Genomic DNA, 53,712 nt, shown 5'->3' with positions numbered 1-53,712 from the left:
CGCATCATCGCCGCCACGCTGCGCGATCTCTCCTACATCGCCGCAAATCTGCGTCCCGAGGACCGTGCCGAGATCGACTGCCAGCTCGACCATTGGTCGCCGGCGCTGCTGGCGCTTAGTGCGCTGCAGGGCTTTGCCTATGTCGCCGAGCTCGACGGCAATCCGGAAGCCGGCTTTGGCGCCGCCGAACAGCGCGGCGGGCTGTGGATCGCCTGGAGCTGGGGCACGCGCCGCATGAAGCGCTGCGTGCCTGGCATCACCGGCCACTTCCATGCGGTGCTTGGGCCGAAGGTTGCGGCGCGGGGCGCCTGGCGGGTCGAGGCGCGGGCGCTCGCCGCCAACGAACTGGCTCTGCGCTGGCTCGGTCGGCTCGGCGCCACCCAACGCTGCCGGTTGCCTGGATATGGCCGCAACGGCGAAGACTTTTTCCTCTACGACTGGACAAGAGAAGGCTGGAACCATGTGTCTCTTTCAAAAGCCGCCGGCGCTGAAGCCGCTGCCACCGACCCCGACCATTGAAGACAAGGACGTGCAGGCGCGCGAGGCAGCCTTGCGGGCTGAACTCGAACAGCGCCAGGGCACGGCGGCGACGGTGAAAACCGACCTCGCGCCCGGCGACCTCACCGGCCAGCGCCGCGTTTTGCTGGGGGTATGACCATGACCGCGATGAAACGCAGTTTCAGCAAGCGCGTGCTGGCGTGGTGGTACTGGCGACGGCATGCCAGGCTGGTGAAGCGGAGGTGACGCATCTTACCCTCCCTGTTGTGGGGAGGGTCGTAGGCTGAGCCGCACGGTACGTGCGGTTCAGCCTGCGGGGTGGGGTCTGCGCTGCACCCCCACCCCGTCTCCCTCGCTTTGTTTTGCAAAGCGAACTCGCCGACCCTCCCCGCAAGGGGGAGGGCGTAGCAATTCGTCATCTCTCAGCGGCTTGACAATCGCTCCTCAGGCGCCATGCTGCAGTGCAACATGGCTAGCTACGAAACCAGCATCATCAAGTCGTCGCGCATCGAATGCCTGGACGGGCTTCGCGCGCTTGCGGCGATCTGGGTGCTGGTCGGGCACTGCATGCTTTTGACCGGCTGGCAAATTCCGATCGTCGGCGAGCCGGATCTCGGCGTCGACCTGTTCATCATGCTGTCCGGCTTCCTGATGGTGTTCCACTATCAGCTGCCCCAGGAAAAGGAGCCTTGGCAAAGACCGGAAACCTGGCTGAAATTCTGGACGCGCCGCTATTTCAGGATCGCGCCGCTGTTCTATGTCATGCTTTTCCTGGCGCTTGCGCTTGGCCCCTATCTCTACGATTGCAGGATCATCATCGACGATTTCCTCTCCAGATCGCACCAGGCGCCGGAACGCTACCTCGACGGCAGCCTGAAAAACATCGTCGCTCATCTCACGTTCCTGTTTGGGCTGGTGCCGAACCTCGCCTATCGCACGCCGCTGCCTGACTGGAGCCTGGGGCTGGAGATGCAGTTCTATGCCGTGTTCCCGGCCGTCATGCTGCTGGTGCGCAGGCTGGACGGGATGAGGAGCGCCCTTGTGGTCGCGGCGGCCGGCTGCGTCATCGTGTTTGCGATGCGGCTGTTGTCGATCCATTTTCCGATGCCGTCCTTTCTGCCGCTCAAGATACAGATATTCCTGTGCGGGATGCTGCTGGCCGGAGTCGTGCATCAGAGCCAGCCGCGATCTATCCTGTACTTGGCACTGGCGCTGCTGCTGGCGGCGCTGCCCTCTGGCGGCGACCAGGGGCTGGGCAAGCTTCTGGTGCGTGAAGCGCTGGTGGCGGGCTTCTTTGCGCTGGTTCTCTACCGCATGCTGCCTGGAAGGGCGGGAACGCTGGCGCGAGCGATCGCCGTGACGCTCAGCAACCGGTTCTTCCACCTGATGGGGGAGCTTTCCTTCAGCATCTACCTGATCCATCTGCTGGTGCTGCAGCCCGTCGCGGCGTTCGTCATCAGTGAGTTCGGCCACGAATTGTCGGCGCCGCTGCGCTTCGCCATCGTCGTTGCCGTTGTGCTGCCGACGGTGACGTTGCTGTCCTGGATCACCTACACTCTGATCGAGGTCCCCGGCCAGAAGGCGGGCCGCTTCGTCGTCCAGCGCTTTGGCCGGAAAACTGCGCCGGTGCTCGAGGGCATCAAGCGCAGCGCGTAGTCGGCTGACGCTGCCGATCTCCCCCCTCGAGGGGGAGCTGTCGCAGAAGGCGACAGAGGGGGTCGGTGCGACCGGACGCGACCTCCCAACACCGACAGATGACGCTAGCGCTCTACGCGAGACGACCTTCTGGCCTGCCAGCCATCTCCCCCTCAAGGCGGGAGATTAGCTGCTTCGCCGTCCATTCACATCCTACCCAGCGAGCCCCCTCATGACCGATTCCCGCGCCCGCGATATCCTGTCCCGCCAGTCCGAGCTCGAGACCGAGCGCTGCCAGTATGAGGCGGTGTGGGAGCAGGTGGCGGAATTTTGCGATCCCGATGCGCCCGATGTCTGGAGCGGCCGCAGGAGCGGCGGACCGGATTCGCAGGCCGAGCGGCAGGAGCGGCGCGGCGCCCGCGTCTATGCCAACACCATCAACTCGGCCGCCAATCGCCTCGCCGCCGGGCTCGAAAGCCTGATCATCCCGCAGTCGGAAAAATGGCACGGGCTGACCACCGCAGAAATGAACGACGAGGAGACCGATGAGGAGAAGGAATGGGCGGAGGGCTTGCGCGACTTCCTGTTTGCGCTGCGCTATTCCGCCAACTCCAATTTCGTGCCGGCGACGCAGGCCTGCCTGCGCAATGTCGTGCGCTATGGCCCGGCCTATCTCTATGCCGAGGAAGGCTTTGGCGGCACGCTGATCCGCTATGCCTCGATCCCCGTGGTCGAGGGCTATCTCGCCCGCAACCGCTGGGGCCAGGTCGACATTTTCCATCGCCGCTATGAGCGCACGGCAAGGCAGGCGGCGCAGCTGCTCGGCTACGAAAAGCTGCCGGCGCGGATCAAGATGCTGGTCGACGATCCCGCCAAATGCGAGACGAAGATCTCGCTGATCCAGTGCATCCAGCCGCGCGACGAGCGCAAGATGTACCGGCTGTCGGGCGGCTACCAGTATCTCGACACGGCTTTCGCCTCCTATCACGTCATCGAGGACGAGGAGGAGATCGTCAGGGAAAGCGGTTTCCGTTCCTTCCCGGTGTCGACCTTCAACTGGCGCCGCTACGAGGGCGACCCCTATGTGACGCCTGCGCAGCGCAAGCGGCTGCGCTACCTGCGCAAGCACCCTGAGGACGGGTGATGCGCCGCGTCTAACTCTTCGGTCTTCATCACAGCGCTGATCGTCGCGCACCAAATTGGAACTTCTTTCAAGCCTCGCTTTCGCGGGGCTTTTTTCATGGAGCAAGCCTTATGGCCCGACCTGCAACTGCCGCCGTTCGTCTGTTGACCGGCGAACGCGAACCCGTGCGCCTGGCGACGACGGGCAACATCACCCTTTATGGCCTGCAGACCATCGACGGCGTGCCGGCCGAGGTCGGCGACCGTGTGCTGGTCAAGAATCAGACCGATGCCCGCGACAACGGCATTTATACCGCCAGCGAAGGCGCCTGGTTCCGCACCGCGGATGCCCGCACCGACCGCACCTTGCAGAAGGGCACGACGCTGCATGTGCAGCAGGGCACGGTCTCGGCAGACTTCGTCTATGTTTTCGAAACGTTCGACCCGGTGATCGGCACCGACGCGGTCACGATCGCCTTTTACCTGTCGGAGGACACGCTGGGCGATGCGGTGGGCGCGGCCAGCGCTGCTGCCGCCAGTGCCGCTGCGGCGCTCACCTCGAAGAACGCTGCCGCCACCAGCGCCACCAATGCCGGCACCTCGGCCGGCGCCGCCGCGGGTTCGGCCACGGCCGCCGCCGGCTCCGCCACAACAGCCGCGACCAGCGCCACCAATGCCGGCAATTCGGCAACTGCGGCTTCCGGCTCGGCATCGGGCGCGGCGACCAGCGCCACCAACGCAGGCAACTCGGCTACAGCTGCAGCCGGTTCGGCGAGCGCTGCCTCGGGCTCGGCAACCGCGGCTTCCACCTCAGCCACCAATGCCGCGACCTCCGCTTCCAATGCGGCGGCCAGCGCTGCGGCGGCATCAACCTCGGTGGCGGCGCTCGGCTACACCTTTTCCACGACCACAGCCGACGCCGATCCGGGCAATGGCACCTTGCGGCTGAACAATGCGAGCGCTGCCTTGGTGACCGCGGCCTATATCGACAATCTCGATGCCGGCGGCTCCACGGGAGCACTGACATGGAAGGGTTTCAACAACTGCTCATCGCCTGTCTCGAAGCCGCGAAACCCTATGCTATCGGCTTTGCCGCCGGGCTTGTCGCCGGGTGGCTGCTGTGAGCGCGCTCCTCGCCGTCCTGCTTGGCAACAAAGCGCTGCTGGGCTTCCTGGCATCGGTCATCGCCGCCCTTTGCTGGGGCGTTCACCAGCGGCTGGCCGGCGCCAGGGCCGAGCGCGGCAAACTGGCGGCCGCTGAGGCCGCGGCGCGCGCGGTCGCTGAGCAGGTGCAGAACGACGTCGGCGCACTGCCGGCGGACGCTGTTCGAAAGGAGCTGAAATCATGGGCAAGGGACTGATGCTTGCGCTGCTTGTGGCGCTTGCCGGGTGCACGACTGCTTCGGGCGGCTTCTGCGCGATTTCGAGCCCGCTGCGCCTTTCGGCCGAAGCCGTCGACGTCCTGTCGGACGCCGAGGCGAGAGCGCTCCTGGCGCACAACCGCAAGGGACAAAAGCTCTGCGGATGGAGGCCTTAGCCGATGCACGACCTCTTCGACATGCTCGGCATCAAGGGGCCGGTCGTCGCCGCCGGGCTAGCCGGCGGCGTGCTGCGAGCACTGTCGCGCCATCGCTACAAGCTGCGCGAGATGATTGCCTCGCCGATCTGCGGGGCGCTGGCGGCTGCGTATCTGACGCTGCCTGCCGTCGCCTGGTTCAGGGCAACCGGCATGCCTCCCCGATCCGGCCGACGATACCACGACGCTCGCCGCCGCCTTTTTGATCGGCGTCTCGGCCATGTGGATTTCCGACATCGTCTTCGAGGTCATCGTGCGGCGGTTCGGCTCGGCCGGCAACGAGTGATGCACTTGAGATGCTGGAAGAAGCCAGCGACAATGCCTACCTAAGGAGCAATCCAATGGAGGTATGATATGGCGACGTCCACCGAACGTGCAGTCCTTGCCGGCGGCTGTTTCTGGGGCATGCAGGATTTGATCCGGCGCTATCCCGGCGTGATCTCTACCCGCGTCGGCTATAGCGGTGGCGATGTGCCCAACGCCACGTATCGCAACCACGGCAGCCATGCCGAAGCCATCGAGATCGTTTTCGATCCGGCCAGGATCAGCTTTCGCACATTGCTCGAATCCTTTTTCCAGATCCACGATCCGACCACCAGGAACCGCCAGGGCAACGATGTCGGAATGAGCTATCGCTCTGCGATCTTCTACACCAGCGACGAGCAGAAGCGCGTCGCCGAAGACACCATCGCCGATGTCGATGCCTCTGGACTGTGGCCGGGCAAGGTCGTCACCGAGCTTGCGCCGGCGGGCGATTTCTGGGAGGCGGAGCCAGAGCATCAGGACTATCTCGAGAAATACCCCAACGGCTATACCTGCCACTTTGTCAGGCCGGGCTGGAAGCTTCCGGTCCGCGAAAAGGCTGTTTCGTAACGCAGCCGCTATCGTCTGCTTGTCTGGCGGCCGAACTATTCTTCCGCGCGATCGCTATGCCGGCCGCCTCGTAGAGGTGGCCGTGCTCGGGCTGCCCATAGACGAACGCGCCGTGGACGGGTTTGCCGTCGACCTCAGAGCCTGAGAACGCGACGGCCTCGATCTTCTTTGTTCCGGTCAGGCTCTGGTTTCGAAGATAGGCGAAGGTTCGCACCGCTTCTCCAACAATTCGATCGAGAAACGGTTTTGGCCGCCTCCCGGGCCGTCGCACGAGGCTTAGAAAGCGCTCTCGTCCCGAAACAAAATGGTGTTGTGCGCAAAGCGCCGGCATGATCTGATAGATTCGGTTGAGCGAGCAGGTCATGAATCCTGGGTGAAAAAGAACGAAGTCGACCTCTCCTCTCAGATGCATGGTCCTGCGCAGCAATCTTTGCGCTGCCGATTTGGAGAGGACATAGCCTGCGGCGCCCGCGTGCAGGCCATAAAGTCTGGCAAGCGAAAACCCATCATCGAGAGCGACTTCCTTGCGTCCGACCCTCACGTTGGCAAAATGCGTTTCCAGCTTGATCACATCGGCATCGCGTGGCACCCATCGATCGGAAGCAAGCAGCGAGCCGGCGCCAGCGCCGAAAACGACGTCGTCTTCGAAAACCGCGCCATATTGATCCGCGCCGTTCGCAACGATCTCCCAACACGAGCGGTGGCTCAGAAAACAGCAAACCTCAGCAGCGCTCAGCGGGCTTTTGGCGACAGAGCAGCAATCGGGGCAATCAATGGCGGAGACACGCTCAAATGGTACTCCGATCCGGCCGAACTCGGACGCGACATGCGCCAGCCGATCGCGAGAACGATCAAGATTGATCACCAGACACCTCATCAGCGCCCCCTTTGTCCGGTGATCAGTGAATATCACGTTCCCGTGATTGCACAAAATTTGCTTACGTGCGGGGCAGTAGGTAGCGGCGTACGTGCCGCCGGTGATTTTGGAGGTTGGGTGGACATTGACTGCATCCCCGGCGAGGCGCGAGGCTTAACCGTGCGCGGGTAGACGAGTCGAGTCGCCCTAGAAGCCGAAGAATTGCCGGCCGATCATGTATCCAAGCGCGACGACCAAAAGGGGAAACAGGGCGGGCGCCAGCCGACCAAGAGCGGAGGTCTTTCGCTGTTGCCTGGAGATGGTCGTGGGCGCATTGCCGAGATTCTTGGTCATCCGGCATAGTAGCAAGCGCTGATTAACGATTCCGTAACCCAGTCGAGGCCGCCGCGGCTTTTTGCGTTTCTGGCGCGACCTTGACAATGCCCAGCCCGTGACGCAACTGGGCCGTCTTGAGAGCATTGTGAGGCAAGGTCAATGCGGGTGACGCTCGTTTTGAAGGGCGTAATACCCTGCCGAGGTTACGGTGGGATTCAGCGTCAGGTCGAATGGCTGGCCACGGAGATGGTTCGTCTCGGACACGAAGTCGTGGTGATCGCTGGCCCTGGCTCCAGCCACCCGCTCTTCGAAGTCCGGCACGCTTCGACCGATGCCGAATGCCGGGCAGCCATTCCGCGCGACACGCAAATCGTCCACACCCATAGTTGGCCCGTCGAGGTGCCATTTCCAACGCTGAATACGCAGCGCGGCTTTATGCCGGACCAGCCCATGCCAGTTGCGAACTGGAGCTTTATCAGCGCCAATCATGCCCGCCAGCATGGGCGCGAGACATTCGTCTACAATGGCTTTCCGGTGGACGCCTATCGTTTGTCGGCTGCAAAGGGCGACCGCCTGCTATTTCTCGCCGGCATTGCACGATCAAGCAAAGGCCTCAACCGCGCCGTCGATCTCGCCAAAAAATTCGATTTCGGTCTAGATATCGCCGGTGGCTCGCGTTGGAAACTGCTGGGCCGAAGTCAGACCCGCCGCGAAGGGTTGTTTTTCAAGAGCCTTGGCAGGCGATACCGTTTCCACGGAATCGTTGACGGCGAGCCGAAGCTTCGCCTTCTCGGCGAAGCGCGAGCCTTCCTCAACCCCATCGCCTGGGAGGAGCCGTTCGGCAACGCACCGGTCGAAGCCATGTTGTGCGGCACTCCGGTCCTGACGACGACGCGAGGCGCATTGCCCGAGACGGTCGATGCCGACAGCGGGCGCTTCTTTGAGACCGATGAAGAATTTGCGGCCGCTTTCGAGGCCGTCGCCGACCTTACGCCTCAGCAATGCCGCGAATCGGCCGCGACGAGATTTCCCATCCAAAAAGCGGCGCGCGGCTATCTGGATCTCTATGCCCGCATCCTTGACGGCGAAGCGCTTCCTTGACGACCGGCGATCCAATCCTCTTCGTCGGCTTCCCCGCGGTCGGCGACTTCGTCCGTTGCCATTCCGCCATCCAGATCATTGCCGCGCGATTTCCTGATCGCCCCATAGATGTCGTCACCTCGCCCGTTGCAGCGCCGCTGGCGCGCCTGATGCCGCATGTCAGGAAGGGCTGGGCGCTTGCCAAGCGTCATCAGCGCCCCGGTTTTGGCGAGCGCAGCCGCCTGGTTGGCGAGTTGCGCAAGGAAAATTACCGTACGGCCTATCTGATGACCAGCAGCACCAAGGCGGCGCTGATGGCGTTCATGGCCGGAATAGAGGAGCGCATCGGCTATCCGCAGGAGTTGCAATTCGGCCTCCTCAATCGCTTCCCCGCCGGCTGGTTGGCGCATCTATGGGCCTTCGGACCCCGCAAGACGCGGCTCTTCGAGGAGGTCTGCTCGATTGCCTCGCTTGGCGAAAAGCCGGCTGCGGGCGCAGAGTGGCCGGCGCCCCGGCTTGTGGTCGATCCGGCCGAGTTGGACGATTGGCGCCAGTACAAGAAGATCGATGCCGGCCGACCGGCCCTGGCGCTCTATACTGCCGACATTGAGAACTTCCGCTCATGGCCCGTCGAGCGCTTCATTTCGATCGCCAGAGACCATCATGATCGCGGCTGGGCAATCTGGATTGTAGGCGGACCGCGCGAGCACGCCGGTGCCGCAAAAATCCGGGCCGCCATTCCTGAGGCAATCGACTTCACCTCGACCCCGTCGATTGCTGACGCGATGTGCCAGATCGCTGCGTCGACCATGTTCCTCGGGGTTGATGGCGGGATTTCCCACGCCGCCGCTGCCCTGAACGTCCCATGCGCGCTCATCTACGGGCTGAATCGCCCCTATGTGCATGGGCCCGTAAACAACCATGTTCGCTTTATCGAACCACCGCTTTCGACGCCCAGCTGGGTCAAGGACACGCGGGGCATCAGCGAAACTCGGGTGAGGGAGGCTCTGGCTGACATCTCAGCCGGTATCGCCAACTGACCAATGGTCTCGCCGGCCCCAGGCGTCTGGTTAAAAACGCCCCGTGGGGGCAACCGTCGCCGCGTTTCGGTTACCCCATGGCCCTGCGGCTTTCGGGCTCGTGATTGCCGACCCAATGTGCACGGATGCGGTCGCTGGCTTCAAGGTAGGCCATGTCGATGAGATAAGTCAGAAGCTTCTCGCCGTCGGCTTCGGCTTTCTGCCTAAGCTCCCGCAGTATCCCTTGCGCGAACTGCAGGTTCTCCATTTTGCTCGGCTGGTCCATCGGTGCTCCCCCAACGTCTGCGTATGAACTTTGCGCTGGCTATGCTTGCATGAAGATTGCCGTGAAGTGGATATTGCAAGTGCGGACCGCGATCCTGCGAAGGCGCTGGCTGCATGAAAGCCGCCCCATCCGGCTTCAAGATTCGCTACACTATTTGACGGAAAGAAAATAAACAAAGCGTTCTTTTGTACAAGACAGGAAGATTCCTTCAGTTCACACCACGAGATACTTGGACAGCATAGTTGACGTAACGATATTGCGTGGCCTTAGGCTCTCGTTTCGAAACAAAACGTAGCATCGTTGCAACCACAAGACGAATTCCAGCTGACCGGGGCCGCTCCGTAGTCAATCGCCGGTTACAAACGGCACCGGGTCTCAGCCCAGGGCTTTGGCCAACCCATCGTTCCACGGCAGCGCAGGCCGGATGATCTACCGCCCGCCTTGGCTTGACGCCAAGGCGGGCTTTTTGCGTTTGGCTTCTACCGGGTGAAATGTTGTCGGACCCGGTCCTGTCGGCATCGGGCGGTTTCGAGAATGAATTTCCTGCCTGCCTGCTTTCTGCGCCGCTCGCGCTAGGCCGACTTGCGTTGCGGCAAGCTAGACGGCGTCTCGACACCGTCAGAAATCGGTTCGGCTGTCCGGTTTGTCGGCTCGTCATCGACCCGGTCGTGCTCGAATTGCCGGGCGGCAGGCAAGGGTTGCAACCAGTGCTCACGGCGATTGACCCAGAGTTCATAGCTGGGCTCCAGCCCTTCGGTGGGCACCTCATCGAGGCTGCCAATCGTCACTTCCACCTCATTCTCACGAACCAAAGGGACCCGGCCGCCGCAGGTGGGACAAAAACTTCTGTCGCCGTAGCTATTGACGATACCCGTCGTTTCGAACGCCTCGAGCGGCCACACTGCAAACGCCGAAAAAGCCGACCCGCTAGCCTTGCGGCAGTCCTTGCAATGGCAAAGGCCAATCCGAAAGGGATCTCCCGTCACCGAAAACTGGATGCCGCCGCACAGGCAGCTGCCGCTCCGCCTTGTATCATTGGGCATGACCGCTCCTCCATCTGGTTGGGCATCACACCGCTACATCTTGCAGCGCCATGCGCACAATCAATTCACGCGCGGCGCAACGGTTCCATGTCGCCTCGCGCAATGCATTGTCTGGACCCGGCAGCGCCATGGCGACGACCGCCGCAAGGCTGCTGGATATGTCAGTTCGGGAAATCGAATACCGGTTCCCGGCACCAATAGACACGGCACTGGCCATCACGTGTCGGAACGGAGGCAGCGACCGGCACCTCCGGCCAGTCGCACTCGTTGCCGTATTGGCGGACATAGCGATCATAAGTATTCCGGCCGGTCGTCAACACCGCCGAGTGATGGCTCTGGATGAGGCGCTGCGTCGCCTCGCAGGTCATCGAACGCGTGTCGGGTCGGGCGTAGGCCGTGCTTGTTGCGGCAAACAACGCCGTTCCGATGATCCATGCGATTGTTTGGGATGTCATGGCGACCCTTATCCTAAAATACGGCCAGGTATTTCAACAGCGAAATAATGCCGATAATGATGACAACGATCTGCGCGATCTGCCTCGTGCGGCCATCGAGCGGCAGACGCTGGACGAGATAGAGCACCAGGATGATCACCAGGAAAGTGATCAGAATGCCGATAAGTACCGATGAAGCCATGTCCCTCACTCCGTCTGGCTACGTCTGAGAATAGTACGCAGCGGCAAACGCTCTGGCCCTCGATTGGTTCCTGTCGATGCGAAGCCATCGGCGCAGCGTAAAGGCCGCGAAACCACGTTCCGCGGCCTTTGAAGCTGGATGCCGATCAGGTCTGTTTGCCGTAATGGTTGTCGTTTGCCATCGGCGACACGGTTTCCAGGCGACTTGTTGCTGGGTCAGGCTGGGCGAACCGCCCCGGGCTGACGAGGTTCCGACAAAAACGGCCGCATCACGTTCTACAACGAGGCCGCTGCCGACATTTGGGGGCATCGTCCGGTCTTGGCCGAGACCTGTGGTGCGGCTCGTGGAAACTCCGTCACCTCGATGGTCGGCCGATGGCGCATGCTGAGTGCCCGATGGCCGTTTCCATGGTTGAAGGACACGATATCACGTGGGACCAGGCCATTGCAGGCAGAGCGGCCGGACGGCGAACTTATTCCGTTTAAAGCCCACCCACGCCTGCTCCGCGACGGATCGGGCGAAATTGTCGGCGCCATCAACAGCTGCTTGATCTGCGCACGCAAACGCAAGCCGACGAAGCCCGCATCCGGCCATCATTCCAATGATCCGCGAGACGAGCAAATCGGCGGGCAATCCGACGACATTCCTCGAGCAGGGTGCGAGAGCGCATCTCGGCGCTTTCGCAATCGCACGATCTCTTGGTCGACGCCGAATGGCGCGGCGCCAGCATCGGCGACCTGATCAAGGCGCAACTCAAAGCTTTCGCGGCGCAGGACCGTTTGTCGCTGGCTGGGCCTGTGATCACACTTCGCCCGAATGCCGTGCAGTATCTCGGCATCGCTTTCCACGAACTGGCCACCAATTCGCCAAAGCATGGAGCACTGTCAGGTCACGGCGGACGAGTCGAAATCGAATGGGGTACGGCGCCGGCAACCGACGGCACCGATACCCTTAGCTTGATCTGGCGTGAATTGGGTGGGCCGAACCTGAGTGGGACGACGCGCCGCGGTTTTGGCTCCGTCGTCCTCCAGCGGGTTGCGCCACAAGCGCTTAGCGGCACCGGACAACTGGAATTTGGGGAACAAGGCGTCGTCTGGACGCTCAAAGCGCCGCTGCGCTCGGTCCAAATCTCTCTCGCGGATTTTGTCGATTGAAAGAGCGGGTCGCGCCTTAGGACAATCCCAGCAGGGGAGCGGTTTGGCCGCCTGTGGTGTCGGAATTGCCGATGCCAGGCAGTTCGTGCTTATCGTCGGCAAGCGAAGTCAATCTCCCCGCCTCGACGGAGGTCAGTCCGTCCAACTCCATCACCGCGCCGTAGAGTTGGGCCGTCTGCATCACAAGCCGCTCGACATCTTCAAGGGCGACGTTCTCGTCCAGGTTACGCAATCGTATGTCCTCGGCAACCACCGCAATATTGACCATTCCGCGCGAGCGCAGCGCGCCCAGGACCCGTGAATTGAGATCCTCCCGTAGCCGAGCCGAATATCCGTAGCGCATGGAAACCTTCCTTTCAGGAGCCGGTTGTCGCGTCGTGATCAAGATGCGCCAACGACCTTCAGATGGCAAGAAGAATATAAAATATTCCCAAGTAAATCAACTAGTTAGCAGACTGCGCGGGTTGTGCTATCGGCGTGTCTTCCTCATCGTTGGTCTTGTATGTGAGTCACCCATCAGCCTCTCTTGACGCGTTGCACGCGGACCCCTAGCTATACTGCAATGAGACACATACTAACTCACCATATTTTTGGTCTTGACGGTTGGAGGCGCGAATGGCCGAGCTGGAACGACCCGAGCGACTGCAGATCATGCTGACAGCCGAGGAATTGGCTGCCTTGGAAAACTGGCGCTTCGAAAAGCGCATGCCAAGCCGGTCCGCGGCAGTGCGGGAACTGCTGCGGCGCGGCCTGGATGCGGATGGATTCCTGACTGCGGGACAAGGAACAAAGTCTCAGGACTTTGGAATTCTGGGCAGCAGTGTGACTGGCGACGGCCAGTCGGGCGAGTAATCCGACGGCGGTTAGCCAACAATCGCTTTTTCTGGAAGTGCCGCTACCAATTTATTGCGGTGGCGGAAACGCAAAGCGGGTCGGCTCTCGGCAGGGTACTGGTCTCAGCAGGGTACTCTTGGCGTATGGTTGCAAAGCCCGCTCCGGTTCGCCGGAGCGGGCTTTTTGCGTTTTCCCAACAGGAAATAGTCGCGATCGCTTCAGACACGCTCAAGGTTCTCTTCGCACTCCATGCACGCGACGCTGTGACCGGGGCAACTGAGCCGGTGTGTTCCTCCGGGGCAGCAATGGCCGTTCGAGCTCGCCCACCGGGCACAGACAAACACCTTGCGGGTTCCGTGGCATTGTGGACATTCCATCGGGCGGGCCAGCAAAGCCTCGTTTTCCGAGACACGGCATTCCCTCTCAAGAGCCTGGACCATCTGAAACCCCAAGGCCGAAACATGGCTAAGCTATCCATACCCGGAAAGCCTAAATTAGAATTTAATTACATACGCCACGAGAGCCTTCCGAGGGGAAGTTCGCGGATGGCAATCTCAGGCCACCGGCAGTCCGCCGCGCGTGTCTCATTCCCAATCTCGGCCGTCTCAAGATCAAGCTCCGGTTGCTCCCGGCATCGGTCAACCCGCGATTTTGCCCACCGATTTTCGCATTCGGATCGTTATAGGCTTTCGCTTTGCTGGAGCGGCGTTAAAGCTGCCCGGCAAATGCCTGAGCGGGAACAGTCCGTTCCTGCGTCGGTTCGTTTGGACAAGGATGTCTGCCAATGACATTGATGGGCGCAGCGGCACTTTTGATCCTTGTCCTGACTTATGCCGGCGTCGCAATCGGGCGTATTCCAGGCCTCCGTCTCGACCGGGCAGGGATCGCCTTGCTGGGGGGTGCGGCGATGATCGCCATCGGCGCACTCAGTATGGAAGATGCCTATCGCGCCATCAATTTCGACACCATTACGCTGCTGCTCGGCATGATGATCGTGGTGGCGCATCTGAAGGTGTCCGGCGCCTTCCGGGCGCTTGGCGCCTACGCTATCGAGCATGCGCACGCGCCTTTCGTGCTGCTGGTGATGGTGACGCTGTTGACCGGCGTGCTGTCGGCGTTCCTGGTCAACGACGCCATCTGCCTGGTCATGGCGCCGATCGTCGTCCACGTCACCCGTGTCATCAACCGCAATCCCATTCCCTATCTGATCGCCACCGCCACCGCGTCCAACTGCGGCAGCGTCGCCACCATCACCGGCAACCCGCAGAACATGGTCATCGGCGCGCTGTCGGGAATTTCCTACCCAGCTTTTTCGGCCGCCCTGGCGCCGGTTGCCCTCTTCGGCCTCGTCGCGGTCGTCGTCATCGTGCGCATCGTCTACCGCGCCGAATTCGCCCGCACCGCCGATCTCAACCCGGAAGTCTATCGCGGCCGCATGCTGCCGGGACAGGTGCTGAAGGCGGTGGTTGTCTGCATCGGCCTGGCCATCGCCTTCTTCGCCGGCGTTCCGGTTGCCAAGGCAGCGCTCATCGGCGGCGCCATCCTGCTGCTCACCCGCGCCATCAAGCCGGCACGCATCTACCGCGAGATCGACGGCCCGCTGCTGTTCATGTTCGCCGGCCTGTTCATCGTTGTCGCCGGCGCCGAAAAGACGCTGCTGACGCCCGACATCATCGCCTCGGGCAAGAACCTCGGGCTCGACGACGTCTGGCGTCTATCGGGCTTCACCGCGGTGCTCTCCAACATCATGAGCAATGTTCCGGCCGTGCTGGCGCTGCGGCCATTCATACCCGGCCTTGAGAACCCCGGGCGTGCCTGGCTGGTGGTGGCGATGAGCTCGACGCTGGCCGGCAACTTCACCTTGCTTGGCTCGGTCGCCAACCTGATCGTCGCCGAACAGGCGCGGGCGGCCGGCACGCAGCTGTCCTTCTCAGCCTTCTTCAAGGTCGGCCTGCCACTGACGCTGCTCACCCTTGCCGTCGGCACGGCATGGCTGGCGGCTGGATTCTAGAGCAACTCCACGAAAAGTGTGAAGTGGTTCTCCGTCCGGAATTGCGTCAAAGAGATAGCGTGTTTCGCCGTCTCCATTAAACGGTGAACGCTCTAGCGGATAGTCGCCGATCCTGACCTTGCTCGAACCAGCGTTGCAGCGGCATGTCCGGCCGCCTCGACATAGTCGGGGTTGCGGTGGATCAGCATGATCGAGAACGCTCCGTCCATCAAAAGCACGATTTCGCGCGCCAGGGTCTGCGGCTCGTCGACGCCGTGGCCTGTGAGTTCGCCGGCCAGCCAGGTCTCGAAATTCTGCTTATGCCGCGCCCCCGCTTTAACGGCCGGGTGTCCGGGCATGGAAGCGAGTTCGGCTGCCGTGCGCAGAAAGCCGCAGCCTCTCCATTTCGGGTGCTTCGCCACGCGCGCCAGATTGGTGAAAATCGCCTCGACCTTGCGCTCGACATCGCCTTCGGCCATCTCGAACCAGCCGGCCATCTGCTTGAGGTTCGGCTGGTCGCGACCGTCGAGATAGGCCGCGATCAAATCGTCCTTGCTCTTGAAATGATAGTAGAGCGTGCGCTTGGTCAGCCCGGCTTTTTCCGCCACTGCATCGACGCTGACGCGGCCGATCCCCTCGGCATAGAACAGCTTCGTTGCGGCATCGACAATGCGTTTGCGGGTAGGGCTTGGTGCTTCGCTCATACGCAAGTATACCGACTAGTGAATATACATACAACCGAAAGCCTGATCCTCTCCGTCGACAAACACAGGGAAGGAAAAGACATGACCGAGCTTGTGCTCACCGGGGCCCGCAACGGGATCGCCATCCTCACACTTAATCGGCCGGAGAAGCTCAACGCCTTGAACTATGCGCTGATTGATCGCCTGCTTGCGCTCCTCGATGCCGCCGAGACCGACGATGCCATCCGCGCCGTCATCCTCACTGGAGCAGGAGAGCGCGCCTTCTCCGCCGGCGGCGACATCCATGAATTCTCAGGCAGCGTGGCCATCGGCGTCGACGTTGCCCTGCGCGACTTCGTCATGCGCGGACAGCGGCTGACGGCAAGGCTGGAGGCATTCCGCAAGCCCGTCATCGCCGCCGTCAACGGCATCGCCTTCGGCGGCGGCTGCGAGATCACCGAAGCCGTGCCGCTCGCTATCGCCAGCGACCGCGCCTTGTTCGCCAAGCCTGAGATCAACCTTGCAATGCCGCCTGCTTTCGGCGGCACGCAGCGGCTTCCGAGACTGGCAGGGCGCAAGAGGGCGCTCGAGCTGCTGTTGACCGGCGATTGGTTCCCGCCGCCGCGCGCCCTCGAACTCGGCCTCGTCAATCAGGTGGTGCCGCATGAGGAGCTGATGCCCGCCGCAATTGATCTCGCCCGGCGCATGACCAGGCATTCTCCTGCAGCAATTGCCTCGATCCTCACAGCAGTGGCGCGGGGCCTGAACCAGAGCATCGCGGAAGGCTTGGCTGTCGAGGCCGAGCAGTTCGCCCGCATGGCTCCGACCGCTGATCTGCGCGAAGGGCTGGATGCCTGGATCGCACGGCGCCAGCCGGGCTGTGACGGCTCGTGGACGCACATCACCCGGCCGGATGAAGCCAGGTGAGCCTCAACGCAGCAGGACGGGCTTGCGGACCTGGATCAAGGCGCCGTCACGGCCACATGACCTTTCATGTTGGGGTGGAAGCGGCAGAAATATTCGACCGCTTCCGCCTTCCGCAGGGTCAGGCTCGCTGTTGTCTTCGGCGGGATCATCACTTCCCAGCCACCCTTGACGGTAGCCGTATGTGCGAACACGTCCTTGTTCACCCACTTGATCGTGTCGCCGACCTTCGCGTCGACGGTGGCCGGCGAAAAGACAAGTTTGTCGATGGTGACCTGGATGGTTTCGGCCTGCACGGGTGAGGTCCCGAAGACCAGCGCCAGTGCAATCCACAGCTGCCGTTTCGACATGGCCTGGTCCTTACTTCAGCATACCTGCAACATGCTCGGCGTGCTGTTCATGGCCCTGGAAAATCTTCAGGCCGGTCTCCAGCAGGCTCTTCAACTCGGCATTGCTGGCCGATGGGATCAAAAGGGTTTCAAGCGCGCCGTCGACCTGTTTGTGGTAGGCGATCTCGTTGTCGACATAGGCTTTGTCAAAGGCTGCGCCGTCGAGTTTGGCGAGCTTCGCCCGCTCCTCGGCCGCAGCCTTGGTCAGCGCCTGGCTGGTTGCGTTGTCTTCCGGCGTCACCTTCAGCTTCTTTACCAGTTCCAGTGCCTGCGCGTTGACCGCTTCGTGGTCGCGCACCATGTCGTTGGCGAAATCCACGACCTCCTTGGTCTTCGATTTCTTGATCGCCTGCTTGGCGGCTTCCACATCGATGACGCCTGCCGTGTAGGCGATGTGGGCGATCTGCGGGTCCGTCGGCTTGTCGGCGGCTTGCGCGAGCGGGGCAGCGCCAAGCAGCAGCAAGGCAGCGAGGGCGGCGGTGTGTCGGGTAAGCATGGCATCTCCTTCGCCCGGACGCGGGATCGCGCCGGGCCATGTTTTTGAGTTGACGGTCATTGGATGCGCAGCGGCGGCAAACGTTCCCGGGGAAATCGGCCAAATCAGCCGATGATCAGCTCTCCAGGCCGAGCCGCTGCATGACGGCGCTGGTCAGCCTGTCGCAGCGCCGGCCGGCAAACGGGAAGGCGTCGAGCAGCACCGGCCCGATCTGGTCGTCGAGTGCCTTGCGTACCAGGGCGCGGGCGCGGTGTAGCCTTGTCTTGACGGTTTCCGGCCGCACGCCAAGCAGCTCGGCGGTCTCCTCGATACTGAGCCCCTCGATAACCCGCGCCACGAACACCGTCCGATAAACATCGGGTAGGCTGTCGGTCGCCCGTTCCACCAACTCGAGGATCTGCCGCTGCGCCATCGTCCGCTCCGGATCGTCGCTGGGATTGAGGGGGAACTGGATGATTTCGGCTTGCGGGTTTTTCGCCACCGTCCGCCGCCTTTTGCGCAGACGGCCGAGCGCCTCGTTGATGACGATGCGCGACAGCCAGGTGGCCAATGAGGACTCCCCGCGAAAGGCATCGAGATGGGCAAAGGCTCTGACATAGGCCTCCTGGACGATGTCCTCGGCTTCGGCATCGTTGCGCACCACCCCGCGAGCGATGCGATAGAGCCGCTGATTATGGGTCTTCATGATGATGCGGAAGGCGTTGCCTTCGCGTGCCAGCGCGCGGCGCACGAGAAGCATCTCGCTTGAGGCAGCAGTGGGCATTGGTAGAGACATAGCAGGCATGGCCAGTTCCTCGATCCAATCCCCGTTCGAAACCTCGATCAAGACATTGGATGACATCGCCGGCAAAAGGTTCCCGGCCATTTTCGCCCGGGTCCGACGGCGCCTAGAATACTGCTTCCGCCAGCGGCTTGTCAGCAGCCTGCGCTCGTGCCGTTGCCGCAAGCAGATCGGTCTGCGTGATCAGGCCAAGGATGCGGCTGTCCCCGTCCACGATGATGACTGCATGGGTGCGGCCGTCGGTGAGCACCGGTAGCAGGGCCATGGCGGGCGTACCGGCGGCGGCGGTCGACGCTGTCGACGTAACGCTTCCGACGGCTTCGTCGGCTCGCGCCAATTCCCTCAATCCAACGGTGCCGACCAGCCTGGCGTCCTTGTCTACAACCGGCAGCGTGCGGATATTGTGGTCGAGCAGCAGATGACGCGCCCGATCGGCGGACGCGTGTTCATCGACCGAAATCACGTCGCACGACATGATGTCCTCGCACAACATGGTTCGGTGTGCGCGCATCGTCGCTTGCAGTTCGACCTGTCGCAGCAGTTGTTCGAGATCGTTGCGGTCGATGTCGAAGGTCTCGTCGAGCGCAGCCAGCGCGGCATCGATGTCCTCGGCCCGGAAGCCGATGCGCTCCTGAGCCGGCGGATCGCTGGTTCCGTGCGTGCTTTTCGGGGCAGGGGCCGGCACATGCGGGTAGCTGCGTCGCGACAGCCTGTGGAAAGCATAGCCGAGCGCGACCAGCATCATGGAGTTCAGCGCCACCGGCACGAACGGAAACAGGAAGCCGGCACCGATCACGGCCGGCCCGCCGAGCACGGCGGTCAGTGCGGCGGCTCCGCCCGGCGGATGCAGGCAGCGCGAGAACGACATGGCGGCGATCGCCATCGCCACGGCAATGCCCGTGGCGAGAACGGGCTGATGGACGAAATGGGCCACGATCACGCCGACCAGCGCCGATATTGTATTGCCGCCGATGATCGACCATGGCTGCGCCAGCGGGCTTGCAGGCACCGCGAACAGCAGCACCGCCGACGCCCCCATCGGCGCCACCAGCAGCGGCACATGCGGGCCATTGCCAAGCACCAGCGCGCCGATCGCGCCGGTCAGCGCAATGCCGATCATCGCCCCGATGCAGGCGATGAGGCGCTCGCGCAGCGTCGCGCCGGCGAGAATGGGGACAAAGAGACGAAAGGCCATGGCAAGCTCAGTCCGGCTGGAATTGTGCGCGCAGCGCCTGCAATGGCGTTGGCCCGACGATTTTGAAAGTCAAACCGATCCGAAAAAGCGCGCGTTGGGGAAATAACATTGCGCTTGGTCGACCCATGAGCGGCTTTGCGAGGTCGATCGTCCTACGAAAGTCGCTCGCCAATCCTTTAAACGGGTTAGCCGGCTAGCGGAATCAGCTTGGCAAGTTTGCTGGTGTCATGCCGCAGCGGCCGCTTCCAGCCCGCGCAGGATATCGGCCTTGAGGTCCTCGACATCCTCGAGCCCGATCTGCAGCCGGATCAGCGGGCCGTCATAGGGGCCCTTGGCGACGGTACGGTCGCCGAGGAAGACCGGCACGGCAAGGCTCTCATAGCCGCCCCAGGAATAGCCGAGACCGAAGATTTTCAACGCATCGAGGAAGGCATGCTGCTGTCTCTGGCCGCCGCCTTTGAGCACGATGGAAAAGATGCCGCTCGAGCCGGAAAAATCACGCTTCCACACCGCGTGGTCGGGGTGGCTGGGGAGCGCCGGGTGCAGCACGCGGGCCACGCCGGGCTGGCCTTCAAGCCAGGCGGCAATCGAAAGCGCGCTCTTTTGATGGTGATCCAGCCGAACGCCCATCGTGCGCAGGCCGCGCAGGACTTGGTAGACGTCGTCGGGGCCGGCGCAGCAGCCCATCGTGTAGAACGTCTCGCAAAGCTGCTTCCAGCAGTTGGCATTGGCAGACACTGTGCCCAGCAGCACGTCCGAATGCCCGGCCGGATATTTCGTCGCCGCATGGATCGAGATATCGACGCCGTGGTCGAGCGGACGGAAATAGAGCGGCGTTGCCCAGGTGTTGTCCATCATGACGATGGCGCCCGTTTCATGCGCCGCCTTGGCGATCGCCGGAACGTCCTGCACCTCGAAGGTGTTGGAGGCCGGTGATTCCGTAAACACGACTTTGGTGTTCGGCTTGATCAAGCTGGCGATGCCGGCGCCGGCATGCGGATCGTAATACTCGACCTCGACACCCAGCCGCTTCAGCATCGTGTCGGCGAAATTGCGGGTCGGATGGTAGACGGAATCGACAATCAGGATGTGATCGCCTGCCGAGAGAAACGCCAGCAACGGGACGGTCACCGCCGCCAGGCCCGACGGCACGATTATTGTGCCGGCGGAGCCTTCCAGCGCGTCGATCGCATGCGCCAACGCATCGGTGGTCGGCGTGCCGCGTGTGCCATAGGTGTATTTCTGGCTGCGCGCCGCCATCACCGACGCATTGGGATAGAGCACGGTCGAGGCATGCACGATCGGCGGATTGACGAAGCCGAAATAGTCGTGCGGATTGTTGCCCGAATGGGCAAGCCGCGTGTTGATACCCATTTCGTTGCCGTCAGTCGCCATTGCTCTTCGCCTTGTGGTGAAAGCGCTAGCCATAGAGCGGCGGCATTGGTCGTGCAACAGCGGGCGCCCGCCACGCGGTGCCCTTTGCATAGGCCAATTCCCCTATGAATAGTCTGGAACGCGTGGCAATCCAGAGCCGCGGATTTCATGAGTGGATGTGGATTAGCGTCGACGGACTTTGCCGTTTTTGTTTGCGGGGCTTGCTGCTTTCCTGAGGGTGTTGTCCGCAATTCAGGCATTTGCGGCAATTGGTTTTCAAAGCTGTCGTGAAACGGTCATTTCCCTTGACCTCACAGAGATAATCGCCTTCGATGCAGTTCGTGAATGGGAGGGGCCGGGCGTCGGTTACGACGCGAGGTTCCGGAATGAGCCGGATGGGAGCCGGGTTCACGCGGGAAAAGATCAGGATTTGCCTGAGGATCAGGGTTTACCTGAAAACAGAAAAGGGTCTGTGGGTTATGAAACATATTGCAATTGGCATTCTCGGTGCCGCTGCGCTTGGATGGATGGCTTCGGCCGCGTTGGCGACAACGCTCGATACCGTCAAGGCGAAGGGCTTCATCCAGTGCGGTGTCTCGACGGGCCTGGCCGGCTTCTCGGCGCCTGACGACAAAGGCGATTGGAAAGGCATCGACGCGGATTTCTGCCGCGCTGTCGCTGGTGCAGTCTTCGGCGATGCCTCCAAGGTCAAGTTCACGCCGCTCAGTGCCAAGGAGCGCTTCACCGCGTTGCAGTCGGGCGAGATCGATCTCCTGTCGCGCAACACCACATGGACCATCAATCGCGATACCGCGCTTGGCCTGAACTTCATCGGCGTCACCTATTATGACGGCCAGGGTTTCATGATCAACGCCAAGAAACTGCCTGGCGTCAATTCGGCGCTGCAGCTTTCAGGTGCGGCAGTCTGCGTGCAGAGCGGCACCACCACCGAGCTCAACCTCGCCGATTACTTCAAGGCGAACAAGATGGAGTACAACCCGGTCGTCTTCGAAAAGCTGGAAGAGGTCAACGCTGCCTATGACGCCGGCCGCTGCGACGTCTACACCACCGACCAATCCGGCCTCTATGGCATCCGCCTGACGCTGAGTGCGCCGGCCGACCATGTTGTGCTGCCCGAGATCATCTCCAAAGAGCCGCTCGGCCCCGCCGTACGCCAGGGGGACGACCAGTGGTACCACATCGTCAAGTGGACCTACTTCGCCCTGTTGCAGGCAGAGGAACTGGGCATCACCCAGGCCAATGTCGAAGAGATGAAGACCTCGGATAATCCGGAGATCAAGCGCGTGCTCGGTCAGGAAGCCGAAACCAAGATCGGAACCGACCTTGGCGTGAGCAATGACTGGGTCGTCAACATCGTCAAGGCAGTCGGCAATTACGGTGAGATGTTCGAGCGCAATGTCGGCACCGGCAGCCCGCTGAAGATCGCGCGAGGCATCAATGCGCTGTGGACCAAGGGCGGCCTGCAATACGCACCGCCGATCCGCTGATCGAAATGTGATCCGGAAGGCAGATCATCTGCCTTCCGGTTTCTCTTTCCAGGGGATGAGCAATGGCGTCGCAGGAAGTTCTTCGCGAGGAGCCGAGCCGCGGTTCCTTCATCAACGATCCGAAAGTCCGCGGGTTTTTCTTCCAGGCGGTGGTTGTCATCTTGCTGGTGGCGGGCGTCTGGTGGATCGTCCACAACGTCATCGTCAACCTGCAGCGCCTGCATATTACTTCCGGTTTTGGCTTCCTGAACAACCGAGCAGGCTTTGACATTCCAGTCAGGCCCATCGCTTATGATTCCGATTCGACCTATGGCCAGGCCATTGTCGTCGGGCTTATCAACACCATTATCGTCGCCGTTGCCGGCATTATCACCGCGACCATCATTGGCTTCATTGTCGGCGTCGGCCGGTTATCGCGCAACTGGCTGGTTCGCAAGATTTGCACGGTCTATGTCGAGGTGTTCCGCAACATCCCGCCGCTGCTGGTGATCTTCTTCTGGTATTCAGGCGTGCTCGCGGTACTGCCGGCGCCTCGCGACAGTTTCAATTTGCCGTTCGGCTCTTTCCTCAACCAACGCGGTTTCTATTTTCCGCGCGCTATCTGGGGCGACGGCTCCTGGCTGATGTTTGTCGCCTTGCTTGTCGGCATCGCCATGGCTTTTTTTGTCGCGCGCACGGCACGCCAGCGGCAAATGGCAACCGGCCAGCAGTTTCCCGTATTCTGGACTTCGGCGGCGCTGATCGTCGGCCTTCCGCTCCTGGCCTATGCGCTGAGCGGCTTTCCCTTGAGCTTCGACTTTCCAAAACAATCGACCTTCAACCTGACCGGAGGCTTTCAGATCGGGCCGGAGTTCCTGTCTCTCTATTTGGCGCTGTCCTGTTACACGGCCTCCTTCATCGCCGAGATCGTGCGCGCCGGCATTCTCGGCGTCAGCAAGGGTCAGACCGAAGCGGCTGGCGCCTTGGGGCTGCGGCCGGGATCTATCCTGCGGCTTGTCGTCGTTCCCCAAGCCATGCGGATCGTCATCCCGCCGCTGACCAGCCAGTATCTCAACCTGACAAAGAACTCGTCGCTGGCCATTGCCATCGGTTACCCCGACCTGACGGCGATCGCCGGCACAGTGCTGAATCAGACCGGTCAAGCGGTCGAGGGTGTGCTGATCATGATGGTCGTCTATCTCATCATCAGCCTGGTGACGTCGGCGGTGATGAATGTGGTCAACGCCAGGATGGCGCTGGTGGAGAGGTAAGACCATGCAGGAACATGATACCTCCTGGGTGCGGACCGAAATGGCACTCGCTCAACAAGCCCCGGCCGGCGTGCGGGGGCCTTTGGCCTGGGTTCGCAAGAACCTGATCGGTTCGGTGGGCGACGTCATCCTGACTGTAGTGGCTATTGCGCTGGTGGTGATGATCGTGCCGCCCGTCGTCAACTGGGCCTTCATCAACGCCCAGTGGACGGGGCCGGACCGGACTGTATGCGCCACGGTGGCGCAAGGCGGCATCCAGCCGGACGGCTGGTCAGGCGCCTGCTGGGCCTTCGTCAACGCGAAGTTCGGCCAGTTGATGCTTGGCCGCTATCCCCTGGAAGAGCGCTGGCGGCCGATCCTGGTCGCCGTCCTGTTCGTGGCGCTGCTGGTGCCGTTGCTGATGCCACGCGTGCCGCGGAAGGGGTTGAACGCCATTCTTCTATTCCTGGCACTGCCGATCATCGCGTTCGTGCTCCTGGTCGGCGGCATCTTCGGCCTGCCGCATGTGGAGACCCAGCTATGGGGCGGGCTGCTGGTGACGCTGAGCCTGTCCTTTGTCGGCATTGCCGTGTCGCTGCCGATGGGCATCGTGCTGGCGCTCGGCCGGCGCTCCAAGATGCCGATCGTCAAGACACTGTGCGTGGTCTTCATCGAGTTCGTTCGCGGCATCCCGCTGATCACCGTTCTGTTCTTTGCCAGCGTCATGCTGCCGCTGTTTCTGCCCGCCGGGGTTTCGTTCGACAAATATCTCAGGGCGCTGATCGGCGTCTCGCTGTTTGCCGCCGCCTATATGGCCGAAGTGGTGCGCGGCGGCCTGCAGGCGATCCCCAAGGGCCAGTATGAGGGTGCGGATTCGCTTGGCCTGGGCTACTGGCAGAAGATGGTGCTGATCGTGCTGCCGCAGGCACTGAAGCTGGTCATCCCCGGCATCGTCAATACCTTCATCGGTATGTTCAAGGACACAAGCCTCGTCATCATCATCTCGATGTTTGACCTGCTTGGCGTCGTCAAGCAGAACTTCTCGGACGCCAATTGGGCGACGCCACAGACCGCGAGATCCGGTCTCATCTTTGCAGCCTTCGTCTTCTGGCTGTTCTGCTTCGGCATGTCGCGCTATTCGATGTACACGGAACGCCGGCTCGACACCGGTCACAAACGTTGATGCATGTCGCCCAAAAGTGTTTAGCGGTTTTGGGACAACGACATGCATCATAGCTAAAAGACAGAACAAAAAGGGGAACCTGCCATGGTCATAGAAAACGCCGTCAGCGCCGAAGAGATCAAGGTCGATGCCAAGAAGATGCACATTTCGACCACCGATGTCGCAATCGACATCATCGGCATGCACAAATGGTATGGCGAGTTCCATGTGCTGAAGGACATCAACCTCAAGGTGATGCGCGGCGAGCGCATCGTCATCTGCGGTCCTTCGGGCTCGGGCAAGTCGACCATGATCCGCTGCATCAACCGGCTGGAAGAGCACCAGAAGGGCAAGATCATCGTCGACGGCAAGGAACTCACCAACGATCTCAAGAAGATCGACGAGGTGCGCCGCGAGGTCGGCATGGTGTTCCAGCACTTCAACCTGTTTCCGCATCTGACCATCCTGGAGAACTGCACATTGGCACCGATCTGGGTGCGCAAGACGCCGAAGAAGCAGGCCGAGGAAATCGCCATGCACTTCCTCAAGCGCGTCAAGATCCCCGAACAGGCCAACAAATATCCGGGCCAGCTGTCGGGCGGCCAGCAGCAGCGCGTGGCGATAGCGCGTTCGCTGTGCATGAACCCGCGCATCATGCTGTTCGATGAGCCGACCTCGGCGCTCGATCCCGAAATGATCAAGGAAGTGCTGGAGACGATGGTGGGCCTGGCCGAGGAAGGCATGACCATGCTGTGCGTCACTCACGAAATGGGCTTTGCCCGCAAAGTCGCCAACCGGGTGATCTTCATGGATCAGGGCCAGATCGTCGAACAGAACACGCCGGCCGAGTTCTTCGACCATCCGCGCCACGAGCGCACGAAGCTGTTTCTGTCGCAGATCCTGCACTGAGCATTTTCATGCGAACCAAAAGAGCCCGGCCGTAATGCGGCCGGGCTCTTTTGCTATCTGGGGTCGGGGTTGATCTTCTCCATTGAAACACAAAGCCGCCGCCGCATGAGAAAAGCCCTGCGTTTCGTGGCCATGCTGATTATCGTGGTCGCGCTCGCTGCCACGCTCGGCACGCTGGTGCCGCGTCCGCTGTGGCCCGCGTCAGCGGCGGGTGAGGGCACGCGCCATATTCTGGTGCTGGAGAATCCGATCCACACCGACATCGCCATTCCCGTCGATGACGAAGTGCGCCGGCGCTTCCATTTCCTGGTCGCTGCCGGCATCCCTGTCGACGCCCCGGAAGTGCGCTACATCGTCTTTGGCTGGGGCGGCCGGGCCTTCTATCTGGAGACGCCGAGCTGGTCGCAGCTGAAAGCAGTGCCCGTCCTCAAGGCGCTGACACTGGACGCCTCGGTCATGCATGTCGATATCGCCGGGGCCATCGCCGAGCCGCACCCTGCTGTCACCGGTTTCGACATCGATGAGGAACGTTTTGCAGCGCTGCTCGACTATATCGACGCGAGTTTCCAGCAAGGGCCGCATGGTCCGGTCGTCATCGAGAACGCCGCCTATTCCAGCTTCGACCGCTTCTTCGAGGCGAACGGCCATTTCAACGCGCTTGTCGGCTGTAACACCTGGACAGCCGCCGGCCTGCGCACCGCCGGCCTGCGCACCGGCTGGTGGAACCCGCTGCCGGCCTCGCTGGGCTTGTCGATGCGGTTTTATAACTAGCAGTCCTTCATCGCACCGCGACAGTGTTGGATCTTTTGAAGTCAGCGGGACAGCACCCCCCTCTGGCCTGCCGGCCATCGCCCCCGCAAGGGGGGAGAGCAGCCGTTTGCCCGCGGCGCTCCTGCTGCAACGCCGGCGATTTTGGCGAAGGCGACGGCGACATCCAATCTCCCCCCTTGCGGGGGAGATGTCCGGCAGGACAGAGGGGGTGGGAAGGATCGCTAAGTCGACGATCTAGACTGCCGAGCGTCCGCTCGCCATCCATAGAGCCAGTCGAGGTCGGCGGCGAGCTTGTCGGGCGAGCGCATGGCCAGGAACAGATTGCGGGCGATCGCCACCGGGCCGGCAGCATGCCAGGCGAGGCGGTTTACGGCCCCACGACGCGCGGCCTTGGCGACACGCGGCCGCCGAAGATTTTCCCAGATTTGAAAACTTCTGGGCAGATCGCCAGGGAAATCGGCGATAGCGTCGGCAAGCGTGATGGCATCCTCGATCGCCATTGCCGCGCCCTGCGCGGCAAACGGCGTCATCGCGTGCGCGGCGTCGCCGATCAGCGCGATGCCCTGCGGGCTCGTCCACCGCTTCTGTTCGACGGTGTGGATCGGAAAGGCCGTCCATGGGCCGGCCAGTGCCACAAGCTTCGTCAGGCCCGGCGCGGTGCCGCGCAGGGCAGCCGTGAGGATCGCGGGATCGGCATGGCCCGACCAACCTTCGGCTATGCGCTCACCCTTGGTGAAGGCGGCGAGATTGAAGGCCCGGCCTTTGCTGACGGGGTAGGCGACCATGTGGAAGCCAGGATGCAGGAACGTGGTGACGCAGTCGGCGGCGCCGATCGCGACAAAGGCTTCTCCGGCCGCACCGTCGGCCGCGATCGTGACTCGCCAGGCGAGTTCGCCCGAAAAACGGCTTTTGACGAAGTCCTCGCCTGCGAGTTGCGCCCTGACTGCCGACCAGACGCCGTCGGCGCCGACCAGCAGTTTGCCGCGTGCCTCGATCTCGCGGCCGTCCACTTCGGCGGTCACGGCGACATATTGCGCGTCTTTGACGGTGCCGGTCACGCGGGCGCCGGTGATGAGCTCAATCTCCGGCCGTTCGGCCATTTGCGCCAGCAGCGCTGCCTGCAGATCGGCGCGGTGAGCGACGAGATAAGGCGCCTGCCAGCGCGCTTCGGCGGCTTGCCCAAGCGGTACCCGCGCCAGTTCGCGCAGCGTCCCGGCGTCCTTGAGCACGACCGCTTCCGGCCGCAACGCTGCGGGCAGCAGTCGGTCGAGCACGCCGAGTTTTCCAAGAATGCGTGTTGCGTTGGGCGAAAGCTGGATGCCGGCGCCGGCCGCTTCTAGGTGCTGTGCCTGTTCGATCAGCTTTACCGGATAACCCCGTCCGGCGAAGGCAAGGGCAGCGGTCAGCCCGGCGATGCCGGCCCCGGCGATTATGACCTGCCGGGACCTGATGTCTTCCATCGGGCTTGTCGCGGAAGGATCAGGCGGCCTGGTCGATATAAAGGCAACCGGCCGGCAGCGTTTCCGTCGCCCTCAGCTTCGCCGAATAGCGGTAGAGCGTCGAGCAATAGGGGCAGACCTTTTCATTGTCGTCGCCCATGTCGAGGAACACGTGTGGATGGTCGAAGGGCGGGTTGGCGCCGGTGCACATGAATTCCTTGACGCCGATGTCGATTGCCGGATGGCCCGCATCGTTCTGGAAGTGGGGAATGGAACCGCCTGCCATCGTCGTCTCCTTGATCTCGTCGAAAAGCATCTGGAACATAACAGGCCTGTTTGCAAGATCGATGAAATGAAACTGTCGCAAAAGCCTGTCAGAGGATACGTTGAGCCGGTTAAGTGCATGTCCCTGAAATCGGAACGGTTTTCGCCGAAGGGTCATGCGCCACAAAAGCGTGTTAGAGGCATGGCACGTCCAGCGGCGCTCCAAGGGACGGTTGGCGGGGGAAGAGCAGGAACCATGAACGAACTGAAGCCGGTGCAGAGCGAATTCATCAATGTCGAGGTGGCGAGCCCCGAGGGCGGCAACCCCGATCGGTTCGTCAACCGTGAGTTCTCCTGGCTGCAGTTCAACCGGCGTGTGCTCGAGGAATCCCAGAACCAGCACCATCCGCTGCTCGAACGCGTCCGTTTCCTGTCGATTTCAGCCGCCAATCTCGACGAATTCTTCATGGTCCGCGTCGCCGGCCTTGCCGGCCAGGTGCGCGAAGGCATTGCGCTCAAGAGCCCCGACGGCCGCACGCCGGAGCAGCAGCTGGAACAATTGCTGCGCGAGGTCGAGCGGCTGCAGGAGGACCAGCAGAACAGCCTTTCGGCGCTGATGTTGCTGCTCAACAAGGAAGGCATTGAGAGCATCACCCGCGATGCACTGACCAAGGATGAGAAAGTCTGGCTGGAAGATCATTTCCAGGACCAGGTCTTCCCGGTCCTGACTCCACTGTCGATCGACCCGGCGCATCCGTTTCCGTTCATTCCCAATCTCGGCTTCTCGATGGCGCTGCAATTGCGCCACCGCAAGAATGGCGAGGAGATGAGCGCGCTTCTGCGCCTGCCGGTGGCGCTGAAGCGCTTCATCCGCCTGCCCGACCGCAAGCAGCACGTTCGCTTCATTCCACTGGAGGAGGCTGTCGGCCTCTATATCGGCAAGCTGTTCCCCGGCTATGAGGTCAAGGGTTCCGGCACCTTCCGCATCATCCGGGACAGCGATATCGAGGTCGAGGAAGAGTCGGAAGATCTCGTGCGCCTGTTCGAGACGGCGCTGAAGCGGCGCCGCCGCGGTTCGGTCATCCGCATCGAATTCGACAAGTCGATGCCCGGTGAATTGCGCGAGTTCGTCGCCGGCGAGCTTGGCGTCTCTTCGAGCCGCATCAGCGTTCTGACCGGCCCGCTGGCGCTCAGCCAGATTTCCGAGATCGTCGCCGTGCCGCGCGACGACCTGAAGTTCACCCCCTACAATCCGCGCTTTCCCGAGCGCATCCGCGAGCATGGCGGCGATTGTTTCGCGGCCATCCGCGAGAAGGACATCGTCGTCCACCACCCCTATGAATCCTTCGACGTGGTGGTCCAGTTCCTGCGCCAGGCAATGGCCGACCCGGAGGTGGTGGCAATCAAGCAGACGCTCTACCGCACCTCCAACGACAGCCCGATCGTGCGCGCCTTGGTCGACGCGGCCGAGGCCGGCAAGTCGGTGACCGCCCTGGTCGAGCTCAAGGCGCGCTTCGACGAGGAAGCCAACATCCGCTGGGCGCGCGACCTCGAACGCGCCGGCGTCCAGGTCGTGTTCGGCTTCCTCGAACTGAAAACCCATGCGAAAATGTCGCTCGTGGTGCGGCGTGAGGACGGCAAGCTGCGCAACTATGTACATCTCGGCACCGGCAACTACCATCCGGTGACCGCGCGCATCTACACCGACCTGTCCTTCTTCACCACCGATCCGACGATCGCGCGCGATGTCGCCCAGCTGTTCAACTTCATCACCGGCTACGCCGAGCCGACCGATGAGATGCGGATCGCCATCTCGCCGTTTACGCTGCGCAGCCGTATCCTCAAGCACATTGCCGACGAGGTCGCCTACGCGCTGGCTGGCCGTCCGGCGCGCATCTGGATGAAGATGAACGCGCTCGTCGATCCCAACATCATCGACGCGCTCTATGACGCCAGCCGTGCCGGCGTCGAGATCGATCTCGTCGTGCGGGGCATCTGCTGCCTGCGGCCGCAGGTGCCCGGCCTGTCGGAAAACATCAGGGTCAAGTCGATCGTCGGCCGCTTCCTCGAACACAGCCGCATCTACTGCTTCGGCAACGGCCATGGCCTGCCGTCGGACGAGGCGATCGTCTACATCGCCTCGGCCGACTTGATGCCACGCAATCTCGACCGCCGCGTCGAGACTATGGTGCCGATCACTAATCCGACGGTGCATGAACAGATCCTTGGCCAGATCATGCTGGGCAACATCATGGACAACCAGCAAAGTTTCGACGTATTGGCTGACGGAACCTCCCGGCGCGTCGTGCTGGAGGAGGGTGAGGAACCGTTCAACGCGCAGGAATATTTCATGACCAATCCGAGCCTGTCGGGACGGGGTGACGCGCTGAAGTCGCATGCGCCCAAGCGCATCGCGCAGTTCAAGCGTCGCAAGAAGAACACCGGCTGATGATTTCAACGTCCCAAGGCCGGCTGCAGGATCGCCGGCCGCTGTCCATCATCGACATCGGCTCGAACTCGATCCGCCTTGTCGTCTATGAAGGGCTGGCGCGCTCGCCGACCTTGCTGTTTAACGAAAAGATGCTGGCCGGTCTCGGCCGCGGCATCGTTTCGACCGGCAAGCTCGATCCCGAGGCGGTGACGCGCTCGATGGAGGAGTTCCGCCGTTTCCGCGCGCTCTCCGACCAGGCGGGTGCGGAGCACATGTTTGTGCTGGCAACGGCCGCGGCCCGCGAAGCGATCAACGGCCCCGATTTCATCCACCGGGCCCAGGATGTGCTCAAGACCGAGATCCGCGTGCTCACTGGCCGGCAGGAGGCGCATTATTCAGCGCTTGGCGTCATTTCGGGCTTCCACCCCGCCAATGGCATTGCCGGCGATCTTGGCGGCGGCAGCCTGGAGCTTATCGACATCAATGGCGAGGCGATCGGCGACGGCATCACGCTGCCGCTGGGTGGCCTGCGGCTGCAGGACATGGCCAGGAATTCGCTCGCCCAGGCGGCAAAGATCACCCGCGACGAACTGGCGCGCGCCAAATTGTTGAAGGGCGGGCTGGGACGGCCCTTTTACGCCGTTGGCGGCACCTGGCGAAACCTTGCCCGGCTGCACATGGAAATGACCAACTACCCGCTTGGCGTCATGCACCACTATGAGATCGGTGTCGAAAGCGCCGCCAATTTCCTGAAGCAGGTGGCGAAAGGCGAGATCGAGAAGGTCAAGGGCATCGAAGGTGTGTCGAAGAACCGCCGTTCGCTGCTGCCCTATGGCGCGGTCGTGCTGCAGGAGATCATGGCGGCGATGCAACCGTCGAAGATCATCGTCTCGGCATTGGGCGTGCGCGAAGGGTTTCTCTATTCGCTGCTCGACCCTGCCGAGCAGAAGGCCGATCCGCTGGTCTCCGCTTCGGAGGAACTGGCGCGGCTGCGGTCGCGCTCGGTCACCCATGCGCATGAGCTTGTCGAATGGACGGACAAGACCTTTGCCGCCTTCGGCATCGACGAGACGGAGGATGAGGCACGCTATCGCCACGCTGCCTGTCTGCTGGCCGATATAGGCTGGCGCGCACACCCGGAATATCGCGGCAAGCAGTCGCTCAACATCATTGCCCACGCATCCTTCATTGGCGTCGATCACCCCGGCCGTGCCTTCCTGGCGCTGGTCGGCCTGTTCCGCCACGAAGGCGTGTTCAACGATGCGGCGCCGGAAATCCGCGGCCTGGCGACGCCGCGCTATCTCGAGCGCGCCCGCATCCTGGCGGCGGTGCTGCGCGTCGTCTATCTGCTGACTGCGGCCATGCCCGGCGTCATGCCGCGGCTGAAATGGGAAAACCGCGGCAATGGCACGTTGGCGCTGGTGCTGCCGGCCTCACTTTCCGATCTTTACGGCGAACGCCCGGCCGGACGGCTGGCGCAACTGGCGCGGATCACCAACCGCCGGCTGGTGCTGGCGGTCGAGGGTGGGCAGAGCGTGTCGGTGAAGTAGGCGCGGCCTGACAGCAAAACCATGTCGTCGTCGGCCTCGCGTTCGAGCACCGGCTTCCTCAATCCGTCGCTGCTTCGCACCGCCACCTTCCCCCTCCGGAGGGAAAGGAAGGGAGCCTCGTTGGAAAGCGTTGGCGGCAATAGGCTCGCGCCCTTCCTCTACCCCGTCGATCGGGGGAGAGGGGGCTCGGCGAAGCCGAGACGGAGTGGGGGTCGACCTGCCTCGGGCATCGATGGTTCAACCGGGACGATATTTGACGATATCAGACCGCGGCACCGCGCCCGTCGATCGACCAGGCCCCGGCGCCGGCCATGGCTAGCGCCAGGAATCCGCCGGCGATGGCAATATCCTTCATCAGCATCTGCTGGTGCAGGAAGGTGAGCATCGGGTCATCGCCGCCCTGGCCGTAGTGGCCGATGGAGCCTGCAACGATGCAGAAAGCGGCAAGAAGTATCGCAACGACCGGCGTCTGAAAGCCGACCAGTATCAAGAGACCGGCAATCAACTCGAACAGCCCGGTGCCCCAGGCGGCAAGGGTCGGCAATGGCATGCCGAGGCCGGCGAAATAGCCGGTCGTCCCGGCAATGTCGGCGAGCGCGTGGTAGCCGGAGGGAACGAGCAGGGCGGCGAGCAGCAGCCGGGAAATCAGAAGCAATGCATCGCGGGGCATGGTCATCTCCGTTGTCTGTCCGCCGGCTGTTTCGAGACCGATCCTAGCAGGGATGGGACGGGTGCGCGCTTGGGCAGACAACGAAAAAGCGGCGTGGAAAATTCCACGCCGCTTTTTTCAGGCTTGGGAGGGAAAGCTCAGCCGCGCTTGGCGTCGATCGAGTAGGCGCCAGGGCCCGAGGAAGCCAGCAGCAGGAAACCGCCGGTGATGGCGACGTTCTTCAGGAAATGGATCATCTGGTTCTGGTCGGCCCAGCCGGTATGGGCGACAAAGGCCGAGGCGATGGTGAAGACCGCGAGCACCCAGGCGGCGATGCGGGTCTGAAAGCCAACGAGCACGGCAAGGCCGCCGAGCAATTCGATCAGGCCGACGACAATGGCCGTTACGGTCGGCACCGGCAGGCCCATGGCGCCGAAATAGCCGGCGGTGCCCGAAATGGCGGTGAGCTTGCCGAAGCCGGAAAGCAGGAAGATGGCGGCGAGCAGGATGCGGCCGAGCAGGATGGTGGTGGAGCTGTTGGACGCGATGCCGGCGCCGGCAGCGGAAGTGTTGATGGACATGGTGGCTCTCCGAAAAGGGTTGATGTCCCGTCAGATAGACCAAGCCGACTGTTCACCAAAGCCGCCAGTCCGGCGACACATTGTTCACAGGACGTACATTTCGGGATCGTTCGACCGACGCAAAATTCTTGTCGCGGCCAGCAGCGGCGGGAGCAAATTGTCCCGCCCCAAAATTCGGATTTCTAGTTGACGCAATCCCCAAGAAGAGGGCTGCGCGCTTCCCGAGGAAACGCAAGGCACTTCCCCTGGAATCGCTTAACCCGGATGCGTCATGTCCTCCGGCCGCACCAGCCGGTCGTAGTCTGCCTCGCTGACCAGCCCGGTGGCCAGTGCTTCCTCGCGCAAGGTGGTGCCCTTCTTGTGCGCGGTCTTGGCGATCTTGGCGGCATTGTCGTACCCGATCGTCGGCGCCAGCGCGGTCACCAGCATCAGCGAGCGGTCGAGCGCGGCTTTGATGTTGTCTTCGCGAGCCTCGATGCCGAGGACGCAATTGTCGGTGAAGGAGATCGAGGCGTCGGCCAACAACTGCACCGACTGCAGGAAGTTGTAGGCCATCAGCGGGTTGTAGACGTTGAGCTCGAAATGGCCCTGGCTGCCGGCGAAGGTCAGCGAGGCGTTGTTGCCGAACACCTGCACGCAGACCTGCGTCAGAGCCTCGCATTGGGTCGGGTTGACCTTGCCCGGCATGATCGAGGAACCCGGCTCGTTTTCCGGCAGCGACAGTTCGCCGAGGCCCGAGCGCGGGCCGGAGCCGAGGAAGCGGATGTCGTTGGCGATCTTGAAGAGGGCGGCGGCCGCCGCGTTGATGGCGCCATGCGAGAACACCATGGAATCGTGCGCGGCGAGCGCCTCGAACTTGTTCGGCGCGGTGACGAAGGCAATGCCGGTAATGTCGGCGATGCGCGCCGCCACCTTTTCCGCAAAGCCGACCGGCGCGTTGAGGCCGGTGCCGACGGCGGTGCCGCCCTGCGCCAGTTCCTGCAGGCCGGGCAGCGTCATCTCGATGCGCTTGATCGAAGAGGCCACCTGCGCGGCGTAGCCGGAAAATTCCTGGCCCAGCGTGAGGGGTGTCGCGTCCTGCGTATGGGTGCGGCCGATCTTGATGATGTGGGCGAAGGCCTTCGTCTTGACCTCGAGCGCAGCGTGCAGATGCTTCAGCGCCGGCAGCAGATCGTGCACGATGCGCTCGGCGCACGCGATGTGCATGGCTGTCGGGTAGGTGTCGTTCGACGACTGGCTCATATTGACGTGGTCGTTAGGGTGCACCGGCTTCTTCGAGCCCATGACGCCGCCCAGAAGTTCGATCGCCCGGTTGGAGATCACCTCGTTGGCGTTCATGTTGGACTGCGTGCCCGAGCCGGTCTGCCAGACGACCAGCGGGAAATGATCGTTCAGCTTGCCGTCGATCACCTCTTGCGCCGCCTCGATGATCGCCTTGCCGACTGCCGGATCGAGCCGCTTCAACTCCATATTGGCTTCCGCCGCCGCTCGCTTGACGATGCCGAGCGCACGCACGATCGAGGCCGGCTGCTTTTCCCAGCCTATCCTGAAATTGCCGAGGGAACGCTGCGCCTGCGCGCCCCAGTAACGGTCGGCGGCAACCTCGATGGGGCCGAACGTGTCGGTTTCGGTTCTGGTCCTGGCAGCGGTCACTTGTCTCTCCGACGATCGAATTCGGCAACGGCGTATCGCGTTGCACAATGGCCTTCAAGCAGAGATTGCGGCCGGCAGGCAGTAAATCGGTTGAAGCAGTAGCGCCGGCCTTCGGGATCCTGCACCCTCCACTTTCGTGTGAAGGAAATTGCTCCTCAGTGCGGCTTGATCCCATGAAGTGGACGGAAACTTGCGGATTTAGCTCGATAAGATCATGTCGAGCTGGCGGATTGCTCTACGCAAACTTCCCCCAGGATCAGCAATGCGCAATTCATGTCTACCTACTCTACCTACGAGCGACGCTGCCACACAAACTACCATCCGTGCCGGCGTCTCACTGGCAACAGCAGCGATGAGGTAGCTTATGCACTTGTCCTTCTGTTCAGTTTCCCGACCAAAATCCGGCATCGCATCCGGATCGAGCTTCGGATCGCGAAACCGAGAATTTCAAGTCCACCCTGGGAGCGCCTCCACATAGCCTCGGAGATTTCCAAGATGCATGGCGGCAAGGTCGAAGCCGTCTCGACGTCGCAAGAGACGCTCTTTGTTCTCCGTATTTTGCTGAAAGCGCGCCTGATCGCGGACCGTCAGCTCGGAACCTTTTTCCTCCAACGGCGCAGCTTTGTCCTGAGATAGGATCTGTAGCCGAACGGAAGTGTTCGCCGTCCGGAAGGCTTGCTTGTCCGCGCCTCCAGACGCTGGCGCACGACGCTCATCAGTCTGCAGAACGCGGGTGTTTCCAATGATTGCACCCGTTTGACGAGGTTGTCGGGCAATGGCTTTGAGCGCCAGTCGAAATAAGCCTCGTAGTCTTGCGGCGTTGCGATCAGGTGCTGGAGATAGGCTGCAAGATCGCTGGCGCTGGCGAAGGCACTGGCGTCAATAAAGGAGTGCTCCGGAACGAACTCGTCCACATTGGGAGCGCCAAGGTAGATCGGCACCGTGCCCGCCATGAACGCGTCATAGATTTTCTCGGTGACATAGTCGGCCTCGATCGAGTTCTCCATGGCCAGGCAGAATTTGTGCCGCGCAATGGTTTCGATCTTGGTCTTCGAGCCCAGATCGGGGCCAGAGACCGATCGGTTGTTGCGATATCGGCCATAAGAATCGATCTTGATGTGGCGCGCCAGTTCGTTCGCCAAATCGACACGGCCGCTATAATTCAGGCCGGCCGACTGGAAGAGTGCGACCGGCGCTTCTTCCGTTTTCGGTACGATTGGTCTGGCCAGCGCATCTTTCCACCACACCGCACGCGGAAGGTAGGGTACCCAGACATCGGACCGGGATTCATGCGTCATGATGATATCGAAGTGCCGCATGATTTTGGGGTCGGCAAGTCGCTTGTAGTTTTGGCCGCATTCCATCGACCAGGCGACCCAATATTGACCAGGGTATTTGTAGGCATCGCCAACTTCGCGAAAGTTCGGAATATGGAAGACGACTGCCGCGGCCTCGGAAATCCGTCGTTTGTCCAGTGTCCACCGCCCGGGCATTTCGCACTGTATCGACGCGATATCGACGGGTTTGCTGAAGAACGTTGTGTAGAAGAGGATCAGTGGATCGATAGACGGCATGGCACCACGAATGTCTGAAGCATTGCTCAATCTGCAGACAGACGCGGTATCGGAAGTTTGGTCAAGTGCTCCGCTTGTTCGAGGCCGAGGGCCGTCCAAACGGTCACCTCGCCGTATACCCGCCATCGATCGCGAAAATGCCGCCGCTGGTCCACGCCGCCTCGTCGCTGGCCAGATAGACGGCGATGCCGGCAAGATCGCTGGTCTGGCCGATGCGGCCGAGCGGGTAGCTGCGCTCGACATAGGTTTTCAGCTCGGCTTGCGCTGCCGCCGGCAGGTTGTCGATCGACTTGCGCCGCATGGCGGTGTCGACCGTGCCGGGCGCAATCGCATTGACCCTGATGCCGCGCGGACCAAGCTCGAAGGCCAGCGACTTGGTCAGCGAATTCAGCGCGCCCTTGGACAAGGAATACAGGCTCGACGGCCGCTTCGGGATCATCTTGTCGGCGAAGTAGGACGAGATATTGATGACGGAGGCGTTGGCGCCGAGATGCGGCAGCAGCCGCTGGGTAAGGAAGAACGCCGCCGTCACATTGAGCGCGAAGGATTGCTGGAATTGGTGCTCGGTGACGGTCTCGAAAGGCACCAGATAAGCGACGCCGGCATTGTTGACGAGGATGTCGAGCGGGCCGGTTGCTTTCGCGCGATCGACCACGGCATCGATGCCGGACGAGGTCGAGAGATCGGCCGACTGGGTGCCGACGTTGCCCGCCGCCGCAAGTGTCTCGCGGGCGGTCTCGAGCTTGCTGGTGTCGCGACCGACGATCAGCACGTCGGCGCCCTCGCGCAAGAAAGCTTCCGATGTCGCCAGGCCGATGCCGTCCGAGCCGCCGGTCACCAGTGCTCGTTTGCCAGAAAGTCTCATTGAAGGCCAAGTCGCATCGAATGCTCTCGCTGTTGCCCGCGTCACGAAGGCAATGCCGATCGGCGAGGGCGGTCAAGCCGCCGGCCTATCGCTCAGTATGAACTTCGGTTGGCCGCGTGCCGATCCGGTTACCGCAGCAGCGACTGCGACGTCGGCGTCAGGCGCAAGGTTTCGGTCCGCCAGGTCACATCGGCCGCTTGCCATTGGGGCGAAGCGGCAACTGCGGCTTCGTAACTGGCATGCGCCTCGGGACTGTTGAAACCCGTCACCGCGATAAAGACGTTTTCGCTCAAGCGCACCGGCAGGCGGGGAAAGCTGTTTTCGGCGTGCTCGGTGATGAAGGCGCCAAGCAACCGTCCGCCGGCGCCGATAAGGACCGGAACGGCATCCGTTTCGAAATTGCCGGCGAAATCGGCTTCGGCGCCAGACCGCAGATGATGAATCTGGATGACAACAACACCGGTCAAGCCATTGTCTGCGCTTGGCTTTCCATCCGCCGGCATGGCGCCTCGCTGCGCGCCTGACAGATCGAAGCCGGCGCCTGGCCATGCCGGCTTCAAGAGCAGCACATCGTCGGAATCGATCATCGTCGCATTGGCGGCGTCGCGGTGCGCCGTCCACACCGGCCCGTCATAGAAGGCGGTGAGCGCCTGCTTCCGCGCTTCCATGCCATCGAAGCCGCGCAGCCAGACGAATATGTCGGGGCGGTCGAGGTCGCGGAACTGTCCGATGATGGTCATGCCGGCGTGTTCCTGGCCTTCGATGAACCGACTGTCGAAGATGTCGATCAGCGTCTCGCGCCGTCCCGGCTTCAGCGTGTACTGCCGCAACTCGACGACAGGCGAAGCGAGCAGGCTTGCCGTCGCAGGCGCATTCAGGGGTACGGTCATTGTGTCGTCTCCAAAAACAGGATGATCATCCGGTTTATAAAACAGACCGGTTGTCCTGTTTTGTCAATCTGCTATCGTTGGCAAATGTCAGCAGAGATTGCTCGGGCTCCGAAAGGGCCGCCGCGAAAACGCACCAACGATCCCGAAGGGCTGCGCAACAAGGTGCTCGATATCGCCGAAGCGTCGTTCCAGGCGCGTGGCTATCATGCATCCGCTCTTGGCGAGTTGATGACGACCGCAGGCGTCAGCGGCGGCGCGCTGCATCATCATTTCCCGACGAAGAAGGCGCTCGCTCTGGCGGTGATCGAGGAGCGCGTGGCAGCGGCCCTCGATGAAACCTGGATCAACCCTGTACGGGCGGCAGGCTCGGCGCGCGAAGGCGTGCGCGCGGTGTTCGAGGCGGTGGCGACCGAGCTTGAGCAGCAAGGCTTCGTGCGCGGCTGTCCGCTCAACAATCTGGCGCATGAACTGTCGCTCGCTGACCCGGATTTCCGCGCCGCTCTGGACGATATCTTTGCCGGATGGCGTCAGGCGGTTGCCGACAAGGTGCGAGCCGACCAGCAGTCGGGGAGGGAGCAGGGCACCGACCCCGAGCGCTTTGCGGCACTCGCCATCGCCGCCTATTCCGGCGCCATGTCGATGGCCAAGGCGGCACAGGATGCCAGCGTGCTGCGCGATTGCCTGGCCGAACTTCAGGGCAGCTCAACGCCGCCATTCCCGAGCAGAGCGAAGCGGCGTCGCAGGATCCTGCTGCGGCCGGGAAAACCTTGAGGCCGGAACTGCGCTGTTCTAGTTGGAAAGCGGCTTGATCGTCTCGTAACCGTTCACCGATTCCGCGCTGGTCCCTTCGTCGTAACGCCGGGCGAGAGACGCTTGCAGATCGGGAGCATAAAGCGCGGTGAATGTGTCCAGCGTTTCGCCGGCGCCGTTCTTGAAGGTCTCCGTGACCGCCAGCACGTTGTATTTGCAGCCGCCGACGCTGAACGTCTCCTTGCCCTTGACGACCAGGCTCAGTGTCTTGGTGCTCTTCGGCTGCTTGTTCGGCGACAACTCGACGAATTCGATCGTGCTCTTGGCTCCCGTCTTCAGCGGAAACAGTTTTCGCAGATCGGAAAACGGAATCGTCGCCACCCGTCCGGTATCGCTGTCGCGAAACACTTCGACCAGGCCGGCAAACAGGAACTGTGTCTGCGGCGATTGCGATTCGTAGTTGTTGGCGACGGACACCATGCCGCCGGCCACCGGCCGAAACTCGCTGCGGACGCCAGGCATTTCCAGAACGAAGCCGGCCTTGGCCGATTTTGCGTCGACACAATCGGCGGCATGCACCGCAGCCGCCGGTAGCAACCCAGCCAGCACCACGCCTATCGAAACGGCTCTCATGAAATCCTCCCCCTCTGCTTGTATTTGCTACGCGCCAGCATGACCCAAGAAATGCCAGAGCCACAGTGCCGTGTCGACCTGCCATTCCTGGCAACTGGACGGTGGGGCGCCGGCTGTGCTGAATTTCAGGTCATGAATCGCAAGCTCGTCCTCTCCCGTCGCAATTTCCTCGCACAGGCAGCCGGCCTTACCATGGCTGGCATGCTGCCGCGCGCCGCGCTTGGCCAGACCGGCAAGCGCATCCAGCCCATCGACGCCACCTTTCTGTTCATCGCCGACGTCCATGCCTGCCGCATGTCGAGCGGCCTCAGCCCCAACTGCCTGGAGGAAGGCAAGACCGACGCCGCCTTGCTGCGCAATGTCGCTGTCCTCAATGGCTTGGCCGGCCGGCAATGGCCAGTCGAGATCGATGGCGTTGCAACCCGCCTGCGTTCGGCCGGCGGCCGCATCGATGCGCCGCTCGGCCTCGTTGTCGGCGGCGACATCACCGACGATGGCGGCGGCCAGATCACCGAGCCCAGCGAAGGCACGCAACTGTTGCAGTTCAGCCAGCGCTATCAACAGGGCGTCGGTCCCGATCGCGTGCACATGCCGGTCTATGTCGGCCTCGGCAATCACGATCTCGACCAGAACGGCTCGCCGCCCCATGTCGACTGGTACCGGCGTGAATTGCGCGACTATGTCGAGATCAACCACCGCCCCGGCGTGTTCTTCAAGCCGCCGGTGCCGGCCACCGAATACGATGTCGACACCGACTGCTATTCCTGGGACTGGGGCGGCCTGCATCTCGTCCAGACCCACCGCTTTGCCGGCGACACCGGCCATGGCGCGGTGAGCAGCCTGCCGTGGCTGAAGCAGGATCTGGCGACCTACGCGGCGGATGGCCGTCCCGTCATCCTGTTCCAGCACTATGGCTGGGACACTTTCTCGGTCGAGCGCTGGGACCCGGCCAAGCGCACCTATGACGATGACGGCGCAGGCGCGCCGCATTGGTGGAGCGAGGCCGACCGCCAGGCGCTGCTGGCGGCGCTGAAGGGCTACAATGTCATCGCCATCTTCCATGGCCATCAGCACGAAGTGCCGATGATCTACAAGAGCGATGGCCTCGACCTGTTCAAGCCGAAGGCCGCCTATATGGGCGGCTTCGCGCTGGTGAGGGTAACCGGGGACAGCATGGACGTAGTGCTGGGCGAGGCGGCCGGCGACCACGGCGAGGTCAAGTTCACCAGCGCCTTCAGCAAGAGTCTCAGCCTCTGACAAGAAAAAGGCGGCCTTGAGCCGCCTTCCTCATTGCCTGCGAGATCGGGTCAGAGCGCCTTTTTGATCTTGTCCTTCACGTCGCCATAGACCTTCTGCACCTTGCCGGCGGTCTTGTCTGCAGTGCCTTCGGCCTGGGTCTGCCTGTTGCCGGTCGCCTTGCCGCCGGCCTCCTTGACCGAGCCCTTGACCTGCTTGGCCACGCCGGCAACCTGATCCTTGTTCACCATCTTTGCATCTCCTGGGATTCCGGGGATTCATTCGCAGGAGGCAAACGGGCCGGCTTGGCTTAGGTTCCCTGGGCGGCGATCATCGTCGCATCTGGTCGCTTATATGGTCGCCGAAACGCTTTGCCGCGTCGTATCGTGTGACTAGTGTGACGAAATTTTGGGGAGACCGCCTTGGCTGAATTTACGCTCATCATCGCCAACAAGTGCTTTTCGTCCTGGTCGCTGAGGCCATGGGTGGCGATGAAGCATCTGGAGATCCCGTTCGAGGAAGGTTTCGTGCGCCTGCGCACGCCCGAGACTTTTGCCGCTCTGGCGAAAGTCTCGCCCACCGGCCTTGTGCCAGTGTTGAATCACAATGGCAGGATTGTCTGGGAAACCCTTGCCATCCTTGAATATCTGGCCGACCTGTTTCCGGAGAAAAAACTTTGGCCGCAGGATATCGGCGCCCGCGCCTTGGCTCGCTCGGTGGCGACCGAGATGCATTCCGGCTTTCGCGAGGTGCGCTATGGCTGGCCGATGAATTTGCGCCGGCCGAAGGGCCACAAGCCGCTCGACGCCGAAGGCGAAATGCAGCGCGCGCGCATCGAAACGATCTGGCGCCAGTGCCGGGAACAATACGGCAAAGGCGGCCCCTTCCTGTTCGGTCATTTCACCGCGGCCGATGCCATGTATGCACCTGTCGTCACCCGCTTCGACACCTATGGCGGCAAGCTCGCGCCCGACACGCGCGCCTACGTCGACGCCGTGTTGGCAACGCCGGCGATGCGGCACTGGTATGCGGAAGCAGCGAAGGAGACTTGGCCGGAACCCGGCCCGGACGAATAGGACCACTAATGACATCACGGTGAGTGACCGATGGCCAGCAATGATGGACCGCGTGAGACTACCGCGCCAACAATCTTCCACTGCCGGCTGATCCCGCCTCGGCCGGACTTCGCCTTCACCCTGACGGAGGAGGAGAGGGAGTTGATGGGCCGGCATGCCGACTATCTGCGCGGCAAGCTTGCCGAGGGCACCATGATCCTGGCCGGGCCGGTCGCCGACCCGGCCGGTCCTTGGGGTCTGCTGATCCTGCGTGTCGGCAGCGAAGCCGAGGCAAGAGCGGTCACCGACGGCGATCCGGTGTCGAGCTCCGGCCGCGGTTTCCACTACGAGATCCTGCCGCTGATCAGCGCGATCCTGTAGGCCGCCAGCGTGAGTTTAAGGAAAGTGTGAAACGGTTTTCCCCTGGGAATTGCGTCAGACAAGGGCACTTACAAGAACGCCTCTCGCACCGCTTAATGTGCGGGAGGCGTTCTTTTGCCAGCATTACCGAGATTGCTCTCTGAATTGCTGACACCACGGAAATGCGCCGGCTTGCGATTGGTTCCGGGGCGTGGAATATTTTTTGGAACGCCTTGAGCTCCGCCACCTCGTCAGTTGAGGCTTATGCCTCAGGCACCCTCAGGTTGAATTTGGGTTCCGGCCAAACCAGAAATTGACTCGGCGCTAAAAGAAGTCTATAAGAAACATGTCGATATTTGTTTGACCGACTTTTGTTATCCGCGCATGATGCGCGCCTTTGACGAACTTCCCCATCAAAAATCGAGACAAAACGCTGTTGTGCAGTCGCACGATGGTGAACGAATATTTGCCAGGGAAAGGGTTCTTCATGGCCACCGGCACAGTGAAATGGTTCAACGCCACCAAAGGTTTTGGTTTTATTCAGCCTGACGACGGCTCCGCCGACGTTTTTGTCCACATCTCGGCCGTAGAGCGCGCCGGCATGCGTGACATCGTCGAGGGCCAGAAGCTCGGCTACGAGATGACCCGCGACAACAAGTCGGGCAAGATGTCCGCCGACCAGTTGAAGGCGGCCTGATAAGGAATTCGGCCTTCCGGTGACCACGGATGTACTGGCACCGATGAAAGGCTGAAAGGAGCGCCTTGCGCATCCAACTGGATGCGCGGCGCTTTCATGGAAGGTCAGGCGGTGCCTGGCCTTTTTCATTTTGTGCGTCATGCCGCTAAAAGTGCGCCGCACGCCGGCCGGAACGTGCTAAGGGACGATCCAGCAATCTGAACCGCCCATACTGCCCCGCTGCCGTATTGCTTTGGTCGTAATCGAAGACCGCTCTCGCTCTATCGGCACCAGGCTCCCGACAGGAGAAAGTTTTGACCACTCAATCCAAGACTGCCGACCAGGCCGGCTCGCTGTTCAGCAAGACGCAAACCCAGTCGATGTCACTCAACCGCATCCTGTCCGAGCGTGATGCCGTCAGCGAGGCGCGCGAAGCCAAGACCGCGCGCTTGCGCGAACTGCGCAAGGAAAAGGAAGCCGACGACATGGCAGCGGCCGCAGTCCTTGCGGCGCTGCCGAAGCGGGCAGGCAAACGCTGATGGCCACCAAGCGCGTACCGCCGACGCCGATCGATGCCGATGCGACCATCGCGTCCATGGTCCCGGGCCTGGACAAGCCGGTCGAATATGTCCGCCGTGTGCTGGAAAAGCTCGAGCGCTGCAAGCGCGCGCATGGCGATGCCCAGGTGCGCGTCGGCGTGCGCGGCCGTGCCGAAGCCCCGAACTATCTGGTCGAATATGTCCGCGAGGACAAAAAGACCCAGGAGCGCGTGACCTACCAGGATGCCGCCTATAGCGGCAGCACGCATCGCGAACTGGCGGCGCACCACATTGCCGAGGCGAGGAACTGGTCGCCCGAGGAAATGAACATCACAGCGGTCTCGGCGCTGATCGGCCGCTTGCGCAATCCGCGCGCACCATCATCCCGCTTTTCCGACGAGGACTGACATGGCCATAAAGTTTTCCACCAAGGACCAGCCGGCAGCGCCGGCTGCTGCCACTGCAAAGCAGGCCAAGCCCGCTGCCGCGCCGAAGGCCGCCGAACCGTCGGCGACCGATCTGTTCGAGGCGCCAGCCGCCACGCCCAAGGGCAAGGCAGGCAAGAAGAAATAGCGCCTTGCCGCACCAAGCCGATCGCAATCTCGCAGCGCCTGGGCTGGTCGCGTTGGCCGCCAGGGATATCCGGTCGTCAAAACAGGACGACCAGCCGGTTTTCGATTGCCAGAGCTGCGGCGCCTGCTGCTCCTACTCGGCCGAATGGCCGCGCTTCTCGACCGAGGACGATGCGCAACTTGACCGGATTCCGGAAAAGTTCGTGTCCGCCGACCTGTCCGGCATGCGCTGCGAGGGCGTGCGCTGTTCGGCGCTTACGGGCGAGATCGGCAAGCACACGGCCTGCGGCATCTACGAGATCCGCCCGGACGTCTGCCACGCCTGCATGCCTGGCGGCGACGATTGCCTGATGGCGCGCAAGGCGCACGGGATGCCAACGATCTAGCCGACGCCCACCTTGCCTCATCCCACATCCCCCGATAGCTTCCACCACGGGCAGGGCGTTGGAGGAACCATGAGCATCGAATTCCTGTTGACGTCGCTGATCGTCGTGGCTTCGCCCGGCACCGGCGTTCTCTACACGCTGAGCGCCGGGCTTTCGCGAGGCGCGCGCGCCTCGATCACTGCTGCATTCGGCTGCACGCTTGGCATCATCCCACATATGGCCGCCGCCATCACCGGCCTGGCGGCGCTGCTGCACACAAGTGCTGTCGCCTTCGAGACGCTGAAATATCTCGGCGTCGCCTATCTCCTCTACATGGCCTGGAACACGCTGAAGGAGAAGGGCGGCCTGAGCGTCGATGAAAACGCGGCACCCCGCTCGGCAGCCAAGGTCATCACCTCCGGCATCCTGATCAACATCCTGAACCCGAAGCTGTCGATCTTCTTCTTTGCCTTCCTGCCGCAATTCGTCAGCACGACCGAACCGAACGCATTTGCCAAGATGCTGGAGCTCTCGAGCGTCTTCATGCTGCTGACCTTCGTCGTCTTCGTCGCTTACGGCATCTTTGCCGCCTCGATCCGCAGCCATGTCGTGTCGCGGCCGATGGTGCTGACCTGGATGCGCCGCACCTTCGCCGGCGCCTTTGTCATGCTTGGGGCCAAGCTGGCGCTGGCTGATCGATAGAACAGGATCTAGCAGGCATCGGCCTACTCTTCGTCGGTTCCGGATCCGGTCCGGATGCCTAGACGCCAGGCGGAGGGCGGAAGGCCGATCATCTTCTTGAAGGCGCGGCTGAACGCTGCTTCGGATTCGTAGCCGATTTCAGCGGCGATGCTGGCCATGTTGCTGGAGCCGGCGCTGAGCAGCTCCGAGGCGATCTGCATGCGCCATTTGGCGAGATAATGCATTGGCGGCATGCCGACCAGCCTGGTGAAGCGTTCGGCGAGCACGCTGCGCGACAGCGCGGAGTCTTTCGCCAGCGCCTCCACCGTCCAGTTATGCGCCGGCCGGTCGTGGATCAGCGCCAGCGCCCTCGCCAGGTGCGGATCGCGCAGGCCAGCCAGCCATCCCGTGGTTTGTGGCGGCAGCGATTCCAAGTAACGGCGCAACACGTCGACAAACATCAGTTCGCTCAGTTTGGTGAGCACCGTTTCACTGCCTGCGCGCTTTTGCGCCACCTCCGTGACAGCCAGGTTGATGAACTGGCTGAGCCAGCCGCCATCGCCTTTGGCATCTTCGGCCTTGATCACCGGCGGCAAAGCCTCGAGCAGTGGATTGAAAGGCTGTGCATCACAGGCGAGATAGCCGCAAACCAGCCTGGCCGAGGCCGCGCCGTCGCCGGCGCAGTTGATGTAAAACGGCATCCGGCCGGCTGTTGCGATGTCGAGAACGTCGGCTGTCGGCGGATCGGCGCGCAACGCCGGATTGCTGGACATAATGTGCGGGTCGCTCCTGGTGAAGACGACGACTTCGCCGGCCTCCAGCGCGATCGCTTCCTGGCCGATGATGCGCGCGAAGCAGCGACCGGCCGTTACCACATGGTAGGAGATCAGATGGTCCGCACCGGGCAGGATCTTCGGCAGGATGGACGATGGCGCCGGCGAACAGACGGCCCACGGCTCGTGGCCCTCAATGTCAAAAAACGTCGCGCCGGTAAGGCGTACCGTCCTCAACAGGTCAGACAGAGCATCCCCGGCCATTCCGTTTCGTCCCGCACCCGGCTAGCCGGTGAGCCATCCCTTTCGAGTTCCGGACGCGCTGTCAAGCGAGGCGGACGCCGTATCATTCAGTTCGCGGCCAGAACTCCTAAACCTGCACCGGTGCTCAAGCGCTGCCGAGAGTGGGCGCTGAGTGCTGTCGAAACCAACCAGGGACAAAAGTCATGACGGTACATAAGGGCGGGTGTTTTTGCGGCGCCGTGGAAATCGAAGTGCACGGAGCCGCCGAGGCAATGGGCTATTGCCATTGCGGTTCGTGTCGATCGTGGTCGGCGTCTCCCGTGAACGCCTTCACGCTGTGGAAGCCTCAGAACGTCAAGGTCACCAGGGGCGCGGAGTTCCTGTCCGGGTTCGAGAAGACCGAAATGAGCGATCGCCAGTTCTGCACGAAATGCGGTGGTCATCTGATGACCGTTCATCCGCCGCTCGGCCTGGTCGATGTCTATGCGGCAACGATACCAGGCGTGAAATTCACGCCTGGGGTTCACGTCAACTACGCTGAGACCGTGCTGCCGATGAAAGACGGGCTGCCCAAGCTCAGGGACTTTCCGGCTGAGCTCGGCGGCTCCGGCATCGCGGTGCCGGAATAAGGGCCCGGCCACTGCTCGCCATTTTTGACAACGACAATTCAAGACAGGAGATTGTTCATGGAAATCGCAACATTTCGCGCCACGCAGGAGCCGATCAAGGATCTCTATCGCAGGGATGCGAAGGCCGCGTTCCTCACCTTGAAGGCCAAAGGCGTCGCCGACGCGTCCACCGTCACCTGCCAGGTCGAGACCGGACGCGGGCTGGCGCTTGCCGGCATCCATCCGATGGCCGGGGGCAGCGGCCAGGAACTGTGCTCCGGCGACATGCTGCTGGAGGCGCTGATCGCATGCGCCGGTGTCTCGATGCGCGCGGCGGCGGCCGTGCTCGAAATTCCGATCAGGTCCGCCGAAGTTTCCGCGGAAGGTGACGTCGATCTTCGCGGCACGCTCGGCGTGACTGCGGGTGTTCCAGTGGGCTTCAAGGAAATCCGCTTGCGGTTCGACATCGACACCGACGCTCCCCAAAGTCAGCTTGACCAACTGCTCGAACTCACGGATCGCTATTGCGTGATCTTCCAGACCATCCAGAACAGTCCCAGCACCACGGTGAAGCTGCACCGCGTCATCCAGTGACCAGAAAACCGGCCCGGAAACTCGACTTGAGCGAGATTCCGGGCTGGGAACGGGAGTGCCGTATCGGGCAACGCTTCTATCCCTTGACGTAACCCATCGCCTCGACGATCAGCCCGTCCGCGACACGCATCAGGTTGACGCCGCGGATGGAGTTGCCGTCGGCCATGAAGTAGCGCCAGCGGATCGTCGCCCGTTCGCCGGCGACGAAGGTTTCCTCGAGGTCGAAGCGCGTGCCGGGCTGGGTGGCGATCGCCGACCATAGGTCAATGCACGCCTCTTTGCCGGCATGGCGGGCGCCGTCCGGCGCCGGCACGGTGTTTTCGATAACGCAATCCTGCGCCACCAACTCGGCAAGCGCGGACGGATCGTGCAGCTGGAACACATCGTTGAAGCGATGCATGATCTCGGCCGTCTGCCGGGACAAATCATTCCCGGCTGCGTCCATGATAAGCTCCTGTTTCATCATATTCTCCCGGTTTCATTGATCTTTGACGGCTTTGACCAGCACGGCCTTTAGGGTGATCTGAGGCACGCCGGCCAAGGCGCGCGAGACGAGGCAAGTCGCCTTGGCCGACTGCGCCAGGCGTTCGAACTCGTCTTCGGCGAGATCCGTGACCTCCGCCTCCGTTTCGAGCTCGATGCGGGTGATCGTCGGCCCGGCGGCGGTCGCGCCGAGATGCACCTTGGCGACGGTGCGGATGGTGCGGGCGACGTGGCCTTCCTGGCCGAGGATGAAGGTCAGCGCCATCGAGAAGCAGCCGGCATGTGCTGCCCCGATCAGCTCTTCGGGATTGGTGCCCGGACCGTTCTCGAACCGCGACGGAAAGGAATAGGCGCCTTCGAAGACGCCGCTGCCAAGCCGCAGACGGCCGCCGCCTTCCTTCAGCGTGCCTTGCCATTCTGCGGAAGCTTCACGGATGGTCATGGTCGTTCTCCTGGTTCGGGGTTGAAAAGCGGGCAATTGGGTCAGGCGCAGTCGATGACAACCTTCCCGAACACGTCGCCCTGCTGGAAGTGGCGGTACGCTTCGGGGGCTTCGGCAAAGGGGAAGACCCTGTCGACAACGGGCTTGAGGCGATGCTGCGACACGGCGCGCAGCATGGCCTCGAGATTGCTGCGGCTGCCGACGAACAGGCGGCTGATGGTGGCGAGGCTGCGCTGATAAAGCGCTGCCGGCATCTCGATCGATCTGCCACTGGCGTCCTGCAGCGTCAGCAGCACGATGTGTCCATAAAGCGTGCTGGCAATCAGCGACTGCGCGAAGGTGGCCGGGCCGCCGGTTTCGACGACGAGGTCGATGCCGCCTGTCTGCTCGCGCGCCCAGCCGCCCCATTCCGGTATGTCGGTGCTGGAGACAACGAGGTCGGCGCCCAGCGCCCGCAGCCTGTCGGCCTTCTCCGCGCGCGATGTGATGGCGACAACCCGGCAGCCGAGCAACTTGGCGAACTGCAGAGCAAACAGCGAAACGCCACCCGAACCGATGGTGAGAACCCATTGACCAGGCTTCGGAATCCGGGTCCCGGTCACCGCGTTCCAGGCCGTCACGCCGGCGCAGGTCAGCGTCGCCGCTTCGTGCCAGCTCAGATGATCGGGCAGTCGCGCCGCCCATTGTTCGTCGAGCACGGCAAACTCAGTCAGCATGCCGTCAAGCGTACAGCCGAGCTGGTCGATCAGACCGGCATTGATGCGGCCATCGATCCAGCGGGCGAAGTAGCTGCCTGTGACGCGGTCGCCGACGGCAAAACGGGTGACGGCATCGCCGATTGCGACGACGTCACCGGCGCCGTCGCTCAGCGGCACGATGCCTTGCCGCGGCGGCAACGGATAGGTGCCGCCAAGGATCATCGTGTCGCGCCGATTGAGCGAGGCGGCGCGGACTCGCACCACGATCTCATGCGGTTTCGGTTCCGTCCGCGCCTCGTCGCGCATGGCCAAGGATTCGGTTCCACCAAACCCTTGAAGACGGTAGCTGCGCATATCACTCTCCTATATAATATATAGACTGATCTACATATTATATAGACCGATTGTCATATTCTTGGCAAGGCCTATAATGCGTCACTGCTGACAGAGGTTGACATGGCCAACGACACCCGCACCCGCATACTCGAGACCACAGGCCTGTTGCTCAAGCAGCGCGGCTATCACGGCACCTCGCTCAACGACATTCTGGGCGCCAGCGGGGCGCCGCGCGGCTCGCTCTATTTTCATTTCCCAGGCGGCAAGGACCAACTGGTCATCGAGGTGACGCGCAACAGCGTTGCCGACGTCACGAAAAGGCTGGGCGAAGCACTGGCAGCCGAGAGCGATCCTGCAGTGGCCGTCCATCACATATACCAGTCGGTCGGGCGCATGCTGGAGGACAATGATTTTTCGCTGGGTTGCCCCATCGCGCCGGTGGTGCTGGATTCACCCACCGATGTGCCGGAACTGGCGGAACTCTGCCGATCGGCTTTCGAGCAATGGATCGGCTTGCTGCGACAGGCCTTTGTCAGGGCAGGAGTGCCCGAACGCCGGGCGCATGCCCTGGCACTGCTGGTCGAATCCTCGCTGGAAGGGCTGATGGTGATTGCGAGGGCCACCCGCGACCGTGCACCGGTGCTGGCGGTGGCCGATGAGGTGGCTGCATTGGTCGAGCAGGCGGTGCTTGCGGGCAAGGTTGCGCGGCACGCCGACGCCGCTATCTGAGGTCGGTCCCGCAAATCGGCGCTCCAGCTTCGCCGCCTCGATCCGCAGCCATGTCGTGTCGCGGCCGATGGTGCTGAGCTGGATGCGCCGCACCTTCGCCGGCGCCTTCGTCATGCTCGGCGCCAAACTGGCAATGGCCGACGGGCAGGGACGGCCGATCCGATCTATGCGTGTGCTGAAAATCTACGCGGCATCTGCACGGCGCCTGGTCCGGCTCGCCATCGTTCCGCGCTCATAGGCAAGCAAATGGCAATCGGCCAACGCCGAGGAGTGCTTGTCTTGCTGATTCCTTTGATCCTGATCCCGCTTCCGTTTCTGTTTGTGCCCTTCTTCATCGCGGTGGCAATGCCGAACCGCGTGTGTCTCGCCGTCTGCGCTGTCGTCCTGGCTGCCGGCATCGCTTACCTGCGTGGCGATGGCTCTTTCGACGGACCGGGAGGCTTGTTGGCTGCCGTGCTGTGGGCAGCAATGGCAATAGGTGCGGCGGCGGGCGTCATCGCGCGAGGCATAGGGTTGGGATTGCGTTCGTTCGGCGCGAAGAGGGCCATCGTACAGTCGCCTGTGCTCGTCGCGTTTCTGGTCTTGGCGCTCGGATTTTCATGGCTGTTTGTCGTCAAACCGAAACTTGACGCACGGCCGGCATCGCAAGCCTGTCTGACATCGATCATCCACATCAAGATCGGCGGCCGTTTGCTCTCGACCCCGCCTGCGCCCGTGGTGCAGATCAGCAACGGCTATATAGCCGACTACGGTTTGAGCAGTGCCAAAGGCACGCGCCTGGTGTGCAGCGCAACTGACAATGGTTTGATTCCCCTGACCGCCAGTTCACTCTCCCTGCGCTTTGGCGATCTGAAGAACCACCACAAGCCGAATCTCGTCGAGCGAACATTTTGTACCATGGCTAAACCCGGTGGTTGGGCCGCTCTGTGGTGCGACAGATTCAATGCACCCGAAGCATTGGCAGACTGGCCCGAAACGCTTGTCGTGGGTCTATCGTCGGATTTTTCGCTGAGGCATCCCTTTCTCCTCAACGGGCCGCCGCGAGAAGAACTTGCTGCAGGACTTGCCAAATCGGCAGGCAGCGGCAACCCGATCGTTGGGCTGCCGGCAGTCGGTTTTGTCCGCTATAAAATGCCTTCGAATGCTGAATACTGGGTCAGCACCGACCCAAGCTGGCGGCTGCCGGACAACGCGATCTATTTGATGGATTGTTCGTTGGACCGATGTCGCGTCGCGTTTTCGATCGATGGCACCGTTTTCGCTGGCTACAGTTTCCAGGCACCGATCGAGGGCCGCGAGGCAAGGTCGCGCGCCGTCTATTCGAAGGCTATGACGCTTCTGGATGAACTGCATTCCAATCGCTAAATTTAGGTCCCGCTGTCGAGAAGGTTCTGGCTAGCCAGCTGCTCGACGATCGCCTTTCTTGCCTCGTCGCGCTTCTTGACATCGGCGACCGCGTCGGCGCGTACGAGCATCGCTTTCCAGAATGCGGTCCAGCTTTCGTTGCGCGGGAACAATGCCGACAGGGAGCCGCCACCCCTTTCTGTGCTTAACTTGTCCAGTTTGGCCCACAACGCCGGCGATTGATGCCTAATCCTGTAAAGCGCAGAAAAGCCGTTTCCGAAAACTTGCCCACCAGCGGCGTCAGCGCGCGCATCTTATCGTCGAGCAGGGCGCTATGTACGCCGTAAACAAACGCCTGCACCTTCAGGTCCATCACGTCGTCAGGGGACCGGAGCACCGATTCGAACATCGATCTGCGCCGTTGCAGGATCGTGTCTCGGCTCGATGGATAGATATCCGCCCAGTGCAGCAGCCCGATGTACTGCCACAACTTCAGATCGACCTTTTGTTTGAACGCCTCTGACGCGCGTTGGCTGTTGATGTCGTTCTGCCGTAGAACGGATGCCCCTGCGCACCAGGAGCACACCCGTGCCGTGGTCAGGATGCGCAGACGTTCGTCGTTGAAGACGGCGGTTTGTTCGGGAGTAAGATTGGGTAAAAGTTTGGAGAGAGGCAGATCGGGCCGCATCTCATATTGGCTGAGGTAGACGCGGCGGGTGGCGACTCTGATGGTGTTGTCATCGACATAACCCTCTTGATACAGCATGCTAACGATGCCGAGTGCGGAGAGGACATCCGAACGTTCCCACTTTTCCGCAAGGTCGAGCGCGTCCTTGGACAGCTTGGCGTTCGATGCAGTGCCACGGCTCGGCGGTTTGGTCGGATCGAGTCTATAGATTGCCGATGCCATCGTTGCCGGCCTAAGGTCGGGTGCGCCAAAACTGACAAACGTGAAGGGGCCGCTGCGGTCCTCCTATATCGATGCCGGCTTCTCGACGGACGTCCCCATGTACATCGCCAACATCGGCAGATAGGAGGGCACCCTTGCGCTGCCTTGCCGCCATGTGAGCACCGTCTTCTTCTGGCCTGCGGTCATCATCACCGCCGACAGTTCGAGACAGCAGTGGGCCGTGGTGAAGTTTCGTTCCGGGTAGGCCTCGACATAGAGGCCGTCGGGAATCTCGCCAAGAGTGGTGCTCTTGTAGCATTCGTCGATGCGGCCGACCTTGCGAAGGTCATCCGAATCGGCCAGGGCTGCGCCGGTGCAGTCACTGCCCTTGGCAAGCCGCACCTCGGTAATGGTCTTGATCGTCTTCTGATGGGAATCCTCGAATCCGACAACCCGGTCAACGATGCCTTCGGCGAGGAAGGTTGGACGTATCCATTGACCGAGCACGCCAAAGGTTCGGATTTTCGACAGCTCCGGATCGATGGCGGCCGGCGCAAGCGACGCCGTGCTTGCGGACAGCCAAAGGCGCATTCCAATGGACGTTGCCGCCCACAACCCTAGGAAGACGAAAGGGCCAGCATGAACCCACTGCGATCGGCGCGACTGCGGCTATAGAGCAGGCAGCCGCTGACGCCTGCGATCAGCCCGATCGCCGCAATGAGTACGCCCAGTCCGCCGAAAATACCCATGCTGAATGCGGCAATGACAGCGCCGGCATATGTGCCTGCCCAGGCGAGCATGGCGATCAAGATGATACCACCGACGCACTGCCCGATAGTTCTTTGCAGATTCGTCATCGCGGGTGTCCGATTGTCCACTGCAACTTCTAGGCGGCGACGATCATGGTTCCGTTAAACCGTTGCCAGCCGGTGAAGTAGCGTTGGCAGATAGTCGTCCCTTCACGAGCAACAGGCGCGATAACCGCGCCGCCTCAGCAGCAGCGCTGTTGTTCGAGTATGCAGATGCGGCTGACGGGCTCAGTCCAAAATAAAAAGGGCGCCTCTCGGCGCCCTTTCCGTATGCATAAGCCAGATAGCTTGGATTAGAAATCCATGCCGCCCATGCCGCCCATGCCGCCGCCGCCCATGCCGCCAGGCATGCCGCCGCCGGCAGACTCCTTCTTGGGAGCCTCCGCGATCATGGCTTCGGTGGTGACGAGCAGGCCGGCGACCGAAGCCGCGTCCTGGAGAGCGGTACGAACGACCTTGACCGGGTCGACGATGCCCATGGCGATCATGTCGCCATACTCGCCGGTCTGGGCGTTGTAGCCGTAGGTCGCGCCCTTGTTGTCGAGGATCTTGCCGGCAACGATCGAAGCTTCAGCACCTGCGTTCGAAGCGATCTGACGGGCCGGAGCCTGCAGTGCACGACGAACGATGTTGATGCCGGCAG

64 protein-coding genes and 2 pseudogenes (1 of these 66 only partly in view) are annotated in these 53,712 nt (G+C 62.2%); 36 read left to right on the top strand and 30 right to left on the bottom strand.

Annotated elements, in window-relative coordinates; genetic code table 11:
- From NKH22_RS28610 to msrA, 8 genes and pseudogenes are all read left to right on the top strand, one after another.
- A protein-coding gene (locus tag NKH22_RS28610) for a hypothetical protein (RefSeq protein ID WP_023819034.1) crosses the window boundary here: on the top strand, positions 1–519 show its 3' portion. 9 nt of this gene lie to the left of the window's left edge; only the last 519 of its 528 coding nucleotides appear in the window; the start codon falls outside the window, past its left edge; its stop codon occupies positions 517–519.
- Positions 461–655, top strand: coding sequence for a hypothetical protein (locus NKH22_RS28605; RefSeq protein WP_155924219.1), 195 nt, complete (start codon positions 461–463; stop codon positions 653–655). The genes NKH22_RS28610 and NKH22_RS28605 overlap by 59 nt, the downstream gene beginning before the upstream one ends.
- 311 nt (positions 656–966) lie before the next feature.
- Complete coding sequence (locus tag NKH22_RS28600; RefSeq protein ID WP_352911959.1) at positions 967–2,154, top strand: acyltransferase family protein; 1,188 nt, start codon at positions 967–969, stop codon at positions 2,152–2,154.
- A gap of 211 nt (positions 2,155–2,365) precedes the next feature.
- The gene (locus NKH22_RS28595) at positions 2,366–3,277 is read left to right on the top strand and encodes a portal protein (RefSeq protein ID WP_352911956.1); all 912 of its coding nucleotides are present in this window, start codon (positions 2,366–2,368) and stop codon (positions 3,275–3,277) included.
- A gap of 110 nt (positions 3,278–3,387) precedes the next feature.
- Positions 3,388–4,515: a hypothetical protein gene (locus NKH22_RS28590; RefSeq protein WP_352911953.1), complete on the top strand. Its 1,128-nt coding sequence runs from the start codon at positions 3,388–3,390 to the stop codon at positions 4,513–4,515.
- An 84-nt stretch (positions 4,516–4,599) separates the two neighbouring features.
- The gene (locus NKH22_RS28585; protein WP_023671459.1) at positions 4,600–4,791 is read left to right on the top strand and encodes a hypothetical protein; all 192 of its coding nucleotides are present in this window, start codon (positions 4,600–4,602) and stop codon (positions 4,789–4,791) included.
- A gap of 3 nt (positions 4,792–4,794) precedes the next feature.
- Positions 4,795–5,116: pseudogene (locus NKH22_RS28580) on the top strand (hypothetical protein).
- Positions 5,117–5,184: 68 nt separating this feature from the next.
- Entirely contained in the window at positions 5,185–5,703 is a 519-nt protein-coding gene (gene msrA, locus NKH22_RS28575; RefSeq protein ID WP_023694663.1) for a peptide-methionine (S)-S-oxide reductase MsrA, read from the top strand.
- On the opposite strand, the gene NKH22_RS28570 is transcribed toward msrA, so the two are convergent.
- Positions 5,657–6,568, bottom strand: coding sequence for a glycosyltransferase family 25 protein (locus NKH22_RS28570; RefSeq protein ID WP_023808297.1), 912 nt, complete (start codon positions 6,566–6,568; stop codon positions 5,657–5,659). The two genes, msrA and NKH22_RS28570, sit on opposite strands and share 47 nt — an antisense overlap.
- A gap of 486 nt (positions 6,569–7,054) precedes the next feature.
- Here NKH22_RS28570 and NKH22_RS28565 point away from each other — a divergent pair, with 486 nt between their 5' ends.
- Both NKH22_RS28565 and waaF read left to right on the top strand, forming a co-directional pair.
- Positions 7,055–7,996 (top strand): glycosyltransferase, encoded by a 942-nt coding sequence (locus NKH22_RS28565; protein ID WP_023808296.1) that lies wholly within the window; start codon positions 7,055–7,057, stop codon positions 7,994–7,996.
- Positions 7,993–9,015, top strand: a complete 1,023-nt coding sequence (waaF, locus tag NKH22_RS28560) for a lipopolysaccharide heptosyltransferase II (protein ID WP_023694666.1) — start codon at positions 7,993–7,995, stop codon at positions 9,013–9,015. The genes NKH22_RS28565 and waaF overlap by 4 nt, the downstream gene beginning before the upstream one ends.
- 70 nt (positions 9,016–9,085) lie before the next feature.
- On the opposite strand, the gene NKH22_RS28555 is transcribed toward waaF, so the two are convergent.
- From NKH22_RS28555 to NKH22_RS28540, 4 genes are all read right to left on the bottom strand, one after another.
- Positions 9,086–9,280 (bottom strand): hypothetical protein, encoded by a 195-nt coding sequence (locus tag NKH22_RS28555; protein WP_023684343.1) that lies wholly within the window; start codon positions 9,278–9,280, stop codon positions 9,086–9,088.
- 572 nt (positions 9,281–9,852) lie between these two features.
- Entirely contained in the window at positions 9,853–10,323 is a 471-nt protein-coding gene (locus NKH22_RS28550) for a GFA family protein (protein WP_023715175.1), read from the bottom strand.
- A gap of 161 nt (positions 10,324–10,484) precedes the next feature.
- Positions 10,485–10,778: a hypothetical protein gene (locus NKH22_RS28545; RefSeq protein WP_023694667.1), complete on the bottom strand. Its 294-nt coding sequence runs from the start codon at positions 10,776–10,778 to the stop codon at positions 10,485–10,487.
- Between the two features lie 13 nt (positions 10,779–10,791).
- The gene (locus NKH22_RS28540; protein WP_023694668.1) at positions 10,792–10,959 is read right to left on the bottom strand and encodes a Thivi_2564 family membrane protein; all 168 of its coding nucleotides are present in this window, start codon (positions 10,957–10,959) and stop codon (positions 10,792–10,794) included.
- 698 nt (positions 10,960–11,657) lie between these two features.
- Here NKH22_RS28540 and NKH22_RS28535 point away from each other — a divergent pair.
- Positions 11,658–12,113 (top strand): sensor histidine kinase, encoded by a 456-nt coding sequence (locus NKH22_RS28535; protein ID WP_245260556.1) that lies wholly within the window; start codon positions 11,658–11,660, stop codon positions 12,111–12,113.
- A gap of 16 nt (positions 12,114–12,129) precedes the next feature.
- Here the strand turns inward: NKH22_RS28535 and NKH22_RS28530 are convergent, their stop codons facing one another.
- Entirely contained in the window at positions 12,130–12,456 is a 327-nt protein-coding gene (locus tag NKH22_RS28530; protein ID WP_023712723.1) for a hypothetical protein, read from the bottom strand.
- Positions 12,457–12,728: 272 nt separating this feature from the next.
- Here NKH22_RS28530 and NKH22_RS28525 point away from each other — a divergent pair, with 272 nt between their 5' ends.
- Together NKH22_RS28525 and NKH22_RS28520 are read left to right on the top strand one after the other, a co-directional pair.
- Positions 12,729–12,965, top strand: coding sequence for a hypothetical protein (locus NKH22_RS28525; protein WP_023671471.1), 237 nt, complete (start codon positions 12,729–12,731; stop codon positions 12,963–12,965).
- A 766-nt stretch (positions 12,966–13,731) separates the two neighbouring features.
- Positions 13,732–14,958, top strand: coding sequence for an anion transporter (locus NKH22_RS28520; protein WP_031209159.1), 1,227 nt, complete (start codon positions 13,732–13,734; stop codon positions 14,956–14,958).
- Positions 14,959–15,050: 92 nt separating this feature from the next.
- Here NKH22_RS28520 and NKH22_RS28515 read toward each other — a convergent pair whose 3' ends face one another.
- Complete coding sequence (locus NKH22_RS28515) at positions 15,051–15,641, bottom strand: TetR/AcrR family transcriptional regulator (RefSeq protein WP_023694672.1); 591 nt, start codon at positions 15,639–15,641, stop codon at positions 15,051–15,053.
- An 81-nt stretch (positions 15,642–15,722) separates the two neighbouring features.
- Between NKH22_RS28515 and NKH22_RS28510 the strand changes: the two genes are divergently transcribed.
- Positions 15,723–16,547: a crotonase/enoyl-CoA hydratase family protein gene (locus tag NKH22_RS28510; protein ID WP_023694673.1), complete on the top strand. Its 825-nt coding sequence runs from the start codon at positions 15,723–15,725 to the stop codon at positions 16,545–16,547.
- Between the two features lie 35 nt (positions 16,548–16,582).
- Here NKH22_RS28510 and NKH22_RS28505 read toward each other — a convergent pair whose 3' ends face one another.
- The 5 genes from NKH22_RS28505 to NKH22_RS28485 all read right to left on the bottom strand — a co-directional run bounded on the left by NKH22_RS28505 (position 16,583) and on the right by NKH22_RS28485 (position 20,800).
- Entirely contained in the window at positions 16,583–16,894 is a 312-nt protein-coding gene (locus NKH22_RS28505) for a cupredoxin domain-containing protein (RefSeq protein WP_023689894.1), read from the bottom strand.
- 10 nt (positions 16,895–16,904) lie between these two features.
- Positions 16,905–17,429, bottom strand: coding sequence for a DUF4142 domain-containing protein (locus NKH22_RS28500; protein WP_023821205.1), 525 nt, complete (start codon positions 17,427–17,429; stop codon positions 16,905–16,907).
- 115 nt (positions 17,430–17,544) lie between these two features.
- The gene (locus tag NKH22_RS28495) at positions 17,545–18,213 is read right to left on the bottom strand and encodes an RNA polymerase sigma factor (protein WP_023705692.1); all 669 of its coding nucleotides are present in this window, start codon (positions 18,211–18,213) and stop codon (positions 17,545–17,547) included.
- 103 nt (positions 18,214–18,316) lie between these two features.
- Positions 18,317–19,405 carry an HPP family protein gene (locus NKH22_RS28490; RefSeq protein ID WP_023808295.1) on the bottom strand — a complete coding sequence of 363 codons (1,089 nt, stop codon included), beginning with the start codon at positions 19,403–19,405 and terminating at the stop codon, positions 18,317–18,319.
- Positions 19,406–19,630: 225 nt separating this feature from the next.
- Positions 19,631–20,800, bottom strand: a complete 1,170-nt coding sequence (locus tag NKH22_RS28485; protein ID WP_023694677.1) for a cystathionine beta-lyase — start codon at positions 20,798–20,800, stop codon at positions 19,631–19,633.
- A gap of 458 nt (positions 20,801–21,258) precedes the next feature.
- Between NKH22_RS28485 and NKH22_RS28480 the strand changes: the two genes are divergently transcribed.
- The 5 genes from NKH22_RS28480 to NKH22_RS28460 all read left to right on the top strand — a co-directional run bounded on the left by NKH22_RS28480 (position 21,259) and on the right by NKH22_RS28460 (position 26,358).
- Positions 21,259–22,287 carry an amino acid ABC transporter substrate-binding protein gene (locus NKH22_RS28480; protein ID WP_352911945.1) on the top strand — a complete coding sequence of 343 codons (1,029 nt, stop codon included), beginning with the start codon at positions 21,259–21,261 and terminating at the stop codon, positions 22,285–22,287.
- Positions 22,288–22,349: 62 nt separating this feature from the next.
- On the top strand, positions 22,350–23,537 hold the full coding sequence (locus NKH22_RS28475) for an amino acid ABC transporter permease (RefSeq protein ID WP_023671481.1): 1,188 nt from the start codon (positions 22,350–22,352) through the stop codon (positions 23,535–23,537).
- A gap of 4 nt (positions 23,538–23,541) precedes the next feature.
- Entirely contained in the window at positions 23,542–24,699 is a 1,158-nt protein-coding gene (locus NKH22_RS28470; protein WP_023700666.1) for an amino acid ABC transporter permease, read from the top strand.
- A gap of 84 nt (positions 24,700–24,783) precedes the next feature.
- Positions 24,784–25,587, top strand: a complete 804-nt coding sequence (locus NKH22_RS28465; protein ID WP_023671483.1) for an amino acid ABC transporter ATP-binding protein — start codon at positions 24,784–24,786, stop codon at positions 25,585–25,587.
- A 105-nt stretch (positions 25,588–25,692) separates the two neighbouring features.
- Entirely contained in the window at positions 25,693–26,358 is a 666-nt protein-coding gene (locus NKH22_RS28460) for a TIGR02117 family protein (protein ID WP_023727880.1), read from the top strand.
- A 221-nt stretch (positions 26,359–26,579) separates the two neighbouring features.
- Here NKH22_RS28460 and NKH22_RS28455 read toward each other — a convergent pair whose 3' ends face one another.
- Together NKH22_RS28455 and NKH22_RS28450 are read right to left on the bottom strand one after the other, a co-directional pair.
- Positions 26,580–27,818, bottom strand: a complete 1,239-nt coding sequence (locus NKH22_RS28455) for an FAD-dependent monooxygenase (protein WP_352807208.1) — start codon at positions 27,816–27,818, stop codon at positions 26,580–26,582.
- 19 nt (positions 27,819–27,837) lie between these two features.
- Positions 27,838–28,083 carry a zinc-finger domain-containing protein gene (locus NKH22_RS28450; RefSeq protein ID WP_023705697.1) on the bottom strand — a complete coding sequence of 82 codons (246 nt, stop codon included), beginning with the start codon at positions 28,081–28,083 and terminating at the stop codon, positions 27,838–27,840.
- A 234-nt stretch (positions 28,084–28,317) separates the two neighbouring features.
- On the opposite strand from NKH22_RS28450, the gene NKH22_RS28445 reads away from it, so the two are divergent.
- Together NKH22_RS28445 and ppx are read left to right on the top strand one after the other, a co-directional pair.
- Positions 28,318–30,510, top strand: coding sequence for an RNA degradosome polyphosphate kinase (locus NKH22_RS28445; RefSeq protein WP_023671487.1), 2,193 nt, complete (start codon positions 28,318–28,320; stop codon positions 30,508–30,510).
- Positions 30,510–32,042, top strand: coding sequence for an exopolyphosphatase (gene ppx, locus NKH22_RS28440; RefSeq protein ID WP_023697723.1), 1,533 nt, complete (start codon positions 30,510–30,512; stop codon positions 32,040–32,042). The genes NKH22_RS28445 and ppx overlap by 1 nt, the downstream gene beginning before the upstream one ends.
- Before the next feature lie 262 nt (positions 32,043–32,304).
- On the opposite strand, the gene NKH22_RS28435 is transcribed toward ppx, so the two are convergent.
- From NKH22_RS28435 to NKH22_RS28410, 6 genes are all read right to left on the bottom strand, one after another.
- Positions 32,305–32,712 (bottom strand): DoxX family protein, encoded by a 408-nt coding sequence (locus NKH22_RS28435; protein ID WP_023715186.1) that lies wholly within the window; start codon positions 32,710–32,712, stop codon positions 32,305–32,307.
- 137 nt (positions 32,713–32,849) lie between these two features.
- Positions 32,850–33,272 carry a DoxX family protein gene (locus NKH22_RS28430; RefSeq protein WP_023694684.1) on the bottom strand — a complete coding sequence of 141 codons (423 nt, stop codon included), beginning with the start codon at positions 33,270–33,272 and terminating at the stop codon, positions 32,850–32,852.
- A 255-nt stretch (positions 33,273–33,527) separates the two neighbouring features.
- A complete protein-coding gene (gene fumC / locus NKH22_RS28425) occupies positions 33,528–34,925 on the bottom strand; it encodes a class II fumarate hydratase (protein WP_023694685.1) in 1,398 nt (465 codons plus the stop codon).
- Between the two features lie 587 nt (positions 34,926–35,512).
- On the bottom strand, positions 35,513–36,499 hold the full coding sequence (locus NKH22_RS28420; protein WP_023715187.1) for a glycosyltransferase family 10 domain-containing protein: 987 nt from the start codon (positions 36,497–36,499) through the stop codon (positions 35,513–35,515).
- Between the two features lie 103 nt (positions 36,500–36,602).
- Positions 36,603–37,364 carry an SDR family NAD(P)-dependent oxidoreductase gene (locus tag NKH22_RS28415; RefSeq protein WP_023821201.1) on the bottom strand — a complete coding sequence of 254 codons (762 nt, stop codon included), beginning with the start codon at positions 37,362–37,364 and terminating at the stop codon, positions 36,603–36,605.
- Positions 37,365–37,492: 128 nt separating this feature from the next.
- Positions 37,493–38,254, bottom strand: a complete 762-nt coding sequence (locus NKH22_RS28410) for an NIPSNAP family protein (RefSeq protein WP_023689910.1) — start codon at positions 38,252–38,254, stop codon at positions 37,493–37,495.
- A gap of 84 nt (positions 38,255–38,338) precedes the next feature.
- On the opposite strand from NKH22_RS28410, the gene NKH22_RS28405 reads away from it, so the two are divergent.
- A complete protein-coding gene (locus NKH22_RS28405; RefSeq protein ID WP_023689911.1) occupies positions 38,339–39,025 on the top strand; it encodes a TetR/AcrR family transcriptional regulator in 687 nt (228 codons plus the stop codon).
- An 18-nt stretch (positions 39,026–39,043) separates the two neighbouring features.
- Here the strand turns inward: NKH22_RS28405 and NKH22_RS28400 are convergent, their stop codons facing one another.
- Positions 39,044–39,637, bottom strand: coding sequence for a hypothetical protein (locus NKH22_RS28400; protein WP_023689912.1), 594 nt, complete (start codon positions 39,635–39,637; stop codon positions 39,044–39,046).
- Positions 39,638–39,769: 132 nt separating this feature from the next.
- On the opposite strand from NKH22_RS28400, the gene NKH22_RS28395 reads away from it, so the two are divergent.
- Positions 39,770–40,894, top strand: a complete 1,125-nt coding sequence (locus tag NKH22_RS28395) for a metallophosphoesterase (protein ID WP_023689913.1) — start codon at positions 39,770–39,772, stop codon at positions 40,892–40,894.
- Between the two features lie 50 nt (positions 40,895–40,944).
- Here NKH22_RS28395 and NKH22_RS28390 read toward each other — a convergent pair whose 3' ends face one another.
- Complete coding sequence (locus NKH22_RS28390) at positions 40,945–41,124, bottom strand: CsbD family protein (RefSeq protein WP_023671498.1); 180 nt, start codon at positions 41,122–41,124, stop codon at positions 40,945–40,947.
- 171 nt (positions 41,125–41,295) lie between these two features.
- Here NKH22_RS28390 and NKH22_RS28385 point away from each other — a divergent pair, with 171 nt between their 5' ends.
- The 8 genes from NKH22_RS28385 (at position 41,296) to NKH22_RS28350 (ending at position 45,142) form a co-directional block, all read left to right on the top strand.
- On the top strand, positions 41,296–41,949 hold the full coding sequence (locus NKH22_RS28385) for a glutathione S-transferase family protein (RefSeq protein WP_023684314.1): 654 nt from the start codon (positions 41,296–41,298) through the stop codon (positions 41,947–41,949).
- 30 nt (positions 41,950–41,979) lie between these two features.
- Entirely contained in the window at positions 41,980–42,309 is a 330-nt protein-coding gene (locus tag NKH22_RS28380; protein ID WP_023824496.1) for a YciI family protein, read from the top strand.
- Positions 42,310–42,775: 466 nt separating this feature from the next.
- Positions 42,776–42,985 carry a cold-shock protein gene (locus NKH22_RS28375; protein WP_023671502.1) on the top strand — a complete coding sequence of 70 codons (210 nt, stop codon included), beginning with the start codon at positions 42,776–42,778 and terminating at the stop codon, positions 42,983–42,985.
- 293 nt (positions 42,986–43,278) lie between these two features.
- Positions 43,279–43,503 (top strand): hypothetical protein, encoded by a 225-nt coding sequence (locus tag NKH22_RS28370; protein ID WP_023689917.1) that lies wholly within the window; start codon positions 43,279–43,281, stop codon positions 43,501–43,503.
- Positions 43,503–43,910 (top strand): hypothetical protein, encoded by a 408-nt coding sequence (locus tag NKH22_RS28365; RefSeq protein ID WP_023671504.1) that lies wholly within the window; start codon positions 43,503–43,505, stop codon positions 43,908–43,910. The genes NKH22_RS28370 and NKH22_RS28365 overlap by 1 nt, the downstream gene beginning before the upstream one ends.
- Before the next feature lies 1 nt (position 43,911).
- Entirely contained in the window at positions 43,912–44,076 is a 165-nt protein-coding gene (locus tag NKH22_RS28360; protein ID WP_023671505.1) for a hypothetical protein, read from the top strand.
- A 4-nt stretch (positions 44,077–44,080) separates the two neighbouring features.
- The gene (locus NKH22_RS28355; RefSeq protein ID WP_023715196.1) at positions 44,081–44,461 is read left to right on the top strand and encodes a YkgJ family cysteine cluster protein; all 381 of its coding nucleotides are present in this window, start codon (positions 44,081–44,083) and stop codon (positions 44,459–44,461) included.
- A gap of 69 nt (positions 44,462–44,530) precedes the next feature.
- Positions 44,531–45,142, top strand: coding sequence for a LysE family translocator (locus NKH22_RS28350; RefSeq protein WP_023689918.1), 612 nt, complete (start codon positions 44,531–44,533; stop codon positions 45,140–45,142).
- A gap of 23 nt (positions 45,143–45,165) precedes the next feature.
- On the opposite strand, the gene NKH22_RS28345 is transcribed toward NKH22_RS28350, so the two are convergent.
- Positions 45,166–46,158, bottom strand: coding sequence for an AraC family transcriptional regulator (locus NKH22_RS28345; RefSeq protein ID WP_023821193.1), 993 nt, complete (start codon positions 46,156–46,158; stop codon positions 45,166–45,168).
- A gap of 182 nt (positions 46,159–46,340) precedes the next feature.
- On the opposite strand from NKH22_RS28345, the gene NKH22_RS28340 reads away from it, so the two are divergent.
- Positions 46,341–46,766: a GFA family protein gene (locus NKH22_RS28340; RefSeq protein WP_023734267.1), complete on the top strand. Its 426-nt coding sequence runs from the start codon at positions 46,341–46,343 to the stop codon at positions 46,764–46,766.
- A gap of 57 nt (positions 46,767–46,823) precedes the next feature.
- Positions 46,824–47,339, top strand: coding sequence for an OsmC family protein (locus NKH22_RS28335; protein WP_023684308.1), 516 nt, complete (start codon positions 46,824–46,826; stop codon positions 47,337–47,339).
- 76 nt (positions 47,340–47,415) lie between these two features.
- Here NKH22_RS28335 and NKH22_RS28330 read toward each other — a convergent pair whose 3' ends face one another.
- The 3 genes from NKH22_RS28330 to NKH22_RS28320 are packed head-to-tail and all read right to left on the bottom strand — an operon-like array spanning position 47,416 to position 49,316.
- Positions 47,416–47,802, bottom strand: a complete 387-nt coding sequence (locus NKH22_RS28330; RefSeq protein ID WP_023752084.1) for a nuclear transport factor 2 family protein — start codon at positions 47,800–47,802, stop codon at positions 47,416–47,418.
- A gap of 15 nt (positions 47,803–47,817) precedes the next feature.
- Entirely contained in the window at positions 47,818–48,264 is a 447-nt protein-coding gene (locus NKH22_RS28325) for an OsmC family peroxiredoxin (RefSeq protein WP_023689922.1), read from the bottom strand.
- Between the two features lie 41 nt (positions 48,265–48,305).
- Positions 48,306–49,316 (bottom strand): zinc-dependent alcohol dehydrogenase family protein, encoded by a 1,011-nt coding sequence (locus NKH22_RS28320; RefSeq protein WP_023821192.1) that lies wholly within the window; start codon positions 49,314–49,316, stop codon positions 48,306–48,308.
- Positions 49,317–49,418: 102 nt separating this feature from the next.
- Here NKH22_RS28320 and NKH22_RS28315 point away from each other — a divergent pair, with 102 nt between their 5' ends.
- From NKH22_RS28315 to NKH22_RS28305, 3 genes and pseudogenes are all read left to right on the top strand, one after another.
- Positions 49,419–50,027 carry a TetR/AcrR family transcriptional regulator gene (locus NKH22_RS28315; RefSeq protein WP_023821191.1) on the top strand — a complete coding sequence of 203 codons (609 nt, stop codon included), beginning with the start codon at positions 49,419–49,421 and terminating at the stop codon, positions 50,025–50,027.
- 28 nt (positions 50,028–50,055) lie between these two features.
- A pseudogene (locus NKH22_RS28310) lies at positions 50,056–50,169 on the top strand (LysE family translocator); the annotation flags it as partial.
- A 137-nt stretch (positions 50,170–50,306) separates the two neighbouring features.
- Positions 50,307–51,392 (top strand): hypothetical protein, encoded by a 1,086-nt coding sequence (locus tag NKH22_RS28305; protein ID WP_155921575.1) that lies wholly within the window; start codon positions 50,307–50,309, stop codon positions 51,390–51,392.
- Positions 51,393–51,576: 184 nt separating this feature from the next.
- Here the strand turns inward: NKH22_RS28305 and NKH22_RS28300 are convergent, their stop codons facing one another.
- From NKH22_RS28300 to NKH22_RS28285, 4 genes are all read right to left on the bottom strand, one after another.
- The gene (locus NKH22_RS28300; protein ID WP_023821188.1) at positions 51,577–52,281 is read right to left on the bottom strand and encodes a hypothetical protein; all 705 of its coding nucleotides are present in this window, start codon (positions 52,279–52,281) and stop codon (positions 51,577–51,579) included.
- Positions 52,282–52,344: 63 nt separating this feature from the next.
- On the bottom strand, positions 52,345–52,851 hold the full coding sequence (locus NKH22_RS28295) for a hypothetical protein (protein ID WP_352911934.1): 507 nt from the start codon (positions 52,849–52,851) through the stop codon (positions 52,345–52,347).
- Between the two features lie 26 nt (positions 52,852–52,877).
- Entirely contained in the window at positions 52,878–53,117 is a 240-nt protein-coding gene (locus tag NKH22_RS28290; protein WP_023821186.1) for a hypothetical protein, read from the bottom strand.
- Positions 53,118–53,362: 245 nt separating this feature from the next.
- The coding region (locus NKH22_RS28285) for a TCP-1/cpn60 chaperonin family protein (RefSeq protein ID WP_352504666.1) at positions 53,363–53,712 on the bottom strand (350 nt) is incomplete at its 5' end.

The organism is Mesorhizobium sp. M1252 (assembly GCF_040318265.1).
Taxonomy (GTDB): Bacteria; Pseudomonadota; Alphaproteobacteria; order Rhizobiales; family Rhizobiaceae; genus Mesorhizobium.
This window is presented reverse-complemented; position numbering and strand designations above follow the sequence as displayed.

Excerpts from the sequence above, each read along its gene's own strand:
- NKH22_RS28605 (WP_155924219.1), top strand. The coding sequence starts at position 461 with ATGTGTCTCTTTCAAAAGCCGCCGGCGCTGAAGCCGCTGCCACCGACC.
- NKH22_RS28600 (WP_352911959.1), top strand. The coding sequence starts at position 967 with ATGGCTAGCTACGAAACCAGCATCATCAAGTCGTCGCGCATCGAATGC.
- NKH22_RS28595 (WP_352911956.1), top strand. The coding sequence starts at position 2,366 with ATGACCGATTCCCGCGCCCGCGATATCCTGTCCCGCCAGTCCGAGCTC.
- NKH22_RS28590 (WP_352911953.1), top strand. The coding sequence starts at position 3,388 with ATGGCCCGACCTGCAACTGCCGCCGTTCGTCTGTTGACCGGCGAACGC.
- NKH22_RS28585 (WP_023671459.1), top strand. The coding sequence starts at position 4,600 with ATGGGCAAGGGACTGATGCTTGCGCTGCTTGTGGCGCTTGCCGGGTGC.
- msrA (WP_023694663.1), top strand. The coding sequence starts at position 5,185 with ATGGCGACGTCCACCGAACGTGCAGTCCTTGCCGGCGGCTGTTTCTGG.
- NKH22_RS28565 (WP_023808296.1), top strand. The coding sequence starts at position 7,055 with ATGCGGGTGACGCTCGTTTTGAAGGGCGTAATACCCTGCCGAGGTTAC.
- NKH22_RS28555 (WP_023684343.1), bottom strand. The coding sequence starts at position 9,280 with ATGGACCAGCCGAGCAAAATGGAGAACCTGCAGTTCGCGCAAGGGATA.
- NKH22_RS28550 (WP_023715175.1), bottom strand. The coding sequence starts at position 10,323 with ATGCCCAATGATACAAGGCGGAGCGGCAGCTGCCTGTGCGGCGGCATC.
- NKH22_RS28545 (WP_023694667.1), bottom strand. The coding sequence starts at position 10,778 with ATGACATCCCAAACAATCGCATGGATCATCGGAACGGCGTTGTTTGCC.
- NKH22_RS28540 (WP_023694668.1), bottom strand. The coding sequence starts at position 10,959 with ATGGCTTCATCGGTACTTATCGGCATTCTGATCACTTTCCTGGTGATC.
- NKH22_RS28530 (WP_023712723.1), bottom strand. The coding sequence starts at position 12,456 with ATGCGCTACGGATATTCGGCTCGGCTACGGGAGGATCTCAATTCACGG.
- NKH22_RS28525 (WP_023671471.1), top strand. The coding sequence starts at position 12,729 with ATGGCCGAGCTGGAACGACCCGAGCGACTGCAGATCATGCTGACAGCC.
- NKH22_RS28520 (WP_031209159.1), top strand. The coding sequence starts at position 13,732 with ATGACATTGATGGGCGCAGCGGCACTTTTGATCCTTGTCCTGACTTAT.
- NKH22_RS28515 (WP_023694672.1), bottom strand. The coding sequence starts at position 15,641 with ATGAGCGAAGCACCAAGCCCTACCCGCAAACGCATTGTCGATGCCGCA.
- NKH22_RS28510 (WP_023694673.1), top strand. The coding sequence starts at position 15,723 with ATGACCGAGCTTGTGCTCACCGGGGCCCGCAACGGGATCGCCATCCTC.
- NKH22_RS28505 (WP_023689894.1), bottom strand. The coding sequence starts at position 16,894 with ATGTCGAAACGGCAGCTGTGGATTGCACTGGCGCTGGTCTTCGGGACC.
- NKH22_RS28500 (WP_023821205.1), bottom strand. The coding sequence starts at position 17,429 with ATGCTTACCCGACACACCGCCGCCCTCGCTGCCTTGCTGCTGCTTGGC.
- NKH22_RS28495 (WP_023705692.1), bottom strand. The coding sequence starts at position 18,213 with ATGCCTGCTATGTCTCTACCAATGCCCACTGCTGCCTCAAGCGAGATG.
- NKH22_RS28490 (WP_023808295.1), bottom strand. The coding sequence starts at position 19,405 with ATGGCCTTTCGTCTCTTTGTCCCCATTCTCGCCGGCGCGACGCTGCGC.
- NKH22_RS28485 (WP_023694677.1), bottom strand. The coding sequence starts at position 20,800 with ATGGCGACTGACGGCAACGAAATGGGTATCAACACGCGGCTTGCCCAT.
- NKH22_RS28480 (WP_352911945.1), top strand. The coding sequence starts at position 21,259 with ATGAAACATATTGCAATTGGCATTCTCGGTGCCGCTGCGCTTGGATGG.
- NKH22_RS28475 (WP_023671481.1), top strand. The coding sequence starts at position 22,350 with ATGGCGTCGCAGGAAGTTCTTCGCGAGGAGCCGAGCCGCGGTTCCTTC.
- NKH22_RS28470 (WP_023700666.1), top strand. The coding sequence starts at position 23,542 with ATGCAGGAACATGATACCTCCTGGGTGCGGACCGAAATGGCACTCGCT.
- NKH22_RS28465 (WP_023671483.1), top strand. The coding sequence starts at position 24,784 with ATGGTCATAGAAAACGCCGTCAGCGCCGAAGAGATCAAGGTCGATGCC.
- NKH22_RS28460 (WP_023727880.1), top strand. The coding sequence starts at position 25,693 with ATGAGAAAAGCCCTGCGTTTCGTGGCCATGCTGATTATCGTGGTCGCG.
- NKH22_RS28455 (WP_352807208.1), bottom strand. The coding sequence starts at position 27,818 with ATGGAAGACATCAGGTCCCGGCAGGTCATAATCGCCGGGGCCGGCATC.
- NKH22_RS28450 (WP_023705697.1), bottom strand. The coding sequence starts at position 28,083 with ATGGCAGGCGGTTCCATTCCCCACTTCCAGAACGATGCGGGCCATCCG.
- NKH22_RS28445 (WP_023671487.1), top strand. The coding sequence starts at position 28,318 with ATGAACGAACTGAAGCCGGTGCAGAGCGAATTCATCAATGTCGAGGTG.
- ppx (WP_023697723.1), top strand. The coding sequence starts at position 30,510 with ATGATTTCAACGTCCCAAGGCCGGCTGCAGGATCGCCGGCCGCTGTCC.
- NKH22_RS28435 (WP_023715186.1), bottom strand. The coding sequence starts at position 32,712 with ATGCCCCGCGATGCATTGCTTCTGATTTCCCGGCTGCTGCTCGCCGCC.
- NKH22_RS28430 (WP_023694684.1), bottom strand. The coding sequence starts at position 33,272 with ATGTCCATCAACACTTCCGCTGCCGGCGCCGGCATCGCGTCCAACAGC.
- NKH22_RS28420 (WP_023715187.1), bottom strand. The coding sequence starts at position 36,499 with ATGCCGTCTATCGATCCACTGATCCTCTTCTACACAACGTTCTTCAGC.
- NKH22_RS28415 (WP_023821201.1), bottom strand. The coding sequence starts at position 37,364 with ATGAGACTTTCTGGCAAACGAGCACTGGTGACCGGCGGCTCGGACGGC.
- NKH22_RS28410 (WP_023689910.1), bottom strand. The coding sequence starts at position 38,254 with ATGACCGTACCCCTGAATGCGCCTGCGACGGCAAGCCTGCTCGCTTCG.
- NKH22_RS28405 (WP_023689911.1), top strand. The coding sequence starts at position 38,339 with ATGTCAGCAGAGATTGCTCGGGCTCCGAAAGGGCCGCCGCGAAAACGC.
- NKH22_RS28400 (WP_023689912.1), bottom strand. The coding sequence starts at position 39,637 with ATGAGAGCCGTTTCGATAGGCGTGGTGCTGGCTGGGTTGCTACCGGCG.
- NKH22_RS28395 (WP_023689913.1), top strand. The coding sequence starts at position 39,770 with ATGAATCGCAAGCTCGTCCTCTCCCGTCGCAATTTCCTCGCACAGGCA.
- NKH22_RS28390 (WP_023671498.1), bottom strand. The coding sequence starts at position 41,124 with ATGGTGAACAAGGATCAGGTTGCCGGCGTGGCCAAGCAGGTCAAGGGC.
- NKH22_RS28380 (WP_023824496.1), top strand. The coding sequence starts at position 41,980 with ATGGCCAGCAATGATGGACCGCGTGAGACTACCGCGCCAACAATCTTC.
- NKH22_RS28375 (WP_023671502.1), top strand. The coding sequence starts at position 42,776 with ATGGCCACCGGCACAGTGAAATGGTTCAACGCCACCAAAGGTTTTGGT.
- NKH22_RS28365 (WP_023671504.1), top strand. The coding sequence starts at position 43,503 with ATGGCCACCAAGCGCGTACCGCCGACGCCGATCGATGCCGATGCGACC.
- NKH22_RS28360 (WP_023671505.1), top strand. The coding sequence starts at position 43,912 with ATGGCCATAAAGTTTTCCACCAAGGACCAGCCGGCAGCGCCGGCTGCT.
- NKH22_RS28350 (WP_023689918.1), top strand. The coding sequence starts at position 44,531 with ATGAGCATCGAATTCCTGTTGACGTCGCTGATCGTCGTGGCTTCGCCC.
- NKH22_RS28345 (WP_023821193.1), bottom strand. The coding sequence starts at position 46,158 with ATGGCCGGGGATGCTCTGTCTGACCTGTTGAGGACGGTACGCCTTACC.
- NKH22_RS28340 (WP_023734267.1), top strand. The coding sequence starts at position 46,341 with ATGACGGTACATAAGGGCGGGTGTTTTTGCGGCGCCGTGGAAATCGAA.
- NKH22_RS28335 (WP_023684308.1), top strand. The coding sequence starts at position 46,824 with ATGGAAATCGCAACATTTCGCGCCACGCAGGAGCCGATCAAGGATCTC.
- NKH22_RS28330 (WP_023752084.1), bottom strand. The coding sequence starts at position 47,802 with ATGAAACAGGAGCTTATCATGGACGCAGCCGGGAATGATTTGTCCCGG.
- NKH22_RS28325 (WP_023689922.1), bottom strand. The coding sequence starts at position 48,264 with ATGACCATCCGTGAAGCTTCCGCAGAATGGCAAGGCACGCTGAAGGAA.
- NKH22_RS28320 (WP_023821192.1), bottom strand. The coding sequence starts at position 49,316 with ATGCGCAGCTACCGTCTTCAAGGGTTTGGTGGAACCGAATCCTTGGCC.
- NKH22_RS28315 (WP_023821191.1), top strand. The coding sequence starts at position 49,419 with ATGGCCAACGACACCCGCACCCGCATACTCGAGACCACAGGCCTGTTG.
- NKH22_RS28300 (WP_023821188.1), bottom strand. The coding sequence starts at position 52,281 with ATGGCATCGGCAATCTATAGACTCGATCCGACCAAACCGCCGAGCCGT.
- NKH22_RS28295 (WP_352911934.1), bottom strand. The coding sequence starts at position 52,851 with ATGCGCCTTTGGCTGTCCGCAAGCACGGCGTCGCTTGCGCCGGCCGCC.
- NKH22_RS28290 (WP_023821186.1), bottom strand. The coding sequence starts at position 53,117 with ATGACGAATCTGCAAAGAACTATCGGGCAGTGCGTCGGTGGTATCATC.